This window comes from Duncaniella sp., assembly GCF_029056165.1.
Taxonomy (GTDB): domain Bacteria; phylum Bacteroidota; class Bacteroidia; order Bacteroidales; family Muribaculaceae; genus Duncaniella.
The window spans coordinates 1-57,671 of sequence record NZ_JAIDBW010000043.1; the positions used below are offsets into that span (position 1 = coordinate 1).

48 protein-coding genes (1 of these 48 running past the window's edge) are annotated in these 57,671 nt (G+C 48.2%); 22 read left to right on the top strand and 26 right to left on the bottom strand.

Going from position 1 to position 57,671, the window contains the following annotated elements:
• Positions 1–521: 521 nt before the first annotated feature.
• Entirely contained in the window at positions 522–2,369 is a 1,848-nt protein-coding gene (gene glmS / locus K2G41_RS10170) for a glutamine--fructose-6-phosphate transaminase (isomerizing) (RefSeq protein WP_300117838.1), read from the top strand.
• A gap of 98 nt (positions 2,370–2,467) precedes the next feature.
• Here glmS and K2G41_RS10175 read toward each other — a convergent pair whose 3' ends face one another.
• The 4 genes from K2G41_RS10175 to K2G41_RS10190 are packed head-to-tail and all read right to left on the bottom strand — an operon-like array spanning position 2,468 to position 10,412.
• A complete protein-coding gene (locus K2G41_RS10175; protein ID WP_300117840.1) occupies positions 2,468–4,660 on the bottom strand; it encodes a HEAT repeat domain-containing protein in 2,193 nt (730 codons plus the stop codon).
• A gap of 42 nt (positions 4,661–4,702) precedes the next feature.
• Positions 4,703–6,259, bottom strand: coding sequence for a DUF6850 family outer membrane beta-barrel protein (locus K2G41_RS10180; RefSeq protein ID WP_300117842.1), 1,557 nt, complete (start codon positions 6,257–6,259; stop codon positions 4,703–4,705).
• Between the two features lie 23 nt (positions 6,260–6,282).
• Positions 6,283–7,524 (bottom strand): DUF4876 domain-containing protein, encoded by a 1,242-nt coding sequence (locus K2G41_RS10185; RefSeq protein ID WP_300117844.1) that lies wholly within the window; start codon positions 7,522–7,524, stop codon positions 6,283–6,285.
• A gap of 59 nt (positions 7,525–7,583) precedes the next feature.
• On the bottom strand, positions 7,584–10,412 hold the full coding sequence (locus K2G41_RS10190) for a TonB-dependent receptor (RefSeq protein WP_300117846.1): 2,829 nt from the start codon (positions 10,410–10,412) through the stop codon (positions 7,584–7,586).
• A gap of 484 nt (positions 10,413–10,896) precedes the next feature.
• Between K2G41_RS10190 and rbr the strand changes: the two genes are divergently transcribed.
• Complete coding sequence (gene rbr, locus K2G41_RS10195) at positions 10,897–11,481, top strand: rubrerythrin (RefSeq protein ID WP_300117848.1); 585 nt, start codon at positions 10,897–10,899, stop codon at positions 11,479–11,481.
• Positions 11,482–11,743: 262 nt separating this feature from the next.
• Here the strand turns inward: rbr and K2G41_RS10200 are convergent, their stop codons facing one another.
• From K2G41_RS10200 to K2G41_RS10220, 5 genes are all read right to left on the bottom strand, one after another.
• The gene (locus K2G41_RS10200) at positions 11,744–12,556 is read right to left on the bottom strand and encodes an SDR family oxidoreductase (protein WP_300117850.1); all 813 of its coding nucleotides are present in this window, start codon (positions 12,554–12,556) and stop codon (positions 11,744–11,746) included.
• Between the two features lie 60 nt (positions 12,557–12,616).
• Positions 12,617–13,780: a mannonate dehydratase gene (gene uxuA, locus K2G41_RS10205; protein ID WP_300117852.1), complete on the bottom strand. Its 1,164-nt coding sequence runs from the start codon at positions 13,778–13,780 to the stop codon at positions 12,617–12,619.
• 147 nt (positions 13,781–13,927) lie between these two features.
• The gene (locus tag K2G41_RS10210) at positions 13,928–14,599 is read right to left on the bottom strand and encodes a bifunctional 4-hydroxy-2-oxoglutarate aldolase/2-dehydro-3-deoxy-phosphogluconate aldolase (protein ID WP_300117854.1); all 672 of its coding nucleotides are present in this window, start codon (positions 14,597–14,599) and stop codon (positions 13,928–13,930) included.
• A 210-nt stretch (positions 14,600–14,809) separates the two neighbouring features.
• Positions 14,810–16,123 carry a pectinesterase family protein gene (locus K2G41_RS10215; protein ID WP_300117856.1) on the bottom strand — a complete coding sequence of 438 codons (1,314 nt, stop codon included), beginning with the start codon at positions 16,121–16,123 and terminating at the stop codon, positions 14,810–14,812.
• Positions 16,124–16,855: 732 nt separating this feature from the next.
• Positions 16,856–17,377, bottom strand: coding sequence for a hypothetical protein (locus K2G41_RS10220; protein ID WP_300117858.1), 522 nt, complete (start codon positions 17,375–17,377; stop codon positions 16,856–16,858).
• Between the two features lie 644 nt (positions 17,378–18,021).
• Between K2G41_RS10220 and K2G41_RS10225 the strand changes: the two genes are divergently transcribed.
• Genes K2G41_RS10225 through aspT form a run of 3 tightly spaced genes read left to right on the top strand, consistent with a single transcriptional unit; the run spans position 18,022 to position 21,165 of the window.
• A complete protein-coding gene (locus K2G41_RS10225; protein WP_366145420.1) occupies positions 18,022–18,324 on the top strand; it encodes a type II toxin-antitoxin system RelE/ParE family toxin in 303 nt (100 codons plus the stop codon).
• Positions 18,314–19,423, top strand: a complete 1,110-nt coding sequence (locus tag K2G41_RS10230) for an ImmA/IrrE family metallo-endopeptidase (protein ID WP_300117861.1) — start codon at positions 18,314–18,316, stop codon at positions 19,421–19,423. The genes K2G41_RS10225 and K2G41_RS10230 overlap by 11 nt, the downstream gene beginning before the upstream one ends.
• Before the next feature lie 47 nt (positions 19,424–19,470).
• Entirely contained in the window at positions 19,471–21,165 is a 1,695-nt protein-coding gene (gene aspT, locus K2G41_RS10235; RefSeq protein WP_300117863.1) for an aspartate-alanine antiporter, read from the top strand.
• 84 nt (positions 21,166–21,249) lie between these two features.
• On the opposite strand, the gene xylE is transcribed toward aspT, so the two are convergent.
• From xylE to K2G41_RS10255, 4 genes are all read right to left on the bottom strand, one after another.
• Positions 21,250–22,737: a D-xylose transporter XylE gene (gene xylE, locus K2G41_RS10240; protein ID WP_300117866.1), complete on the bottom strand. Its 1,488-nt coding sequence runs from the start codon at positions 22,735–22,737 to the stop codon at positions 21,250–21,252.
• 193 nt (positions 22,738–22,930) lie between these two features.
• Complete coding sequence (gene xylA / locus K2G41_RS10245; protein WP_300117868.1) at positions 22,931–24,247, bottom strand: xylose isomerase; 1,317 nt, start codon at positions 24,245–24,247, stop codon at positions 22,931–22,933.
• Positions 24,248–24,360: 113 nt separating this feature from the next.
• Complete coding sequence (locus K2G41_RS10250) at positions 24,361–25,845, bottom strand: FGGY family carbohydrate kinase (protein ID WP_300117870.1); 1,485 nt, start codon at positions 25,843–25,845, stop codon at positions 24,361–24,363.
• A 91-nt stretch (positions 25,846–25,936) separates the two neighbouring features.
• Entirely contained in the window at positions 25,937–26,647 is a 711-nt protein-coding gene (locus K2G41_RS10255; RefSeq protein WP_300117872.1) for an NUDIX domain-containing protein, read from the bottom strand.
• 529 nt (positions 26,648–27,176) lie between these two features.
• Between K2G41_RS10255 and K2G41_RS10260 the strand changes: the two genes are divergently transcribed.
• From K2G41_RS10260 to K2G41_RS10270, 3 genes are all read left to right on the top strand, one after another.
• Complete coding sequence (locus tag K2G41_RS10260) at positions 27,177–28,310, top strand: OmpA family protein (RefSeq protein WP_300117874.1); 1,134 nt, start codon at positions 27,177–27,179, stop codon at positions 28,308–28,310.
• A gap of 324 nt (positions 28,311–28,634) precedes the next feature.
• The gene (locus K2G41_RS10265) at positions 28,635–28,829 is read left to right on the top strand and encodes a hypothetical protein (RefSeq protein WP_300117876.1); all 195 of its coding nucleotides are present in this window, start codon (positions 28,635–28,637) and stop codon (positions 28,827–28,829) included.
• Between the two features lie 51 nt (positions 28,830–28,880).
• Positions 28,881–30,086, top strand: coding sequence for a hypothetical protein (locus K2G41_RS10270; RefSeq protein ID WP_300117878.1), 1,206 nt, complete (start codon positions 28,881–28,883; stop codon positions 30,084–30,086).
• A 147-nt stretch (positions 30,087–30,233) separates the two neighbouring features.
• Here K2G41_RS10270 and K2G41_RS10275 read toward each other — a convergent pair whose 3' ends face one another.
• The 3 genes from K2G41_RS10275 to K2G41_RS10285 all read right to left on the bottom strand — a co-directional run bounded on the left by K2G41_RS10275 (position 30,234) and on the right by K2G41_RS10285 (position 32,798).
• Positions 30,234–31,145 (bottom strand): FKBP-type peptidyl-prolyl cis-trans isomerase, encoded by a 912-nt coding sequence (locus K2G41_RS10275; protein ID WP_300117880.1) that lies wholly within the window; start codon positions 31,143–31,145, stop codon positions 30,234–30,236.
• 169 nt (positions 31,146–31,314) lie between these two features.
• Positions 31,315–31,941 carry an FKBP-type peptidyl-prolyl cis-trans isomerase gene (locus K2G41_RS10280; RefSeq protein WP_300117882.1) on the bottom strand — a complete coding sequence of 209 codons (627 nt, stop codon included), beginning with the start codon at positions 31,939–31,941 and terminating at the stop codon, positions 31,315–31,317.
• A 254-nt stretch (positions 31,942–32,195) separates the two neighbouring features.
• Complete coding sequence (locus tag K2G41_RS10285; protein ID WP_300117884.1) at positions 32,196–32,798, bottom strand: riboflavin synthase; 603 nt, start codon at positions 32,796–32,798, stop codon at positions 32,196–32,198.
• A 285-nt stretch (positions 32,799–33,083) separates the two neighbouring features.
• Between K2G41_RS10285 and K2G41_RS10290 the strand changes: the two genes are divergently transcribed.
• From K2G41_RS10290 to queG, 12 genes are all read left to right on the top strand, one after another.
• Entirely contained in the window at positions 33,084–33,668 is a 585-nt protein-coding gene (locus K2G41_RS10290; protein ID WP_300117886.1) for a cob(I)yrinic acid a,c-diamide adenosyltransferase, read from the top strand.
• Between the two features lie 74 nt (positions 33,669–33,742).
• Positions 33,743–34,027, top strand: coding sequence for a DUF1016 N-terminal domain-containing protein (locus K2G41_RS12415; RefSeq protein WP_366145421.1), 285 nt, complete (start codon positions 33,743–33,745; stop codon positions 34,025–34,027).
• Complete coding sequence (locus K2G41_RS10295) at positions 34,021–34,587, top strand: PDDEXK nuclease domain-containing protein (RefSeq protein WP_366145422.1); 567 nt, start codon at positions 34,021–34,023, stop codon at positions 34,585–34,587. Before K2G41_RS12415 ends, K2G41_RS10295 begins: the two co-directional genes overlap by 7 nt.
• A 578-nt stretch (positions 34,588–35,165) precedes the next feature.
• Positions 35,166–36,182, top strand: coding sequence for a DNA adenine methylase (locus K2G41_RS10300; RefSeq protein ID WP_300117888.1), 1,017 nt, complete (start codon positions 35,166–35,168; stop codon positions 36,180–36,182).
• Positions 36,179–37,156, top strand: a complete 978-nt coding sequence (locus K2G41_RS10305; RefSeq protein ID WP_300117890.1) for a Dam family site-specific DNA-(adenine-N6)-methyltransferase — start codon at positions 36,179–36,181, stop codon at positions 37,154–37,156. Before K2G41_RS10300 ends, K2G41_RS10305 begins: the two co-directional genes overlap by 4 nt.
• On the top strand, positions 37,110–39,149 hold the full coding sequence (locus K2G41_RS10310; protein WP_300117892.1) for an AlwI family type II restriction endonuclease: 2,040 nt from the start codon (positions 37,110–37,112) through the stop codon (positions 39,147–39,149). The genes K2G41_RS10305 and K2G41_RS10310 overlap by 47 nt, the downstream gene beginning before the upstream one ends.
• 219 nt (positions 39,150–39,368) lie before the next feature.
• The gene (locus K2G41_RS10315) at positions 39,369–39,806 is read left to right on the top strand and encodes a hypothetical protein (protein ID WP_300117894.1); all 438 of its coding nucleotides are present in this window, start codon (positions 39,369–39,371) and stop codon (positions 39,804–39,806) included.
• Positions 39,807–39,808: 2 nt separating this feature from the next.
• Positions 39,809–42,802 carry a hypothetical protein gene (locus K2G41_RS10320; protein WP_300117895.1) on the top strand — a complete coding sequence of 998 codons (2,994 nt, stop codon included), beginning with the start codon at positions 39,809–39,811 and terminating at the stop codon, positions 42,800–42,802.
• A gap of 464 nt (positions 42,803–43,266) precedes the next feature.
• Positions 43,267–44,328: a tryptophan--tRNA ligase gene (gene trpS, locus K2G41_RS10325; protein ID WP_300117897.1), complete on the top strand. Its 1,062-nt coding sequence runs from the start codon at positions 43,267–43,269 to the stop codon at positions 44,326–44,328.
• Between the two features lie 6 nt (positions 44,329–44,334).
• Positions 44,335–47,823, top strand: a complete 3,489-nt coding sequence (locus K2G41_RS10330) for a DUF2723 domain-containing protein (RefSeq protein WP_300117902.1) — start codon at positions 44,335–44,337, stop codon at positions 47,821–47,823.
• A gap of 5 nt (positions 47,824–47,828) precedes the next feature.
• Positions 47,829–48,446 carry a polysaccharide deacetylase family protein gene (locus tag K2G41_RS10335; RefSeq protein WP_300117904.1) on the top strand — a complete coding sequence of 206 codons (618 nt, stop codon included), beginning with the start codon at positions 47,829–47,831 and terminating at the stop codon, positions 48,444–48,446.
• Positions 48,447–48,459: 13 nt separating this feature from the next.
• Positions 48,460–49,386, top strand: coding sequence for a tRNA epoxyqueuosine(34) reductase QueG (queG, locus tag K2G41_RS10340; protein WP_300117906.1), 927 nt, complete (start codon positions 48,460–48,462; stop codon positions 49,384–49,386).
• Here the strand turns inward: queG and K2G41_RS10345 are convergent.
• The 10 genes from K2G41_RS10345 to K2G41_RS10390 form a co-directional block, all read right to left on the bottom strand.
• Positions 49,343–49,885 (bottom strand): TatD family hydrolase, encoded by a 543-nt coding sequence (locus K2G41_RS10345; protein ID WP_300117908.1) that lies wholly within the window; start codon positions 49,883–49,885, stop codon positions 49,343–49,345. The genes queG and K2G41_RS10345 overlap by 44 nt on opposite strands.
• A gap of 95 nt (positions 49,886–49,980) precedes the next feature.
• Positions 49,981–50,190 carry a membrane protein insertion efficiency factor YidD gene (yidD, locus tag K2G41_RS10350; protein ID WP_300117910.1) on the bottom strand — a complete coding sequence of 70 codons (210 nt, stop codon included), beginning with the start codon at positions 50,188–50,190 and terminating at the stop codon, positions 49,981–49,983.
• Positions 50,191–50,292: 102 nt separating this feature from the next.
• Entirely contained in the window at positions 50,293–50,826 is a 534-nt protein-coding gene (locus K2G41_RS10355) for a ribonuclease P protein component (protein WP_300117912.1), read from the bottom strand.
• 29 nt (positions 50,827–50,855) lie between these two features.
• Positions 50,856–51,614, bottom strand: a complete 759-nt coding sequence (locus tag K2G41_RS10360; protein WP_300117914.1) for a uroporphyrinogen-III synthase — start codon at positions 51,612–51,614, stop codon at positions 50,856–50,858.
• A 12-nt stretch (positions 51,615–51,626) separates the two neighbouring features.
• The gene (locus K2G41_RS10365; protein WP_300117916.1) at positions 51,627–52,427 is read right to left on the bottom strand and encodes a DUF4271 domain-containing protein; all 801 of its coding nucleotides are present in this window, start codon (positions 52,425–52,427) and stop codon (positions 51,627–51,629) included.
• 11 nt (positions 52,428–52,438) lie between these two features.
• Entirely contained in the window at positions 52,439–52,999 is a 561-nt protein-coding gene (locus K2G41_RS10370; protein ID WP_300117918.1) for a TIGR00730 family Rossman fold protein, read from the bottom strand.
• A gap of 201 nt (positions 53,000–53,200) precedes the next feature.
• Complete coding sequence (locus K2G41_RS10375) at positions 53,201–53,689, bottom strand: hypothetical protein (protein WP_300117919.1); 489 nt, start codon at positions 53,687–53,689, stop codon at positions 53,201–53,203.
• Between the two features lie 48 nt (positions 53,690–53,737).
• Positions 53,738–54,148 carry a hypothetical protein gene (locus K2G41_RS10380; protein ID WP_300117925.1) on the bottom strand — a complete coding sequence of 137 codons (411 nt, stop codon included), beginning with the start codon at positions 54,146–54,148 and terminating at the stop codon, positions 53,738–53,740.
• Between the two features lie 168 nt (positions 54,149–54,316).
• Entirely contained in the window at positions 54,317–55,636 is a 1,320-nt protein-coding gene (locus tag K2G41_RS10385) for a hypothetical protein (RefSeq protein ID WP_300117926.1), read from the bottom strand.
• A gap of 57 nt (positions 55,637–55,693) precedes the next feature.
• Positions 55,694–56,224 carry a hypothetical protein gene (locus tag K2G41_RS10390; protein WP_300117927.1) on the bottom strand — a complete coding sequence of 177 codons (531 nt, stop codon included), beginning with the start codon at positions 56,222–56,224 and terminating at the stop codon, positions 55,694–55,696.
• 214 nt (positions 56,225–56,438) lie between these two features.
• On the opposite strand from K2G41_RS10390, the gene bioB reads away from it, so the two are divergent.
• Both bioB and K2G41_RS10400 read left to right on the top strand, forming a co-directional pair.
• A complete protein-coding gene (bioB, locus tag K2G41_RS10395; protein WP_300117928.1) occupies positions 56,439–57,431 on the top strand; it encodes a biotin synthase BioB in 993 nt (330 codons plus the stop codon).
• Positions 57,431–57,671 carry the 5' portion of a HesA/MoeB/ThiF family protein gene (locus tag K2G41_RS10400; RefSeq protein ID WP_300117929.1) on the top strand. 515 nt of this gene lie beyond the right edge of the window, so 241 of the gene's 756 nt are visible here — the first part of the coding sequence; the start codon lies at positions 57,431–57,433; its stop codon lies beyond the right edge, outside the window. The genes bioB and K2G41_RS10400 overlap by 1 nt, the downstream gene beginning before the upstream one ends.

Sequence of the window (57,671 nt, forward strand, 5' to 3'; positions counted from 1 at the left end):
CTTGTTATCATCCCTAGGAGCTCCGCCGCTGCGGGGCTTGCTTCTCAAAAGCGGGTGCAAAGGTAGGAACTTTCATCTTTCCCTCCAAATTTTCACGGGTATTTTAATATAAATTTAACAGTCAAAGGCCAATTCGACACTTATTCACATTATTATATATAATAGAGCAATAAATATTAAATATTGATTTTGCAGTATATCCACTTCACCATCTAACTCGCAGACTACATCTGAAGATATTTCACTAATTTTCCATCAAAATAAGTATATACCTGCAAAATAATTCAAAAACTTGCCATTTTCAAAAATCTATTCCATGAATTTACCTCAAAAATTGGGTAAATAGAGCAAATTTTCGTATATTTGCAGAAATTTAGGGTTACGAACAACCTTTCTTGAGGAATGTACGACCTTGAATCTTGTAAATTTTTCAACTCTTAATCTTCTACCGGGGCACTCTTCTCCTTAAAAAACGCCACGGAAGACCAGTTAATCAAAACACAACTTAATTTACAGACTTTATGTGCGGAATTGTTGGATATCTTGGCTCGAAAGGAGCTTACGAGATATTAATACAAGGGCTCAAGCGTCTTGAGTATCGCGGTTATGACAGTGCAGGTGTTGCACTGCTTGACTGCGACGGAAAGCTTAATGTCCATAAATCACAGGGCAAAGTATCAAATCTTGAGAAAGTAGCTCAAGCTGGGAATACAAACGGTTCTGTCGGTATCGCTCACACTCGCTGGGCAACCCACGGTGAACCGAACGATATCAATGCCCATCCACATGTATCGCAGAGCGGCATGATCGCCCTCGTTCACAACGGCACTATCGAGAACTATGCCGTCCTAAAAAAGGTCCTTATGGATCATGGTTATGAATTCAAAAGCGAGACCGACACAGAAGTGCTCGTCCAGCTCATTGAATATATCAAACTCACATCCTCCTGCTCGCTCCTCGATGCCGTGCGTGCCGCCCTCCTTCAGGTGGAAGGAGCCTATGCCATCGCTGTCATCGAGCAGAATGACCCCGACACAATGATCGTGGCCCGTAAGAGCTCACCGCTTGTGATCGGAGTTGGCGACGGTGAGACTTTCATCGCATCCGACGCCACACCTATCATTGATTACACAGACGAGGTCATTTATCTTAACGACAACGAGATCGGTATCATCCGTCGCAACGAGCCTGTTCAGGTAATCTCTCTCGAAAGCAAAGAGCCATCCGCCATCAACATTCAGAAACTCAAACTCTCTGTGGCTCAGTTGGAGAAAGGTGGCTACGACACTTTCATGCTGAAAGAAATTTTCGAGCAGCCCTCGACGCTGCGTGACTGTCTGCGCGGCCGAATCGTTGACAACTGCTCACGGGTAGTACTCTCCGGAGTTGAGCTCAACAAGGAGCGTTTCATGAAAGCAGAGCGTATCACCCTCGTAGCATGCGGCACCTCATGGCATGCCGCCCTTATCGGTAAACGTCTCATTCAGGACTTCTGCCAGATCCCTGTCGAGGTTGAATATGCATCCGAATTCCGTTACGGCAATCCAGTCCTTAACGATAAAGACATCGTCATCTCAATCAGCCAGTCGGGAGAGACTGCCGATACACTCGCTGCCATCCAGCTTGCACGTCAGAAAGGCGCATTCGTCTATGGTGTCTGCAACGTAGTCGGTGCATCAATTCCCCGCAATACCGATTCAGGCACCTATATCCACGTAGGTCCGGAGATCGGTGTGGCTTCAACAAAAGCATTCACCGGACAGGTGACAGTACTCACCCTCCTCGCACTCTCTATTGCTCAGCTGCGCGGGACTATCCGTCCGGAAAAACTCCACGAGATCCTTTCGGCTCTTGAGCGTCTTCCTGAGACCATCACTGAAGCCCTCAAAGTCGATCCGGAGGTCAAGAAACTCTCGCGTATTTTCGCATACGCCCACAACTTCCTCTATCTCGGTCGTGGATACAACTATCCGACAGCACTCGAGGGCGCGCTCAAACTCAAGGAGATATCCTATATCCATGCCGAGGGCTATCCTGCCGCAGAGATGAAACATGGTCCTATCGCCCTTATCGACCACGAAATGCCAAGCGTAATCATCGCGCCCAGCGATTCCCTCTATGACAAGATCATATCTAACGTACAGCAGGTCAAGTCACGTGGCGGAGCAGTCGTTGCCATCGTCTCTCACGGCAATCAGGCGATGAACGATATCGCCGATTTCTGCATCGAAATCCCCGAAGCACCCGAATGTCTAACCCCGATTGTAGCATCAATTCCTCTCCAGCTTCTTGCCTACTACATCGCGGTCAACAAGGGAAAGAATGTGGATCAACCCCGTAACCTCGCAAAATCAGTAACTGTGGAATAAACCACCGCTACTAAGACATATAAAAATACTCGGCCCTGCATTCCGGAAAAACCGGAATGCAGGGCCGAGTATTTTTATCGGAATGCTACAGCCTAATCTCATTCTACGGGTGAGCCAAGTCGTGCCGCACTCTTGGCGGCCTCGGAACGCACCTTGGCACTGAACTTCTCATCCTTAGAAACATCCTTCAAACGAGCAGCGATCTGAGGGGCACGATACGAATAGTTGAACCAGCCCAAAGCTTCGACAAGCGACACACGCAGCTCATCATTGTCACACGTATCTATGTAAGCCAGCAGCTCATCCACAGAAGGATGAAGGGGATTATTACGCATCTGGCGCACAAATGCCTTCATTTCCCGCACGTCAGGTTTGGCCGATTTAAGCATTTCAACCTCTTTTTCATACTTCTTTGATGAAAAACGATCGGCAATGCTCTCTTTTGCCTTGTTCATCATGTCGGCCTCATCGTAGGCATACTTATAGGGTCTTTGAGCCTCTAATTCCGCAATCAGGGCATCGTAATCGAAGAGAGGCATAGCCATCTGGAGCTGGAAGTTGACACGTTCACCCTTTAGCTCATTGGAATATGCCTTAACGACTGCCGGGAGCAGTTCCGGACTACCGTTCTTACCTGCAAACACAGCTGAGAAACGGCGGATAAGTTCGTAGCCGTCGTTAAGTCCGAGTTTGATCACCTCGACGAATTCCTGACCGGGCTGACGGGAAAGTAGCATCATGGCCGCCAAGCGCACAAGATAGCTGTCTGAAGTCTTGAAGGTGTCAAGCAAACCGGCTGCGTTCATCTCACCCGCTTCCACAAGCTTCTCAATGGAGAGAGACCGGACGGCAGGATAAGGAGACGAAGCAAGCTGCTTCTTCCAGAATCCTACCGGGGCATTGAGCGATGCATTCAGATCATAACCTAATGTATCCTTAGGCATGAAAGCAAATGTCGGATCACCGATAACGTGTGATTCCAGATAAGGATTATACTTGACAAAGTTACCGACACGCATACCGAGACCCAAAAGTCCGATATTCTTGTCACACCATTTATCCTGAAGCGAGTTGACTGAATTTGCAATAGCTACGACACAATCTCCATCACCGAAGATGTATCCCCCCGCTATGTATTCTGGGTTGTTGAACGCGCCATTGAAACATGCGTCAAGCATGACCACACGCGCATTCGGTTTGTATTTTCCGAAATCATAGATGTGGAGGTCAAGCTGGTCATCATAGATGGAATCAGCCGCGATCGAGGCAGGCGTCATCACATCGTCAAACCAATCGAAGGGCACATCGAAATTCCTTACATAGTACATTTTTGCCGAGTCGAGCGGAGTCCCGCGATCCACAGCCGAGCGTATCTTCGAGCGGAAGAAACGATTGGCCGCCTCAAGCTGATCCTTTGTGCTGCGGGGATCAGGATAGCGATTGATATATTCTTGCTTCGGAGAGCCATGATGATGCAGGAGAGCCAGCGAGAGATCAGGTCTCTGCATTTGCGACATCAGCAGATACTTGGTGAAAGTGTTGTGCTTGTGATCGAGATAAGTGAGTGCCTGCGACTGGCCGCGCATCCACGGGAACTGTTCGAGATGACCGAGTTTCTCATCTATGCGGGCGACAGCCGACTCTGAATTATAACCCTGACCTGAGAAGTAGAGCATATTGTCCAGCTTATCACCCTGCTGCTTCACACGTACTACCTTTTTTAGATAGTCACGCAGATTCTCGTACTTGTCCTTTCCGTAGAAATCCATGCTCTTGATTCGGCCGGAATATAATGTCGGAGCTACGCGCTGCGGAGAGTCCGGACGCAGTGAGTAGTAGTAAAGGCCCGGCTTCTTCTCATCCTGACACACGTAATCGAATTTAAGCTCCAGATCATCGTAAAATCTGTCCGAAGGACAGGCCGAACGTTCAAGATTTTTCGGAGACTGAACGACCTTGAATGCCGATGAAAAATGCTGGGCATCCAGCAACATCGGGATAGGGATATCACCGACAAAGACCATGCCTTCGATCGGAGCTGTCTTCCGTTGCGACATCGTCCGGATTATCGAACGTATGGAATCCGGCTTGATCCCCTCCCCTATCACTACTATTTCAGGAGCGAGACCTTGCCCTTTGACCGATTCAGCATACATGGCAAGTTCGGGAGCGACCTTTGAATTACTCAGGCTATCGACAAAGATCGCAAATCCACGCGAGGCTGCCAAAGCCGAGACTGCACACCCAAGGGCCATTGCAACTACGACCGGACATATTTTTGAAAATTTCATTATTACTTAATTACTTATTCTTTTATAATTGAGATCGGGAGATCAGAATGTAAGTGACACTCCACAATTTACACGATTCATGTTCTTTCCCTTATAGACTTCTTCAGCGTCCAGACAGTGAGTCGTCCCACCATCGACATACGCACCGACTATAAAACTGCCTACGGGGATGCTGGCCTGTACACGTCCGTTGACAGAATAGGCCGATGAACTCAGATAGGCAAACATCGGCATCGTATATTCTTTCTCAAGTTCAAGCCCTGTGAAATCATAACTCGAAGAGAGTTTCCCGACATAGCCACCATTCACTCCCACTCCCAAACGGACATTCCTAACACGAAAATGCTTCATCACGCCAGCAGTCACGTCAAGCAGACTGTATTTACTGAAATAAAGTTCGGGATAGTTCTTTGTATCCGACGAGAGGTAACCGGCGCCAATTCCGACAGTTAGGGTAGGCACACCAGCCTTATCAAGAAGATCGAGACGATAATCACCGCCGAAGCTCGTGAGCGTCTGCTTGTGCTTGATCGACGATGACATCACCTCGTAATGGGTACTGCCGTTGACCGTCACACTTTTCTGGTCAAACCATTTGCCTTTCACATCATTTGTCTCGGCGCGAAGGCTCACGTTGTGCGCCATTCCTTCGCCGGTGATCGAAAATCGGTTCGAGACACGCATCACGTTATTTATGTAGTCACCACCTTTGAACTGATAGGTGCTTCCGCCATCCTTCGCACTCTCGAACTCATGGCTGTAGGTGACCTGCAGATAATCTTCCATCGAATCGGAGAATTTCATGCGCATGTCCCCTCCGGCAAACCACGATGTACCTTTAGCATCGCGCGTATATGACGAATTGCTCTGTGGGAAATATGTACCGAGACCGCTCATCAGATAGAAAGGATAATTGACCGCTGTAGCCACACACGTATATTTCGAGCTCTCGCTGAAGAGGTTCAGGCCACCGGTCAAACCGAGAGTATAACCCTTTATCATCTCCCAGCTCACACCGGGATTGAGCACGAAGCGCATACCTTTCGTCTCAAGACGGGGATCTTTCTCATCCGACATCACTCCGACATTATAGACAGTATTTACGCCAACCACAAACTTCGATGAAAGCCTGTAGGCCACGCGCCCGCTCACCCTGAAGCGTTCGGTATCATAGTCACTCGGCTCTGAATCCGCGAGTACAAACGGATTGAGCTTTGACTGATATAGAGTGGAGTTCCAACACTTCTGCCGGTCAGTCTCGTTAAAGTACTCGACACTTCCTTCAAACGAAATCCGCTCCAGACGTTTGATGCCATAGACATCCACGCCAAACCCATCCGAATGCCCTGAGGCATCTATGTTATGGTAGTCGCCTTGCTGCCAACGGTAGCCGGCATTAAGTATGGCGAGCTGACTCACGGGAATATCGATGATCGATACCGGATTCAGACTTCCGTCCTCCACATTATGGATGAAATTATAGTCCTTGTACTGTATCTGTTCCGGAAGGGAATTAGAGTTATCCCCCTCTCCGCCTGCAAAGGCAGAGACGGGGGATAAGAAAGTGACAAACGGAAGTATTACTGATAACTTTCGCATATTGTCTGTTGATTTTTAACTGATCAATTTGAGGGGATCACACCGGGAGTAGGCTCCTGATCGGAGAGGAAATCCTCGGTAGAATTGTTGGTATCTTTAAGTATCACTCGGCCATTCTCAACTTTCTCTACCTTACGACGGATACTCTTGCCCATATAGGGAGCATTCATGAATACCATACCGGCATCAACCTCGGCGCGCAGACGGATCACACGCTGCGAAGCCTTGTCCGCATTGTTGACTATGTTGAGACCGTCAAGCACATATTCCTGCGGGATCATGAGGAAAGTCGAAGAAGGAAGAGTTCCGTCAGGACGAGCCTTGAGGTTTGCAGGGTTATTCGCAAAGCTGATAGGATCTACACCTTCGGGAAGTTTGGCGAGAATGATGGCATTGCCGGTATAAGGCACAGTGAAATAGTTCTGAGTACCGTTTGCATAGATAACGGTCATGTTGGGCACATCAGGATTGTCAATAGCGACTGCAGGTTTGTAATCACCGAGGAAGACTTCATAATCGGCTTTTGAAAGATCCACGGGAGATTTCATTGCACCTTCAACCGAACCATCATACATAGCCTCTGTCTCTGCAGTGTGGTTCTGAGCCTGACTTGCAATCACGACGCTCTTACCGGGTTCTACGGGATAGGTTGTACCGTTTCCTACAAAAGCTACGGTATAGTAGCCGAGAGCATATTCCTTCATGATCTCGCCGTTCTCCATCCATGAAGTGGGGAGCATACCCTGTGAACCTTCGAGAATACCGAGGATGCAGTTATCGAGATAAAGCACCTCATCAGAGTTGTTGTAGATCTCAAAGAACTGGTCGCGCATATAAGGAGTCTTGCCATTAGGCTTAACCATGTTATAATATACTTCCTTGAACACGAAACCTCCTATGATACCCTCAGCGAGATCAAGCGAAACATTAGTGTTCTCATATACACTGATGCTCTTTGATGCACTATATGAAACTGAACGCACACCGTTGTTGGCACGCATTGAGACCTGCACGGTATATGTTCCGCCGGGAAGTTTGAATCCATAGCTTGCATTGACCTCATCCGAGGGGTAAGAACGTCCGGTCTGATCATTGGTCACGACAACAGAACCCGAAGTCAGGTCGCTTACCGAGACTCCCGAAGGAAGCACGAGGTTGACGTTAAGTTCATAGTTTGAAGCTACGTTGTCGTCATCACTGCTGCATGAGCTGACGAATCCTGCAAATGTAACCACCGCAATGATTGCGAAAAGTAATTTTTTCATCTTGTTTTTGTGATATGATTATTGATTAATATTTATTCAAAAATTACAACTCCCGGCGTTCAGAACCGGGCCTTTATCTCAGCACCGAAATACATCGGGCTGTACAGTTCCCGGTAACCACCAAGTTTGTCCTGACGATAGACATTGCTGAATTTAAGGAAATTATTGGCTATCACCGATACATTTATAATTTTACGGATCTCCTTCGTAAGCTTAAAGTTAAGCTGACAGGTCATCGGATAGTCCTGACGAGTGAAGTAGTCCGGATTTGTGTAGGTCGTCACCATATCCTGCGGACGTTCCACCGCCGAGGCATCCCAAGCGTGGTAATTCATCTCCTTGTCATAGTAACCTACAGGAGAAATTTCAAGAACCTGATTGCCGTTTGTTGCGGTAGATGTCTTATAGACAGGATTTCCTGCCGCATCCTCATAGATGTTGCGCTGGCTCTCGTGCCATACCACTTGGAATGTTGTTGACAGGATGAGCTGTATGACCGGAATATGTGTCACGAAACGGAAATTCGTATTTACTCGTGAAAGTATCGTACCGTTACCCTCCGGCATAAGGGCAAGGTAGGTGTTGTACTGGCTGATACCGTTAGCATCCACCCCTGTCACCACTCGGCTGGAGCTGAAAGAATTGCCGGTCGAACGGCGTTTGATCCAAAACCACGCACCATCCACGATCAGATCAGTCGAAAGCGGGCGTATCTTACCGAAGTTAAACGAGTATTCGATACCGTGCTTCCACGTGCTTGATGTGTTGGACGGTGTCGAGTATGCGCGGACCTCACGCTGATATGATGAGAGAGCTTTCTTTACGCTTCCGTCCGCCATCGTGTAGTAGAGAGCACCGTCCGCATAATGAGGGATAGTAGTGGTGGCCATATCGGCCTGCGGGATTGCATAACGATTGAACCCTACGCCGAGAGGCAGGGACATGAAGCCATATTCATTTCTAACACGCTCCGTAAAGAAGGTGACCGATCCGCTGACACCTTTTGCCCTACCGTTGAGACCGATCTCAAACTTGGTTGCACGTGAAGGTTTCAGATCCGGATTGGCTGTATTGCCTACCACTTCTGTGGTCATGATTGCAATATTACGCGGATCATCTATACCGGCATAGCTGTTATAGCTCACGAAATCAAAATAAGCCGGAGTTGGGTAGAGATAGGCCATCGTCGGCATTTTGCTTGCCAGACCCCATCCGCCGGCAAGTGCGAGACGGTTGAAAAATCCGTTGTTATCCGAATTAAGGAATTCATAATTGGCATTCACTCGCGGATCAACAGTAGTGATGTCGCCGCGCAGTGCCTGATCCTTGTCTATGAAAAGATGACTCAGACGGACACCCGGCTGCACGGTCAGCACAGTCTTGCCGAGACGATATTCCGTATGGTTCTCCACAAATCCAGAGATCGTGCTCATCGATGGGATGTCGCTATAGGAACGCGGACGGACTGTCTGTCCTTCCCCCTGCATCGGGGGGCGTTCGTGGTCATACACCATTCCTCCGCCATGATTGGCATTGAAGGCATAGTCAGCTCCGAACTTGAAATTCGATGTTCCCTTCGGGAAGATAAACGTGCGGTTGGCCTTGAGCTGTGCGAACACGTTTATTGGTTTTCCGTCGAGTGTGTAGTGGCAGAGATATGAACCGGGGAGGAAAGTGACCTGCATCTCACCGGGCTTATAAGAGTGTGAATAAGGTACGACTCCACTTCCCACACTCTTGTTGAAAATATCTTCCTGATGGATGTACTGGAACGATGCCGAGTACGTGAGGTTGGAGATCCAGCTGCGGTCAAGACGCCACATACCGTTTACCGCCAGACGGAAACTCTGCTCCTGATTCTTGTAATATTCATCCTTCAGCATAGCTTCGTCACTCTTGGTATCGCTGATGTTGCGGTAATATGTGGCCTTTGCGTTGAATGTAAGTGGTGTGGAAGTCTGCATGAATGTCTTTGAGTATGCCACATTGGCCGTGAGGCGGTCATAACCCATATAGGTCTTTCGGCGGTCAGCATTCGAATTGGTGTAATCAACACCGAAATTCAGCGAACTGTTGCTGCGGCGCAGACGCAGACCCTTGGACAGCGAGAAAAGCTTCGAGTTGGGATCGACCTTGGCTATCGCTTCCCACGGCGTCACACCGGCCTTCGTATTGATGATGACCGCGCCCGACGTAAGATTACCGTATTCAACCGACGGAATACCTCTGATCACTTCGATGGACTCTATATTGTCAGGTGAGATCTGACGCAGATCCACTCCGCGGCCCGATGTAGTCTGATCATTCATCGTGTTGGCGTTAACGGACGAGTTCGTGCCTGAACGGGCGGTGGAAAACACCTGCATGTTCGCATCGTTCGACAGCGGATTGCCATCCACCACCACAGCTGTGCCGAGAGCATTGTTGGCATTATCTCCCGCATTGATCTCTCGGATCGAAGCCTGCCCCGCATTGGTGAGGTCAGGATTCTTTGTGACAGCTCCGGGGAGGAGCTGCAACATATCCTCCACGCTCTTGGCCTGAAGATGTGAGATGGCTGACTGCCCTATGCGCGACGACGAACCCATCTTGCTCTCTTCAGCTGTCACGACAATCTCTTTCAATGCAAGACTTGAGGGACTGAGACGTAGCTCCGTTCCGCTCACATCAGCATTCTTGATGGTGATCTCACCTTTGAGAGTTTCAAAACCGAGATAGGTCACCTCATATTCATATTTGCCGGGATCAAGATTGGGTATCTTGAAGTTACCATCGACATCCGCTACTGCCCACTGCTGGGTATTGAGTTTCACAAGAGCGAGTTCGACGGGTTGATTGTCCTCGGTTGACACTATGACACCACTCCATGAAAAATTGGCGGACGACATAGACAACACGCTGAGCAACAGCGTGACCGATAATAAGATACTACGATATGACTGCATCAAATGGCTATTTTATTAAACTGAGAGAGGGGCATATCCGGAATTTAGGTTCCTCACCTGACATTCCCCATTGCATAGATTTAGTAAATGCAAAATTAGACATTCCAATTACTACCTACAATACCGACTTTTAGGTATTTCGCTATACAAAGTAACGATATTTTTTCATAATAATCGATACTTTTCATACATTTTAATATCTATTCAGGCTATTTTCAATAAAATTCGTATAAATATATTATTATTTTATATCACGATTTTCATTATATCCTCATCTCGGACTTACTGCCTTCAGCATACCAAGGATTAAATAAATTTCATCTATCCGTAAACCTTTCCCGTTTCTATAAGGTTTATATAGTAAATGAACGGAACAACGCTCATCTGACAATCAACTTACACTACATATTATTAAAATCACACAATTATGGCTACCAAAAGCATCAAAGGTACAAAAACCGAACAGAATCTTGTAATTGCCTACATGGCTGAATCATCAGCTTATACTCGCTATACTTACTACGCACAACAGGCCGATAAGGAAAACTACTATCCTATCGGTGAGATATTCCGTCAGACCGCTGCCAACGAGCTGCATCACAGCAAAGTATATTTTAAATTTCTCGAAGGCGGCAATCTCGCAGTCAACCTCGGTGTTGATGCCGGCGTGATCGGTGATACAGCTTCAAACCTTGCGACAGCAGCTGCAGAAGAAATGCAGGAGGGCGTAGATCTCTACACCAAGGCCGCACAAGTCGCTGATGAAGAAGGTTTCCCCGAAATCGCTGAACATTTCCGTGCTATCGCTACCGTTGAAAAGCGTCACCATGACCGTTTCGAAGCATACCTCAAGCAGGTTAAGGAAGGAACTGTATGGAAACGTGAGAAACCTATCACATGGCAGTGTCTCGTCTGCGGTTATCAGTACGAAGGCGTAGAGCCCCCGAAGGTATGTCCCGCATGTGATCACCCCTATCAGCACTACATCGCCCTTGACATGGACGAACTCTAAAACACGGGCGATCTCTGAAACACGGGTCAACTCTAAAAGAATCTTATTCAAAAACGAATCATATTCCGAATAGCCGGGGGTCTGCGACCCCCGGTCAAAAAAAGACCTCAAACCTAACGACGTCTGCAAAGATGTCCGTTAAATCAGATCGATCCTAATTATTGCAATCCTAAATAACGAATGAGGGAGCGCAGGCACTATCACCACCTGCACTCCCTCATTTCTTTTATTTTATCGCAACGATAATCTTAATCTTATCTTATTACATTGCAAACACATTGAAACCGCCATCAACGACAGCTACAGTACCGGTCACAAACTTCGAAGCATCCGAGATGAGATACTGGATCGTACCGCAAAGCTCCTCCGGCTCACCGAAGCGGCCGAACGGCGTCTGACGGATGATCGCCTCACCGCGTGCCGTAAGCGATCCGTCAGGATTTGTCAGCAGCGCACGGTTCTGATTAGTCACGAAGAAACCGGGAGCGATAGCGTTGACACGGATACCGGGAGTGAACTTCGCAGCCACCTCCGTAGCAAGGAAAGCGGTGAAGTTCGAGATACCGGCCTTGGCAGCAGCATAGCCCATCACACGGGTGATCGGACGGAAAGCAGCCATCGACGAGAAGTTGACTATGGCACCCTTACCGGCCTCAACCATCGGCTTGAGGAAAATCTGGGTGGGGATAACCGTACCTGTGAGGTTAAGATCGAGCACCTTCTGGAAGGCATCGATCTTCACGTCAAACATATTTCCTTCCGGAGCGATGACCGCACCTGCCATATTGCCACCGGCAGCGTTGAGCAGGGCATCCACGCGACCATACTTGGCCATGATGGCATCACAGTTGGCCTGAACGACTTCGGGATTCATCACATCGGTAACAAGAAACATCGCCTCGCCACCTTTAGCCTTGATTGCATCGACGATCTCGTCGCCCTCTTCCTGACGGCGACCGAGGATCACGACTTTAGCTCCCTGAGTGGCAAGATACTCGCCTATGCAGCGACCCAGCACACCTGTTCCGCCGGTGATGACCACTACATGGTCCTTCACTGAAAATAATTCGTTCATTATTATGAGTCTGTTTTTTTGATTCTATTACGAAATATTATTAAAATAGGTGTGGCCGACTTATTCCTTCTCAGCACCGATAGTAGCCATGATACCCGACACCATGCCGAGAGCAAGCATACGACCGTGGAACGAATAGCCCGCATTGTAGCCCATTTTCTCGTCGCCGAGCATCAGAGGAGCGTGATCGACACGCATCGGCACACCGGGACGCTTCTCCTCAAACGTACGCACTACGTCTATCAGTCTCGGATCGAGGTGAGTCGATTCCTTGAAGTCTCCGTTAGGCATCACGTTGCAGATACGGGCATGAACGAAGTGGGTGCGGTCGGCATACTTCTTGGCGAGTGCGGGAACATCGTTGTGAGCACCCGCGCTGAGTGAACCTGCGCAGAATGTCAGACCATTGTGAGGATTGGGGACGGCGTCAAGGAAAGCCTGAATGTCGGCATCGCAGGTGACGATACGCGGCAGACCGAGGATCTGCAACGGGGGATCGTCGGGATGGACACACATATTGATGTCATACTCGTCGCAGACAGGCATGATGGCCTCAAGGAAATATTTCATGTTCTCGCGGAGCTGATCGGCATCGATTCCGTCATAGAGCGCGAGAAGTTCGCGGAATTTGGCCACCGGATCGAGGTCATTTTCAGAAATGTTGCCGTTGACGAAGCCTTGGGTCTTGACAATGATGTTCTCGACCAGACGCTTCTCAGCCTCAGCGTCCATAGTGCCTTTAAGCTCTTCGACACGGGCGAGGGTGTCGGCGTCATAATCCTTCTCCGCACCTTCGCGTTTGAGGATATGGATGTCGAAGTAAGCGAACTCCGCACGGTTGAAGTAGAGGTTCGACGTGCCGTCAGGGTTAGGGTATTCGAGATCCGTGCGCGCCCAGTCGAGCACAGGCATGAAGTTGTAGCAGATGGTCTTCACACCGGCTTTGCCGAGATTGCGCAGTGACTCCTTATAGTTCTCGATAAGCTGATCGCGGTCCGGACCGGCATACTTGATGGACTCGCTGACGGGCAGACTCTCCACCACGCTCCAGCGCAGACCTGCTTTCTCGATGAAATTCTTCATCTTCTCCACCTCTTCGAGCGACCACACTTCGCCGTTGGGGATATGATGGAGTGAAGTAACGATGCCCTCGACACCTATCTGGCGGAGCATCTCAAGGGTGATTTTATCGTTGGGCCCGAACCAACGCCAAGTTTTTTCCATTTCAGGGATTCTGTTGGGGGTTTAAGACGTGAGTAATGTATGTGTATTTTTTAGCGAAAGGCGCAGACCGGGGAGGCACGATTGTGACTTCTCCCTTGACTGCGCCTGTCGATTTCTTTAATGATTAAGTTCTTCCGGTCTCACCGATTATTTCTTGCGAGCCTCGGCCACGTATGAGAGGGCTTCACGGCACTTGTCGGTGACATACTGCCAGTCCTGAGCAGCGACGCGGTCATTGGGGAAGAGCTTGGAGCCCATGCCGACACACCATACGCCAGCCTTGATCCAGCCCTCGATGTTCTCCTTGGTGGGTTCTACGCCACCGGTGACCATGAGCTTGCTCCAAGGCATGGGAGCGAGGAGACCCTTGACGAGTTTAGTACCGAGCACGTCGCCGGGGAAGATCTTGCAGAGGTCACAGCCGAGTTCCTGAGCTGCACCGACTTCGCTGACAGAGCCGCAGCCGGGAGTGTAGGCCACGAGACGGCGGTTACAGATGGGAGCGATAGCCGGGTTGAAGAGCGGGCCGACAACGAAGCAGGCTCCGAGCTGGATGTAGAGGGCGGCGGTAGCGGGATCGACAACCGAACCTACACCCATAGCCATTTCGGGGCATTCCTTAGCTGCATACTTCACCACCTCAGCGAAGACTTCGTGAGCGAAGTCACCGCGGTTGGTGAACTCGAAAGCACGGATACCGCCATCGTAGCAAGCCTTTACGACCTGCTTGGCCACTTCTGCATCCTTGTGGTAGAACACAGGCACAACACCGGTCTCGCCCATCTTGGCGAGCACTGCGATTTTATCAAACTTTGCCATAATTTCTTTGGGTATATTTAAGGATAAGATTTGAATGTATAGATTATCGCAAAGTTAAGCAATTCCCCCGAAACGCAAAAATAAAATCATCCCATTTCCGGTAAATAATATTCTTGATTCATCCCGCAGCCTCAAGCGGCCCTCATCGGGGCGAAGTGAACCGCTCCCACCGTTCCCCCATCCTCCTCTCCGCAAGGAATTAAGGGCAGATCATCTCAGCAGTGCCGTGCGGCCCATTGAGCCTGCGGCGTTGACGGGACGGATACGGATGGCACGGTTTACTTTTTCGATACGGTGTGATGTGCCGGTGACGGTAGCGATGATGTCGTCACCGTCGAAAACGACATATCCGATCGCACCTTCGACCGGTTCCCATTCAAGATGACCATCGGTGCAGGTGAGCCCCTTGACGGCAGGGAGAGGTTCCATCATGGCACGCGGATCCCATCCCTCCTCCGGACGGATCACGGCCTCGTAGGTATAGCGGTCAGCCTCATCCTTCGTGAGCCGGGTTTTCTCGGCATCACCTTCCAACACGTTACCATTCTTGCGGCTCTTGGTCGTAAAATGCGTCTTGCGCTGGCTCAGATCGAGAGGATTACCCTGACGGTCACGGCTGTTGTATTCGGCAAATACGGCAGGGATAGCTCCCATGTCGTCCCAGCCTTGAGGCGCGATAGGAATGAGCATAGTGGTGTTTATGTAAACCGTGCGGGGTGTTCCCTGCCACGGACGGCCGAGTTTCTGCTTGCCGTCGCGTGCCTCCTCGTTGCCGTCAATGACACAATCTTTGATCACGTAGCCCCATTTCTCTTCGTTATGGTTGGGGGCGACTATCACTGAACCGGAACGGACATTGTAAAACGTGGAATTCTCCACCATCACATCTCCGCCACCATACATATAATCCACCGCACCCTCGATATAGCAGTCACGCGCGTATGTGCGGGTGTCGGCGCGGTCGGGCGTGCGCCATGTATCCTGAAAGGATATCAATGCGCAGTCTTTCAGGGCGTGACGATCGGCATTACCGTAGAATGCCAGAGCCTGAGGCCCACTCCAAGTCTCTCGCCCCCAATCGTTTATATATGATATACTCTCAGAGTAGAAATCCGGAGCCTTGACAAAGACCACCGCACTGGTATTACCGGGACTTTTAACATCCGGATTGTTGCAGGAATATTCCCAGAAAGCGGAATTTGCGAAGCGTCCACCTTCCATGTTCCGTTGACCTTGATTAAGCTTGTGACGTATGGCAGTGCTATTTTTCCCCTGCCCTATCAGGTGGATATATGGTTTAGATTCGGGAATCACCACAAACTCATCGTAGTTTCCACTTTTCACCAATATGCGCCACGGACTCGTCAATCCTTCAGGAGCGGCAGCGACAGCCTCGCTAACCGTACGGTAGTCCCCCGAACCGTCGGCGGCGACAATGGCATGATAAGGAGATTCAACCGACGCCGACGCGATCAGCGGCATCAATCCGAGGAAAGGAAAGAGGATTTTATTGATTTTTTTCATTATTCAGTGTATTTGCAATTGGTTTTCAAGACATGGAAATGATTTAAACTTATTTCGAGTTTTTAAATAAGCAATTAAATATAGTGTACAAAAGAAAACAAGACCCACGTACACTGTACTTGACAAAGATACGATAAAATAAGATATTACCCTATCCTTAAACGGCAAAAAGAGTCTGTCAAAAATAAGTTGTACCATTGAAATTTTTAACGTTATACTTTACAAACTCAAGACTAAATGCCAGTAGGAGCTCCTATCTGTTGAGGCATTGCCTACTGAGACAATACATTATGGGTGACACTATTGGACAAATACCGCTTGTCAAGCGTTGATCTTGATGGCAGTAAATAGCATCTCTACCATGAGGTGAGGAGCGCGAATACCATGGTTGTATTCACCAATACTGATACGGAAGTTGACTATGATGTTCAAAATGATCGTTGGAACGTAAAGACATGATTACAAATACATAGTCAATAACCGCTGTAATGATACAGACGGAATTTTAGTTGACATGAACTTTACGTTTAAAGATACAACTATATGTATGGTTACTGTCAAGTTCTAAATCGGCTTGACACAACGGCTCTTGCCGGTAATTTATAATATTACTTTTGTGGCCCTGTTTATGAAAATTTCATGAAAACAGTTTAGCTTACCTCAATTAAAGCTCTGAACGAAACTTTGTAATGTCGTAATACCTATATTTATTTGTCCAAGGTTATCATCTTGTTACTTTTCATCAAGTGAATCAGATTGGCTATCAGTATTTCTTCTTTTTTTCTTTTTCGTTTTCTCCTTCTCCGCTTTCTCCTTCTCTATATTTTCTGCCCTCTCTCTCCATTCGTCTCGCCTTTGTCTTATACCTTCACGTGCAGACTCACCTTTATTCAGTTCTTTACTCATTAGCCAATGAACGACGTTTTTATTATTAACAGTTAGAACATAAGATGTCTCAAATTTCCAACCACGTTCACCCATATAATTTATCGCATCAACCATAGAATTAAATTTTATCGGCTTCCCATTTTCATCTATTATCAAATCTCTTCCATCGTTGTTGCCTTGCCATCCTCCACTTTCTTCTCCGAAATCAATTTCAACTCTTACCTCTTTGCCTAAACCTAGCACATTATTATTTACACCAAGAATCTCAGCAAACACAGTACGATGGGATTTTATGGAGTCATTTGGTGTTCTTGAATGCACGATTAAAGCCACAAAGCATAGAAAAATGGAAATTGTTCTTTTCATATGAAATCTTAATGTAAAGTGATCTAAACTTTTTTGAATTCCTAATAAGCAGTTAAATTATTAAAAATACACCGCAAAAATAGATTATTCCTATATTATGGATGATTCAACCATTCATAAAGAATAGCCTATGTGCACTGTACTGACAAAGTTACGATAAAATCTGAGATATTGCCCTATCTTTAAACGGCAAAATGCAGATATAAAACAAAAGTTGTCTCATCAAGACTATCAACGCCATTCATCACAAGCCCAAGATAGTATGTCAACGGCCCCTACCTGTGGAGTTACTATCCACCGAGACAGTATTTAGTTTCAAAATGATACTTTAAGAAAAAACCGGTGAATATAAAAGCCTATGACAACCAATAATTTAAACCACATTATGATTCCATCACTCAACAAAGATAATGAAAATATGGCTGATAGGAAAACGTTCATTACAGATATTATTACTCCTCGGTTGTATAAAAATTCTGTTCCTAACTAATCTGAGGGATTTTTTCCTTATAAGATATATTTTTTGAATTACATTTGGTGTATTATATTTTTATATTTAATTTTGTGATGGAATCTCAAACACTTAGTGTAATACAAACGTTGTTACTTTGGATATAACTTTCCATAATACCAAACTCTTAAAGATGGCGAATGACAACAGGCTCGCTGTCCGGAAACTTGGGGCAGTCAGGGCTGAACTGTTCATGATGCGACTTGACGATCTTTCAGCTGCATCGACGCTCGAAGATGTAAGAAATCTTCCGGGTCACTACCATGAACTCAAAGAGGACCGCAAAGGGCAATGGGCCTGTGATCTTGACCAACCTTATAGGCTGATATTTCAACCACATGAAGATCCTATCCCTGAAGATGCTGATGGAAAATATATCTGGATTGAGATTAAAGGAGTAGAAATTTTAGAAATAGCAAACTATCATGGCAAATAACAACACAACGAAGAACCAGTTTTCTCCACGTGCCGTTTCCCATCCGGGTGTCACCCTCGGAGCAAAGATTCAGGAAATGGAGATGTCAGTCAGAGAATTTGCTTTAAGAGCTGCTAAACCTGAGAAAACAATTCTCGCCGTAATACGAGGAGACAGCTCCATCACTCCCGATATGGCCGTGATATTTGAGAACGTAACCGGCATACCTGCACATTTCTGGATGACCCGCCAACGTAACTACGACGAGTTCTTGGCAAGACAGCGAATGGCTCAACGGCTGGAGGATTCAGCAGCCTGGGCTGACCGATTCCCTGTCAAATATATGGAAAAATACGGTTGGCTTCAACAATTCTCCGATATGGCCTCAAAGACCAAAGCCCTGCTACAGTTCTTCGCAGTCACGTCCCCCGAAGCATGGGAGAATTACTATATGAATCAGCAGTTGAAAGTTGCGTTCCGCATATCTCTCCGCTCCACCATCGAACCTTATGCTATCTCCGCATGGCTACGACAGGGTGACAGGCAAGCCGAGGCTATTTCAGTGTCGGAGGAATATTCCGACAAAAAACTACGTGAGCGGATTCCAAGTATGAAATCGCTCATGGCAGAAAAGCCGGTGAACTGGTCAGCTACACTCCGGGACTTGTGTGTCGAGTGTGGTGTAAAACTGGTCTATACCCCCGCACTACCCAAGGCACCCATCAACGGTGCGACTCGGTGGATAGCAAGCAAGTATCCCTGCATACAAATGTCATCACAGGAAAAACGTTACGATACATTCTGGTTCTCATTTTTTCATGAGGTAGGCCATATAATCCTGCATGGGAAGAAAGATTTCTTCCTTGAAAATGTGGATTATGACCATAAGGAAACTGAAAAAGAGAATGAAGCTGATTGTTTCGCTGCAAACATCCTTCTCTCATCCACACATGAGGCAGAAATCGTGGCTAAAGGCGACTTTTCCTCGGAAGCACTCCTGAAATACTCCCGACAGTTCAATACACATCCATCCATCATAGTTGGACGGCTTCAGCACAAACGTCTCATCCCAAAGAATGCAAATCTTGATCTCATTGACACTATAACCGGATTACAATAAAACCTAACAGTTTATTTTCCACATATAGAATCTAAAATTTGACCGATATGGAATGGATTCTGACTTTTTTCCGGACGCATCCGTTGATTCCGGTGTTTCTTACGCTCGGACTGGGCTTCTGGCTCGGCCGGCTTCGCTTCAGGGGGTTCAGCCTCGGCTCGATCGCGGCGACACTTATAGTCGGTGTCGTCATCGGACAGATGAAAATTGAAGTGCCTGACCTTGTGAAGAATGTATTTTTCCTCTTCTTCCTGTTCGCTACCGGCTACGGAGTCGGTCCACAGTTCGTGCGCGCCATGAAAGGGCCGGGACTCCGACAGGCGGCCTTCGCCGTGGTCGAGGCTCTCGTCTGCGCGGGGCTTATCATAGGGGCGGCATATATATTCGGCTATGACAACGGTATCGCCACCGGACTATATGCCGGCGCACAGACTGCATCGGCCTGTCTCGGCATGATCGGCGACACCGTCCGCGAGCTGCCCGTCGATGAAGAACAACGCCAGTATCTACTCACCATCATTCCCGCCTGCTATGCGGTCACATATATATTCGGTACGGTCGGGACGGCTTGGTTCCTCTCAAGCATGGCCCCGAAAATGATGGGCGGACTTGACAAAGTGAAAGCAGAAGTGGCACGCATCGAGGATGAGATGGACAATGCCGACAACATAGCTCCCGGACAGATCCATGCCAGCCGGCCAGTCTCATTCCGCGCCTACGAGGCTACGAGTGACTTTTTCGACGCTCCGCGGACCATTAAGGAGATCGAGCAACGCTTCTCGGCACAAGGTTGGCGTGTATTTGTCGAACGAGCGAGGATCAGCGGTAAAATCTTCGATCCGTCCGATGACCTCAAGATTACGAAGGGCGACCACGTAGTGCTTGCCGGACGGATGGAGGAAATCGTTGACCTCCAGTCAAAATTTGGTTCGGAAATCTCCGACCCGGAGCTGCTCAACTTCGGTGCAGAGAAAACTCCGGTGACAGTATCATCAAAAGGCGCAGCCGGAATGACATTCGGACAGCTCCGCGGTAGCGACTATATGGAGCGCGTAATGGTAAGCTCGATCAAACGCAACGGACTTAATCTCCCGGTCAAAAGTCAGACCGAACTCTATCCGGGCGACATCCTCACACTCGTAGGCTGGCCGCGCGACGTTGAGGCAGCCGCCGTGAAAATAGGTTATGCCGACAAGCAGACCGACGTGACCGACATGGTGTTTCTCGGACTCGGTATCGCCGCCGGATGTATCATCGGGGCACTGGCCATTGAGATAAACGGTATTCCATTCTCAGTCGGTGCAAGCGTAGGTGCATTGATCATGGGACTGCTGTTAGGATGGTGGCGCGCACGACGCCCGACATTCGGACGTATCCCGACGGCCGCCCTATGGGTATTTCAGAACTTGGGAGCAAATATGTTTATCGCCGTCATCGGTCTGACAGCAGGTGCATCATTCATGTATGGACTCCAGCGGACAGGGTGGCTTATCATACTTGTCGGAGCAGTCTGCACTCTCCTCGGACTGGTCATCAACATCTTCATCGCCCGCAGATTGTTCCGCTTCTCCATGCCTGAAACTCTCGGCTGTGTAGCCGGTGGACGATGCAGCGTCGCATCCATCAGCGCGATAACCAACGCACTCCAGAGCGATGTCCCCAACCTCGGCTTCACCATCGCCTACGCCGTTGCGAATATATCACTTGTCTTCTCCTCCCTCCTCGTCCTTTTTCTGGTATAGCTAAAAACGGCAATAGGATGCGTCCGGCATGAGCCTTGGACACATCCTATTGTTGTTATTGCAGATAAGTTACTCTTTAAAAGATCATTTGTTCTTCTTGTCGCGGTTGCGCCAGAGATTGGTCATGTCTTCGAGGGTCTTGCCCTTGGTTTCGGGAACGAGGGCAGCCACAAACCATGCAGCGATGACGCAGATGATACCGTAGAGCGCATAAACGAACATGTGACCGAACTTATCGCCCATGCCTAAGCCGTGCATGTTGTACATCGGAACGAAAGTCGATGAGACGATAAAGTTGAAGATCCACTGGAAAGCCACGGCGATAGCGACTGCCTGCGAACGGATGGTGTTGGGGAAGATCTCGGCGATGAGCACCCAGCAGATGGGACCCCAAGAGAACATGAACGATGCAGAGTAGATCATGATCGAAACGACAGGCACGATAGGCGCGACGTCAATAAGATTGGAGAGACACACACCGAACGCACCGATGGCCATACCGATCGAACCCCAGATGAGCAGTGGTTTACGGCCAAGCTTCTCGACGGAGAACACTGCAACCAGAGTGAACGTGATGTTCACTATGCCCATGATGATGGTCTGAACCATCGGGTTGCCCATATTCATCGACTCGAAGATGCGCGGTGCATAGTAAAGCACGGCATTGATACCCACGGCCTGCTGGAACACTGAAAGCATGACACCGACAAAGATGACCATAACGCCGAACGAGAAGAGTCTTTCGCTTTTGACTTCGACCGTGCTCTTGATCTGGGCGAGGATTTCCTTGGCCTTTTCATAACCGTTGATGCGCGAGAGCACCATGAGGGCCTTCTCGTCACGGTCAGTCAGGGCGAGGTAACGGGGCGATTCAGGCACGAGGCATACAAGGATCGTGAACAGACCGGCCACGACAGCCTCCGAGCCGAACATGTAACGCCAACCTTTCTCGATGGTCCAGATATCGGATTCGGAGCTTACCTGATAGAGGGTTTCGCCGATCTTCTCGATGACAGGCTGAGTGTGTTCGCCGAGGATGAGGAAGTTGACGAAATAGACCACGAGCTGGCCGAAGATGATGGCAAACTGGTTCCAAGACACGAGAGTGCCACGGAGATTCGAGGGAGCGACCTCAGCGATATACATCGGGCAGATGGCCGAAGCGAGACCCACGCCGATACCGCCGAGAATACGGTAAAAGTTAAATGCTATGAGCAGACTCCAAGAGGGATGTCCGTAGTCATAGAACATAAATTCGGGATAGTAGCTACCGAGAGCCGAGAGGAAGAAGAACACTCCGGCGATGGCAAGCGACTTCTTGCGTCCGAAGCATGAGGCGAAGAAGCCTGAGAGAGCGGCACCGATGATGCAGCCGAGCAGCGCGCTCGACGAGGTGATGCCGTGGATGGTGTCGGTATATACAAAGTCTTTAGCTCCGAGGAAAAAAGCCTGCAGACCCTTCTCGGCTCCTGAAATCACGGCCGTATCATAGCCGAAAAGCAGACCGCCGAGCACTGCGACGAGCACTATGGAGAAAAGATAGACTTTGCTTCCTTTCTGAGGATAATTCATGGGGATATTGATAATGTTTGGTAAGAAGTTTGTGATAGATGACGGGAATGGAGAGAGGTGAAGCTACACATACAGAGCAGCCTATTGTGTGAAAATGTCCGTGCGGTGCCGGGCATCCGCACGAACATATTCAAACATAAAAAAATTCATGTCGGCGCGTAGGGGAAAAGCCCTTCCCTACGGCTTGACACTATCAGCAATACATGTTGACGATAGCCTCGTAAAGCTCCTGCTTGCCCGAAGTGCGCTTGGGCTCGCCGACTTCCTTACCGTAGGCATAGACATCCTCAAGAGTGAGCTTGCCTTCCTCGAACTCCTTGCCCTTGCCGCCGTCAAATGACTCGTAGCGTGCGCGAAGCATTTCCTTATAGGGAGATTCTTCGAGAAGAGCGGCTGCGCTTTCGAGTGCGCGGGCCATAGCGTCCATACCGGCGATGTGAGCGATGAAGATATCGTCGAGGTCGGTAGAGTTGCGACGGGTCTTTGCGTCGAAGTTAGTACCACCGTTGCCGAGACCACCGTTGCGGATGATCTGCATCATGGCCTGAATGAGTTCGAAATTGTCGATGGGGAACTGGTCGGTATCCCAGCCGTTCTGATAGTCACCACGGTTAGCGTCGATAGAGCCGAGCATACCGTTATCGACAGCCACTGCGAGTTCGTGCTCGAAAGTGTGACCGGCGAGAGTAGCGTGGTTCACCTCGATGTTGAGCTTGAAGTCCTTGTCAAGACCGTGCTGCTTGAGGAAGCCGATCACAGTCTCGCTATCCACGTCATACTGGTGCTTGGAGGGTTCCATGGGCTTGGGTTCGATGAGGAATGTGCCGGTGAAACCCTGTGCGCGGCCATAGTCGCGGGCGAGGCGGAGCATCATGGCGAGATGTTCCTTCTCACGCTTCTGATCGGTGTTGAGGAGGCTCATGTAGCCTTCGCGGCCACCCCAGAACACGTAGTTAGTACCTCCGAGGGCGATTGTAGCGTCGATAGCGTTCTTGATCTGGACAGCGGCACGTGCGACAACGTCGAAGTCGGGGTTGGTGGCAGCACCGTTCATGTAGCGTCCGTTGCTGAACACGTTGGCAGTACCCCAGAGGTTCTTGATGCCGGTCTCGGCCATCTTCTCCTTGATGTAAGCCACGATTTCCTTGAGGTTGTGCTCATACTCCTCAACAGAGTTACCCTCATCAACGAGGTCAACGTCATGGAAGCAGAAATATTCGATGCCCATCTTCTGCATGAACTCGAAACCGGCGTCAGCCTTCTGCTTTGCGATAGTGAGAGCGTCAGCACCCTCGTTCCAAGGGAACTTCTTTGAAGAACCGCCGAACTGGTCGCCACCCTCGGCGCAGAGAGTATGCCACCATGCCATAGCGAACTTGAGCCATTCCTTCATGGGCTTGCCGAGGATCACCTTTTCAGCGTCATAGTAACGGTAAGCCATGGGATTTTTTGATTCCTTGCCTTCGAATTTGATTTTCCCTATACCGGGGAAGTATTCTTTTACTGCCATAATAAATAATAATGTATAGATGTAATTTGGTAAAACAAGTTTGCTGTTGTGATTATTTTTGTTTTGCCGGCCACTGTGCGGACAGCTCCGGGGGTGACTATCGGCAGAGCGTATCAGAGTTCACGCATCAGACGTTCCTTCCAGAGAGCGTAGGCATCCTGATAAGCCTGACGGTCGGCGACCGACGGCTCGATGACCTCGATCTTCTCAAGCGAAGCGAAAGCCTCGTTGTTGTCGCGGTATATACCCGCACCCATGCCTGCACCCTTGGCCGCACCTACAGAGCCGTCGGTATCATAAAGCTCGATGGTTGCGCCGCTCACACCGGCGAGGGTGTTGCGGAAGAGGGGGCTAAGGAACATGTTGGCATGTCCGGCGTGGATCTTGCTGATAGGCATTCCCATCTGCTCCATGATCTCCATACCGTACATGAACGAGAACACGATGCCTTCCTGCGCCGCACGCAGAAGATGCGATTTATTGTGAGTAAGGAAGTTCACACCGTGGATCGAGCAGTTGACCTCCTTGTTCTGGAGGACACGCTCTGCACCGTTGCCGAAGGGGATCACCGACACGCCGGCCGATCCGATCGGGGCTTGAGCGGCGACATCGTTCATCTCTGCATATCCGATCCCTTCGGGAGCCACTGTGCGCTTGCTCCAAGAATTGAGGATGCCTGTGCCATTGATACACAGAAGCACACCAAGACGTGTGGCGTCATCGCTGTGGTTGACATGAGCGAAAGTATTGACGCGGCTCTTGGTGTCATAATTCACCTCGCCGAGCACACCATAGACCACTCCGGATGTGCCTGCGGTTGATGCGATCTCGCCCGGATTGAACACGTTGAGCGAAAGAGCATTGTTCGGTTGGTCACCTGCGCGGTATGACACCGGTGTCCCTTCGGCCAGCCCAAGCTCCGCGGCAGCCTCAGCCGTCACACGGCCCTGTATCGAGAAGGTCGGGACGATTTCAGGAATTATGCTGTCGGAATAGCCGAAATATTCCATGAGGAAATCCGCAACCTTGCACTCCTTGAAGTCCCAGAGCATCATTTCTGAAAGGCCCGAAACCGTGGTGCAGATGCGGTCCGTAAGACGCATGGCGATGTAGTCGCCCGGAAGCATGATCTTATCGATCTTCCCGAACACCTCCGGCTCATTTTCCTTGACCCAAGCGAGCTTGGTAGCGGTGAAGTTGCCGGGAGAATTGAGTATATGGCTCAGACAGTGCTCCTCGCCGAGTGCGTCGAACGCTTTCTCGCCATAGGGGACACCGCGCGAGTCACACCAGATGATAGCCGGACGCAACGGCTGCTTATCCTTATCGACCATGACCAGACCATGCATCTGATACGAGATACCGATGGCCTTGATCTCCTTCGGATCGACTTTCGAGGAGGCAAGGACGCTCTCCGTGGCATGTTTCAGGCAGTCCCACCACTGCTGTGGACGCTGCTCGGCCCAACCGGGTTTCACTGCTATGATCTCGGCCTCCGTCTTGGGATAGAAGTCCGATGCAACTGTCTTGCCGGTTTCGGCATTTACAAGGCTCGCTTTTACAGATGAGCTGCCTATATCATATCCTAAAAGATACATTTTTTCGTTGTGCTAAGTATTACTTTTTATTACATTGCGTGGACGCATCGCTGTGCGTCCGCTATATCATCAGTCGTCTCCCTCTCATCTTTCAGCGTGAGCCACTGTAAGCTTTCTTATCGAAGCGGTAATAGCGGGCAGCTCTGTGGGCCACACCCTGCTGACGCTCTTCGAGAGGTATTATATATGGCATCTGGGATATCTTTTTATGGAAATTTCTCACATCAAGCGGTTTCCCATAGAGGATTTCCATGAGCATCCTGAACTGCGAGGCCGTGAATTTCTTAGGCAGGAGGTCAAAGATGAGTGCACGATTGTTGTCGGCCTCACGGCGGATGGCCCGGAGAGCCTCCTCGATGATCTGATTGTGGTCAAAAGCCAGCTCGCCGAGCTCATTGAGCTTTTTCCACTCAGCAGTCTCATGATTGACATTCTTCTCCAGATTCTTGTCGAGTTTAACCAGCGAAAAGTATGCGATGGTGACTATACGCTTCACCTTGGCCTGTTCCTTTTCGAGCCAATGGACATCACGTTGCTTGCTCGTGCGGTCCTTTGATCCGAAAGCCTTGAACTGCGTGAGGGCGACACCGGTCAGACCGGTCTGATCCTTCAGCACTCTTGAGGCAGCATCGTCAAGATCCTCATCCTGATAGATAAGGTAGCCGGGAAGCTTATTGTCCGAAAACATTTCGCCACATACATCGGTGCCTCTGCGTTTAAGAAGCAGTACCCGGAGATTTTCTCCATCGAAACCGAAAACGACGCAATCTACCGAGATGTGGTTATTGGCAAGTGAAGCCATAAAAGAAATTCAATGGTTTAGATATATAAAAGTTATGATTAGTCTATTGGCCGACAGATGGTTTTTCTGCTTGCCCGGACAAAATTACTAATTTTTCCCACTCCACTTCAAGCCGAAAAATATGTTGTATAACATCAAAATTGGCAGCATTTTCTTTTCATACCATCTACAATAAGCCTCTTCTTTACGTCTTTTTTACAATAAGTATTCCATCACCCCTGCTTTTTCTCCTTAAATCCTCTGTTTTCTTCCCCATTATGGCCATATTCATCCGATGGCCTTATCGTTGATTTTACAATAAGTCCTGCTTGCAGTCAGGAGGATGCCAAAACGTTAAATACTGTTAACAACAGAACCAATTCCCTCCCCATGGTTGTTTTTGAGATAAAGCTCCTCAAAATTTCAACTATTCAAAATCTCCTCAATTCAAACAACATTCAGAATTAAATAAACAACTATCCAATAATTAGAGAACGAAACATTTTTGTTTCCAAAACACACACTTCACATCAACTAAAAGGCAACTAATATGAAACGTATTCTTCTTGCTTCAGCTCTTGTCAGCTGTCTTATGAGTGCCTCGGCACAGGACATTATCGAACGCCCTACATTTGGTGATAATTGGCAGATAGGTCTCGACGGTGGCATCACCACTCCTCTCAAGGGTCATTCCTTCTTCCAGAACATCCGTCCGACAGTCGGCGTTCACATCGGTAAGCAGATCTCGCCTCTCTTCGGTCTCGGAGTTGAAGGTATTGCAGGCATCAATACTTCATCGGTCAACGGTGGCCGCCACAGCAAGACTGCATTTGACAACACCTATGTCGGTGCTTACGGTGCATTCAACCTCACAAACGCATTCGCCGGTTTCAGCTGCGATCAGCGTCCCGTCACAGTAGAGGCAGTTGCAGGTATCGGTTGGCTTCATGACTATGTAAGCTACGGCAGCGACCACAGCAACATCGGTGCCAAGGCCGGTCTCAATTTCAACTTCAACGTAACTGACCACTTCAGCATCTCGCTCAAGCCAAGCGTGCTTTGGAACGTAACCGGCAACGGTACAGCCTACCGCGATCAGGGTCTTGACCTCAAGCGTGCGAACTTCAACCTCATGGTCGGCCTCAACTACAACTTCGGCCCCGGCTTCCAGTGCGTAAGCTGTCCTGACTACTCAGGCGAGATCTCTGATCTCAACAGCCGCGTGAACGCCCTCCGCGCTGAAGTCAATGGTAAGGACGCAGCACTCGCAGCAGCCAACGCCAAGAATCAGGAACTCACCGCAGCACTCGCAGCAGCCAACTCTAAGCCTGCTCAGGTCAAGGTGGTTAAGGAAAACAATCTCGAATCTGTACGCTACGTCTTCTTCAAGATCGGTTCAAGCACTATTACAGCCGACCAGCAGCCCAACATCGAGATGATTGCAGCTTACCTCAACAACCATCCCAAATCAACCGTTCAGGTTCGTGGTTATGCATCAGCCGACGGTCCTGTTGAAGTCAACGAACGTCTCGCCAAGGCTCGTGCAGAATCTGTCAAGAACGCCCTCATCAAGCGTTACAAGATCAACCCCGACCGCATCAATGCTGAAGGTGAAGGTATCGGCCACATGTTCAGCGAGGAATCTTGGAACCGAGTTTCAATCTGTACTCTCGACGCCGACTGATCACTTGACTAACACCAACTATATATATAAAGATACTTATTCACAATCAACCAGCTCCTGCCGGATTCTCCATCCGGCAGGAGTTTTTTTATGTAGGTGCGTCAGAATGGATAAATTCCGGGGAGATTTTGACACGGCATCTACACCTGTTTTTCATTATCGCACCTTTTTGGGGTAATTGCGGTCGTAACTTTGCATTGTTCCAAATCACCGTCCCCCATCACCCAAATAACTCCCTTCAAACCCCATCCTACAAAAAACTCAACAAACCACCATCCAAACCATTATTTATACTCTATACTTTAACCTCTATACTTAAAAACCATGCCAGCTCCACTTGAATTTGTCCGCCATCCGGAATCAACCCCCTCCAATCCCGACATCACACTCCCCGACACACCTACCGACGACGACTATCCCACGGACTGTCTCAACGATGATCCACTGAACTGTCCCGACAATGACGACCCCACATCGCGCATCCTCTCCACACCCCGCCATTCCGCATGGCCAGACTGATCCAATCCCTCCTTTTAAACTTTAAACTAAAACTTCTAAACCTTAAAACCAATGTCCAAACCTCTCACCACCTCAATAACCAACGAACTCGCACCCTCACTCCTCCGCAGTGCCATCGACGAACGCATCGTAAAGATCCGTCCCTCCTCCACTCCGCTTGACCAGATCTCACGAATGGTTGGTGCCCGCAAAGCCAATTCCATGCGGGTGGATTACTATTCGGTCGATACCAAACCCGGAAGCACGAAAGTCAGCCAGACACTTCGTAATCTCTCCCTCACAAGCGGCCAGTCATTTGACCTCACCGTCGAAAAAGGGTCTATTTTCTCCGAGACTGAGACTGTCCTCATTCCGACCATTACCGTCAGCGAAGGAGTCTATAAGGGACAGGCTCTCGTGGCCTACATTTCGGCCATCAACGCCGACATCCTCACCCTCGTACCCGTCAACATCCCCGACACCGCCGTAGCCCTTGAAGCCGGCAATATCAACAAGGGCGACACTATAATCCGCATGGGTCGTGCGGCCCGCGAACTCGATGTTCAGACCGCCCAGTACATAGCCCTCCCCCGAAAGGACTATAACTACTGCCAAATCTTCAAATCTCAAATAGAAGAAAGTCTGTATCAGCGACTTTCCGACAAAGAAGTCGGCTGGAACTTCTCCGATCAGGAGGAAGTAGCCATCATGGACATGCGTATGGGCATGGAAAAATCGTTTCTCTTCGGAGCGCGTGCACGAGTGGCCATCGGCGACAATCCCGATGAAATCCTCTTCACGGGCGGCATCTGGAATCAGACCGACCGTACATTCACCTATCCTGCCGGGACAATATCGTCCGAAGCACTCGTTGCTCTCTCGCGTGCAGCCTTCACCGGACGCTCCGGCTCGTCGCGTAAAGTGCTCCTCGGCGGTTCGGGTCTCATAGAAGCCCTCAACAACTGTCCCCACATCAAGGCCATAAGCTCAGAGGATAAAGAATGCGTGTGGGGTGTGGATTTCCACCTCATCGTCACGAAGTTCGGCACGCTCTACGTGCATCATTCCGAAGTATTCGACCTCTGCGGCAAGGAAAATTGCGGCATGGTGATCGATCCGGACTACATCACCAAATACACTCACGTCCCCTTCTCGGCCGAACGCATCAGTTTCCGTAAGCAAGGCGTCCGCAACACCGAAGGCGTAGTCCTCACCGAAGCCTCCTGCCTCGTCCTCCGCTACCCCGACTCCCACCTCCGCATCGAAGTTGAAGCCTGATCGTGCAGGGTGGCCATTCCGCAAAACGCCCCCGCCGCGTGTCTGAAAGACGTCCGCCCTCCTTACCACCACACAACATAAAGCCCCGGCTGCATCACAAACAAATGATGCAGCCGGGGCAATTTTATTTTACTCTAATCAGATTGATTAGTTAGCGGGAGTAACGTCAGAAGTCTCGACCTCAAACACGAGCATAGCGTTGGGAGCGATACCGGCCTGAGGATTACCGTCAACACCGTATGCAAGATTGCCGGGGATGTAGAGGATATAGTGAGCACCGTTCTTCATCATAGAGAGACCTTCACCGAAACCGGGAACGACACGGTTGGGGTTCATGGTCACACCGTCAGAATTCTTGTCGAACTCAGTACCGTCGATGAGCTTACCGGTATATTTCACCTTTGCGCTACCGTTTGAACCGACAGCCTCACCCTCACCTTCGCTGATCACCTTGTAGCCGAGACCTGAAGCAGTCACCTTGATCGAGGGATCCTTAGCCATCTGATCCTTCAGATAAGCCTCGCCGGCAGCAATGTTCTCCTTAGCTTCGGGGCTGTTTTCCTTAGCGGCCTTAGCCTCAGCTTCCTTCTGCTGATAGAACTCCATCATCTTCTGCTGAGCCTGTTCGGCGAGCATCTGGAAAGTAGTCTGAGCCTCACGCATAGCCTCCGAGTTGATGGTATCGGCAGTGAATGCCTTAGCGTATGCCTCGTAAAGTTTCGCACGGTCGATGGGCACACCTGCTTCCTCATAGCGGAAGAGCTGACCGACGAGCTGCAGACCGAAGCTGATACCGGTGAGATAGCCCTGCTGGGTGGTATCGGTCATGATCACCTGCTTGAGACCGCGGAGAAGATCCTCTTTGTTGATCTTTTCCTTCTGATCCTCAGGGAGAGTCATGTATTCAGAGAGCAGACGGCTACCCTGAGCGTCGCCCATTGCCACTGAAAGTGAATCGCCAAAACCTTTGTTTGCACTGTTGGATGATGATGAATTGCCGCATGAAACTGCGCCAAGCATCAGTGCGGCAACGCCGCAAGCCATGATAAGCTTTTTCATAAAATTTTTTGGATAAGTTAGTTGTATATGATTTTGTGTTTTCTCTTTTTCCATTTTACGCGGAAAATGCGTCAGTGCGGCCGCTAAGATTTAGCGTCCGCACCACGCATTATGAAAATGGTATCTTTGCGCCTTCGGGCAGTATCCTGCAGGATACTCCTGACAGACTTTACTTCTTGATCACCTTCAGAAGCTCGACATCGAAAATCAGAGTCGAGTTCGGGCCGATCACGCCACCCGCACCCTGCGGACCGTAGGCCAGCTGCGAGGGGATGAACAGACGCCACTTCGAACCGGCCTTCATGAGCTGAAGAGCCTCGACCCATCCGGGGATCACCTGAGTGACACCGAACGTAGCGGGCACACCGCGCTCCACAGAGCTGTCAAACACCGTTCCGTCGATGAGCTTACCGGTGTAGTGAACCTCCACCTGATCCTGAGCAGTAGGAATCTCGCCGTCACCATCCTGAAGCACTTCATACTGAAGGCCGGAGGCTGTGGTCTTGACTTCTACACGCTTACCGTTCTCCTCAAGGAACTGCTTGCCGGCTGCTTCGTTGACTTCAGCCATCTTAGCGGCCTCGGCACGCTGCTTCTCTTCGAGAGCGGAGAAATATTTCTGAATCTCAGCCTTTGCCTCGTCGTATGACATCTTAGGTTCGCTGCCATAGAACACAGCGGCAACACCGTCGGCGAAATCCTCGACATTGATCTGCTGGATACCGCTCGCACGGAAATTGTTACCCATGCTCAGTCCGAGAGCATAGCTGATGCGATCTAATTCTTTATTTTCCATAATCTATATATCGTTTTTAAGTTATTATCAAGTCTGCAAAGATAGGCTATTTTATTGCTTCGGTGTTGAAAATTTTAATTAAAAAAGTTAAAATCAACATTTTCAAGCACAAATGCATTATGAATTATGCATTGTTAATTAACCATCATGCATTGAATATAACAATGCCGACCTCCATTTAGTTGACTTCACAAGGCCGCGACAAAACAGATAAATTCCATGTTGATTTTGACACAGCGTCGTCAGGCTCTCGCTCAGAACTCCTTGAGACGTGCGAGATACTTGCCGATGATGTCAAACTCGATATTGACCACACTGCCCACCTTGATATCCTTAAAATTCGTGTGCTCAAACGTGTAAGGGATGATTGCCACGCGGAATGAGTATCGCTCCGAGTCGCAGACGGTGAGGCTCACGCCATTGACCGTCACCGAACCCTTCTCGACAGTGACATAGCCCTTCGCAGCCATTTCGGGAGCGACATCATAAGTAAACTTATAATATCGGCTACCCTCCACTTCCTCGATAGCCTCGCAGACTGCCGTGCAATCCACATGGCCTTGGACGATATGACCGTCCAGACGGCCGTTCATCATCATCGAACGTTCGAGATTCACGAGACTGCCAGCCTCAAGCAGACCGAGGTTACTGCGTTCGAGAGTCTCCTGAATGGCAGTCACCGTGTATGTACCGTCGCCGGGAAGCGACACCACTGTCAGACACACTCCGTTGTGAGCCACACTTTGGTCGATCTTGAGTTCATCCGTAAAACTGCACTTCACGCGGAGATCCACATTGCCCTCCTTGCGCACGACTTCGACCACCTGAGCGGCCTCCTCTACTATACCTGAAAACATAACTTGATTGTTTTGTGTTGGGTTACTTCTTTTATTCACGATGTATTACCGGACACCTTGTAAGGCATGAACCTCTGTGCCACGACACATCATCCGGCAATCCCGCGGCCCGCTGACCTGTCCGGCATCTTTCTTTATTGAAGCAAAATCGGGCCACGATCGTTTTATATCACGATTATTTATATATTTATGCTACCACGATTGTTTTTTATATCGTGATTGTTATTCTATAATGATGCAAATTTACGTAAATTTGTCCGTTAAACCAAAATCCCCCATGTAATCATGAAAAAAAGCCTCCTATACACCCGCACCGGCGACGCCGGCACCACATCACTCATCGGCGGCCAGCGCATCGCCAAAAACTCACCCCGCGTCTCGGCCTACGGAAGCGTCGATGAACTCAACGCCATGATCGGACTCGTGCAGGCCCACTGCGCTGACATGGACAACTTCGTGACATCGACCCTCCTCACCATCAACAACACCCTCTTCAACATCGGAGCCTATCTCGCCACCCCCTCCGACGACGTCACCATCGCCTCTCCTGCCAAAGACGAAGAATCTCCCTCACCGATCGCACCCGAACTGCTTTCGGAACTCGAACATCAGATAGACCTCCTCGACTCATCCGTCCCGCAGCTGCGTCAGTTCGTCCTCCCCGGAGGATCTATAGGAGCTGCCCACGCCCACGTAGCCCGCACCGTCTGCCGCCGTGCCGAGCGCGACATCCTCACCCTCGCCGACACCGGCGCATACGTCCACCCCGCAGTCCTCACCTACATCAACCGCCTCAGCGACTACCTCTTCATCCTCGCCCGCTACATCAACCACTTCAACGGCCACCCCGAAATCACTTGGAAGCAGTGAATCCGACCCTCGATAGCTTCGACTAAATATTCAAGCATAATTTCCCCGACAATATATGCAAAAATCATATAAATATGAACCCACAGAGTCTATCACAATTTGTTAGTGATATACGCGGTATTGTTCGTAAATATAGAACAGAAGCAGCGTATTCTCTCAATATTACAATAATCCATGAACGATGGGCTATTGGCAAACGTATTGTCGAAGAAGACCAAAACGGAGAACTCCGGGCGGAATATGGTTCTAATATGATTAATATTCTGTCCCGCGAATTAACCTTTGAATTAGGCAAGAGCTATAATCCTCGAAGTCTTGCCTATTATAGACAGCTATATGTTTATTTCCCAGAATGGTAGATTTTGCACACGCGTGTGCAAAATCTTACTTGGTCACATATCAAAGCAATTCTCGGCGAGAAAAACGAGGACGCCAGATGATTGCAAAAGATTCTACCTATACAGAAAGCGAGCTTGAAAGTGCCCTTATCACACATCTCCAGCAATTCCTTATGGAACTTGGCAAAGGATATGCCTTTGTTGAGCGCCAGCAGCACATTGTGACTGATGCCGGTGACTATTACATTGACCTCGTTTTCTATAACTACTTGCTAAAATGTTTTGTGCTGATTGACCTGAAGACTACCAAGATAACGCATCAGGATGTCGGACAGATGGATATGTATGTCAGGATGTATGACGACCTGAAACGTACTCAGGGGGATAATCCGACTATCGGGATATTGCTTTGCGCGGAGACAAGCGAAGACATTGCAAAATATTCTATGCTCAATGGCAGCAAACAGCTTTTTGCGTCAAAATATCTGACAGTTCTACCTTCCGAAGAAGAGCTACGTCAGGAGATTGAGATACAAAAACACCTGTTTCTATTACAGAAAGGAGGGTCAAAAACTTCATAAGACTTACGGAAACGGGACATCTTATTGACACTTTCCGTGCACTTAAGACATTTAGAAAGGAATTCTCATACTTCTTCCGAAACAACCTTGAGGTAAGAGATAACAACCAAGGACATAGAATTGACTCTTTTCTTGCGAGTCGCAGCTTTTTACCCCAGATTATCAAAGTTGAGATAATCAGGGACTGTACTGTCTGCCCCAGCAATCACATTCGCCTCGGAATAAAATATTAAACATGATCTCACCTCACACTATGACATATCCGGAAATTCCAGCCGACATCAAAAGCAAAATCGAAACTATACACGATTGGATTTTCCGACTCGTTTATGGCTATTATTTCAGAAAAAAACGTTAACTTCGCAATTAAGTAACATTTATCTGAAAATGACCTCCCCCGACCTCTGGTCGCTTTGCCCCGGCAAAGATTTAGTAAAGGAAAAAATAACCGGCCAAATCCGCTTAGTCCAACCAAGCCTTACGGCCAAAATCAAAAAAACTATAGAACTCCCCTGCAGCCGTTACAGATCCCGGTCAGCCCTCAGATACTGCATAGGAGTTTCATCTTTAATAATTAAATGGAATATATCAACATAAGCAATCGTCGTTACCTCGGTAATAAATACAAACTACTTCCTTTTATACATGAAGTAGTAATGAACGAGTGTGCTAATGTTCATACATTCTTCGATGTTTTTGCTGGTACTGGCGCAGTGGCTTCTGCCTTTACTAATTGCCACCTTATTGTTAATGATTTAATGCGAAGTAACTTTATTTCTTCACTCGCATGGTTTTCTTCACAAACATTTTCGAATGAGAAGGTTATTGATTTGATTAACTATTTTAACTCCTTCGATGCCTCAGATCAGTCCAACTATGTCAGTGAAAATTTTTCTAATACATACTTTAGTGAGAATGTATGCAAAAAAATAGGCTACATAAGGGAAACCATTGAATCAATGTTTCAATCTGGAGCAGTCAACCAAAAGGAATGGGCAATAATTATCACATCACTGTTTTATTCTATGGATAGAATCGCTGCGACCTGTGGACACTACGATTCTTTCATTCAAGGAGCCGATTTGCCTAACGACATCATATTACGTATGCCAATTCTTGATTATCCGTTAGCAGATAACAATATCTGCTTAAATGCAGATGCAAATCTTATTGCATCGGATTATGAGTGTGATATTGCATACCTTGACCCTCCATATAACTCTCGTCAATATTGTGATGCTTACCATTTGTTAGAAAATATTGCTATTTGGCAAAAACCGAAAGTTTTTGGTATAGCGCGTAAAATGGATCGTTCCACAATGAAAAGCGAATATTGCCGGACTTCTGCCACCAAACAATTGGAGTATTTAGTTAATCATCTGAACGCTCGCTATATATTGTTGTCCTACAACAATAACGGCAATAAATTGCAAATCAGGAGCAATGCAAAAATTTCGGATGAAAACATTATGCGCATTTTATCTACTCGGGGTGATGTAAGAATTTTCACTAAAGATTATCGTCCATTTTCTGCGGGGAAAGGTGAAAATGTTGGAAACCAAGAAAGACTATTCTTATGCGCCGTTCGGAGATGAATAAATTTTTCACGGTTTCACCGTTGAATTATATTGGAGGTAAGGCTCGTATTCTTGATCAAGTCTTACCATACTTCCCATTGCACATAGACCATTTCGTTGATTTGTTCTGCGGTGGTTGCAATGTAGGTATTAATACACGAGCGCAACACCATGTCTATAATGATAAGTCTTCGCAACTCATAGGTCTATTGAGTCTGTTTGCCACAAAAGACCCTGATTCGTTTATCCAAGAAATTAATCACATTATAGATAAGTATGAGTTTTCTCGGACTTCCGAACATAACTTCGCTTTTTATGGCGGTAATTGCATGAAAGGTGTTTCCGAGTATAATCGTGAAAAATTCATTACATTGCGCGATGAATTTAACTCTCGACAAGAGCATGATGATTATTATTATACTCTCCTTTACATTTTGATTGTTTTTGGATTTAACAATCAAATGAGATTCAACTCACAGGGTGATTACAATCTACCAGTAGGTAAAAGAGATTTTAACAATGTGTTGCAAAATAAACTTAAGAAGTTTATGATTGCCTTGCAACGACAAGAAACCACTATATCCAACTTCGACTTCAGACACTTCAATACTGATTTTCTCACTGAAAACAGCCTTGTGTATGTTGACCCTCCATATCTAATTACAGGTGCGACGTACAATGAGAATGGTGGCTGGACTAAACAAGACGAATACGATTTACTTCTATTTCTTGATGGTCTTAATGATCGAGGTATCCATTTTGCCTTATCGAACGTACTAAGGCACAAAGGCAAGGATAACCCTATTTTACTAGATTGGGTCAATGACAACGACTATAATTTGAATCAAATCCAAATGGATTACAGTAATTCTAATTATCAGGTAAAGGGAAAAGACTCGGGAACACAGGAAGTTTTAATAACGAACTATAATAACCTTGAAGAATATGGACGACAGGGATTTAGAATATATTTTGAGCCATTTGGCTTATAACACATTTGTTTGGAACTTTGGAACTACTTCTTTCCGAACTAAACAAATGAACTTTTCAATTGAGAGACAACTTGAACTTCTCTCTGAATTTTGGAAAGATGAAAATAATGCTAAATGTGGATGGGAAAAGGAATATCTTCACCCTAATCAGCCGTATAATATTTACGAAATCAAAAATCGTTACTATGATTTTATGCGCGACAATAGTTTCATTACTGGCGATGATAAAATCAAGTATAAGGCTGCACGTGAGAAAACTTCTGGACTCGTTGACATTGGCGTTATAAATCGAGACCACCGTCTAACCGAGGTAGGAGAAACTATTCTTAAAATCTCCCGTAGCGGAGATTATACCTCTAAGAATATCTTGTCCATATCCAAGGACAGTCTTATTTATCTTTCTCAGCTTCTCAAACATTCAATCGCATTGAAGGACGGCTACGTGCGTCCATTTGTCGTACTACTATACCTTCTTTCAGAAGTTGGGCCTCTTACTTTTGAAGAGTTTACCTATCTTGCGCCTCTGTGTACTTCCGAAAAAGCAACCTCTAGTATTGTTGATTCCATTACTAAGCTACGCAATGGAGAAATTTCATTGAATGACATTATTTATCAGCACATAATGCGTCAACAAAATTATCAAGATGCTTACTATGCATGGATTAATACAGAGGTTTCCGAGGAGATTGTTACCGCCATCGGCATAAATAGAAAAAGCCGTAAATATGATAAAATTTATTACCAATTTTATCTTGCTCTTAAACAGCTTTTTGTAGATAATAATCCCGACGCTGCTATTAAAGTTTACAACATATCTAAGAAAATCCAAGTTGGCAGATATTGGAGGGAATTGCTTTTTGATACCATCTCTCCTAAAGCAATAAAAAATGATCCTCTCGCTCATTTAAACGTGACGGAGTTTACAACTGCTAATACTGAAACTAAGTTTAAAGAAGTTTTCTTCAAGTACTTACATTTATATAAGGTCAAATCCACTTTATATGATTATTTTGACCTTAATCGTCGCTATATTAAGTTATCTAATATAATCCTCTTTGAGAACGGACAACTTAAATACGACCTTGTTCCTAAACCGTTCTTTACTTCAGCAATGCATGAGCTATATAAACTCGCATACTCTGAGGCTGAGAATCTAGAACAGCTTACTTCTTTGGAAGATATATGCCCAGCCTTAAAGCTTAACGAACAGCATCTTCTCGATGCGCTCAATAATGAATTGGGGACCAATCTCAATTCAATTGACGAAGTGAGTTCGGAGGCTAAAAAACAGAAATACGAACGCTTCAACAATATGATTACAACTCGTTTCTCCGATGATCAACTAATAAAATTACTCAACGATTTTGATTCAAGAAATGACGATGCAATTTTTAAGGCAGTTTCTGACAATGCGGACATTCCTACTATCTTCGAGTATGTCCTTGGTATTATTTGGTATAAGACAAGTGAATTTAAGGGACATATTCTCGATTATCTCAAACTCTCTTTAGATGCCGATTTGCTACCTGTAACACACGCTGTCGGTGGAGATGCTGACATCGTATATGAATACGCCGCTTGGCCACCCTTCTATCCGAAGCATAATCTTCTTCTAGAAGCAACATTGGCTGACAGCACAAATCAAAGACGTATGGAGATGGAACCGGTCTCCCGTCATCTTGGTAGACACTTACTTCGCACGCGCGATTTCAATAATTACTGTATTTTTGCCACCACACATCTTGATGTCAATGTTATAAGCGACTTCAAAAGCCGTAAGCATATTCCATATTATGATACTCAAAATGATGAGAATTTTATTCAAGGCATGAAGATTATTCCTCTTGATTCCTCCGATCTGAGAGAAATTATTCGACAAGGTAGAAAGTATCGTGATTTATATCCTTTATTTGAAGAAGCCTACCAACAAAGCGACAAATTACACCCAAAGAAATGGTATAATGAATTGGTAAGAATTTCGCCCATCGATTGACGCTCGTTATGTTATAGAATTCGAATTATTTACACAAGAGCCAATATCCTATAGCATAAACATTTGCTGAATATCTTGGATATCTGTATAGGGATATTTTGGCACAAGTCTAGAACTCATTTAAAATGAGCTTGCATAAATTGGATTTGCAATAGTGAATACATTTGGATCTTTAGCTTGTTTTAAATATCTTTGTAACCCATACTCAAATAAATATAAATGAAGATTGCTGATTATAGAGATGCTGCTAACAAACATTTTCAAACCTGTACTTATATTATCAAGAATACGACTGGTAAGTACTGTGGTGATAAAATGTTACTTCACTCTAATGTGTATTATCTTAGCGGATACGTGGTTGAATGTCTCCTTAAATATGCTATACTCCAACAGAAGCATGCTTCTAAAAATGTTTCAAAGGAGTGTTTGGAGCAATATAATTTGATTAGCCATGATCTTTGCAAACTTTTTCAGAATGCCATTCAGATATTACCTGATTTACAACCTAAGAATATGCCAGATGCTTTTAGAAACTGGCATGTAGAAATACGTTATGAAAGTTATGGAAGCCACAAAGTTCACCTTGAAACTATTGATTCGTGGATGACAAATTTCATTAAGCCTTTGCGTCAATCAATAATAAAAAAATACGGCTAATTATGATACAATTATTAAAAAAATGTGAAGCTCTAAAAGCATGCCTAGATGAGGCTATGCGTTTAGCAAAAATACAGAATTTTAGAATTCTTATCAATTATAACGAATATGTACAAATATTTATAATTGGAGATTATACAAAGGATATAGATGGAACCGTAGCCAAATTAAAGGGAATCTATAGTGACGTTGATATTGAAATCATTGATCCACAGGATGAGTATTCGATACCAGATATTTTCCAAAAAACTTTAACGGGCGAAATTGTATTTAATCATGGTCGGCGTAGATTAACCTCATTTGCACATGGAGTTTCGCGCCAAAGTCATACGCCTATTGTGACTTTTTATAGTTTTAAGGGAGGCCAAGGACGTTCGACTACTTTGGCTGCTTTTGCAACATATCTTGCTCATGAGCATAGGAAGAAGGTTTTTATAATTGATTTTGATATTGAAGCACCAGGGTTCAATAATTTCTTTGGGAATTGTGGTAGTTGCCAAAATGGACTTATCGAATATCTAATGGATAAGACTACGGGGATGGTAACTGATAAAGAATTAGAGCGATATGTTAGACAGGCTGATACCTTATACTGCGGTAATGGCATGATACATGTAATGTCTGCTGGTAATTTGGATTGCTCAGAAGTGATAGGTTCTCGGTTTGAAACCCATTTACATCATTATATCGAAGGGCTTGCAAGACTAGATGTAAACAACAATGAATATGCTATTGACCTAATAAACGGCCTTGTTTCCGATATAGAAAATCAGTATGCTCCAGATGTTATTTTAATTGATTCAAGAACGGGATTTAATGATATAATGGGGTTATTTACCAACTATCTCTCTCATATAATAGTTGGTTTTTTCAGGGGCGATGCGCAATCTGTCCCTGGTCTGTACCATTTTATTTCATCTGTTGGTTGTCGTGCAGATATTGAGACCTTTGTGGTTAATTCCATTCTACCATCACCTGGAAAATTGAATAAAACGCTCTTCAAATCGTTTAAGGAACTCCTTGAAGACATTAAGGATAATGAAATATCACGTTTGAACAACCACGATATTGAATCGGATGATATTTCGGATCTATTTGACCGAATAACACCTTTCCCACTCTCACGCCGTGATGAACTTGAACTTGTAGGATCGTCAGAAGAGGATTCTCAGGATTTCATTGATTTAGCTGCTGGTGAATTTCCAGATTACAATCGTTTGTTCTCAGCTATTTTAGGAGCTATTGAGAACATCACAGTTGATAATAATACATCATACCCCTTTAAAGCATGTATGAACTATGGGGTAAATGGATTAGGAGGCTCTGAAGTAAAACAATCTGTGCCTATCCAGCTCTCAGATGCAAAAACGCTGTTTTCCGATATCAATAATGCTTCTGAGCAAGAGAAAAATATTTCACTAATTCAATGGAAAAGCGATATTTTAAGAAGTGCAAATGAGACCTTACGGAGAATAAATCTTTATGCTGATGATACTGACATAGAAGATAATTACGATCGCGGACAATTTTTCTTGCGGGAATGTATGAGAGATCTGTTCAATTTGGACAAATACTTAATTCTAGGAAGCAAAGGGACAGGGAAGTCGTATCTTTATAGAGCACTCCAAAGCAACCGATTGGTAAGTATAATCGAGGAATACGCACTCAAACAAGACGAATATATTTTCTTAGATGCAATCAAGCGTGAGAGTCACATTTTTCATGTTGAACATTTTGGATACAAAAATGACCTTTTCAAACATAATTTTTGGCTATTGTATACATGGCACATAATTGCGAGGGCTCTTCATTCTTTTGCTCCTGATTTCAAACCAAATTTAGATTTGAAACTGACAGATCTCAAAGATGAAAATAAGGCTCTACGGTATTTTGAAAAAACAATTAATGACAATAATGCTATTATTTGTGTTGAAGAAGAATACCGTAGGCTTGATAAATATCTACTAGATAACGAATCGCCCAAAAGAAAGAAAATCCTCACAGTCCTCTATGATCAGCTTGATGAGATCGTCAAACCTGAAAAGTGGACAGAATGGATTCCATCCTTAATGGAGTTATGGCGTTTTAAACGCTTTAATCGTATATTTGGAAAACTTTTTCTGAGAAGGGATCTTTTCAGAAAAATGAGAGGGTTGACTAATGTTAAAGATATTGAAAATCAAGCAATTGATATAGAATGGAAACGAGAAGAAGTATATTCATTTTTTTTCAAAACCATACTTAATAACGAAGTTATTAATCGTTTTTGGGGTGTATGCTATATCATGAATCCACAAGAACAAACACGTATTAGTAAGCTCAAGCGTCATTATATATCCGAGGAGAACCGATTTAAACTAGATAATTATTATCTGCAACCATTAGTTAATGCTTTTTTCGGCATGACCGTTAAAACTAAAGATATTCGTAACCTTGGTGAAAGCTACTACTGGTTATATGATAATCTCAAGAACGCTGATGATACTATAAGTTTGAGACCTTTCATTGATTTTATAAAGGCCTCCCTAAAAAAGTGGGAAGAGGATTCGAATCGTGACCGTGTAATCAAGTCAAGTAATGCGATTTTACCACCTGAGTACTATACAAATAAGAGTGTTAGGAGCGACTCTGTAAATCGACATATAGATGATCTTGTGAAGGAAATCGGTAACTATCCGATTAGAGTAATTTTTGATTTTTTCAAAAATAATATATCGTTCAAATATATAAAACTATCAAGGATTAAGTTTGAAGAAGCACTCACTAAGATTCTTACCGATCCTTCGAATATAGAAATCCTTGATGGACAAGACATTAAATCATTAATAGACTTAATGATAACCAATGGTATTGTCTCCAAAAGTTCTAATAGCAAGGGCGATTTTTATAAATTTGCACACCTTTATAAGTATTATTTGGGGTTACGGGGTGGCATAGCTACTGAACGGAAGAATCAACCTTATCATCGATCAAATAAAAGAAGGCCTAGACCGTAAGTTCAATATAAAGATTTACATATGAATAATAGAAAACAGTCAATATAAAACTAAATATATAGGTTCAATGTGAGCTATTTCCCTATATCATCAGACCAATATTAAGTTCAAGAATAATGTGAAAAGAAGTTTAAGTATCACCACAATAGAGATTGCCGCGAAAATGTGTGGCGATTTGAACAATCAACAACGAGATGAATACTATTTTTCAATTTAACATTCACAATTCAGATTATTCCCAAATTACAAAATCAAATATGGAAAATAGCTGTATTATTGTATTATCTTTAGAAACCACTTATCAGTCTTTAGAAGATTTTTGATAAAAGACTGGCATTCTTCTAATTATTCTTATCGAACTCATACTATTTTACTAACCCTTAACGAAATTTTTTGTACTTTTGTGGTCTAAATTGGCGTGTTACGCCTTAACCAATCAGTAACTTTCTAATAATCACCATATTATGAACGATAAAGAAGTGGTTCTCTCCGGAATCCGTGCCACCGGAAACCTACACCTTGGCAATTACTACGGAGCTTTGAGCAAATTCGTGAAAATGCAGAACGATTATGACTGTCTCTTTTTCATCGCCGACCTCCATGCCCTCACCACCAATCCTGAACCCAACGCGCTCCACGAGAACGTGAAAAATATTCTCGCCGAATATCTTGCAGCAGGTATCGACCCTGAGAAGGCAACCATCTTCGTGCAAAGCGACGTCCCCGAAATATCCGAAATGTATCTCCTCCTCAACATGCACGTCGGTATCGGCGAACTCATGCGCACCGCCTCATTCAAGGACAAGGCCCGCAAACAGCTCGGCATCAAGACCGACAAGGATGACGAGGACATCGAGAAGCAGATCATCGGCACTGACTCCAACAAGCGCGTCAACGCCGGCCTCCTCACCTATCCCACCCTCATGGCTGTCGATATCCTCATTCAGAAAGCCCACAAAGTGCCCGTCGGCAAGGATCAGGAACAGCACCTCGAACTCACACGCCGTTTCGCACGTCGTTTCAACTCGTTCTATGGTGTCGATCTCTTCCCCGAACCGCAGAACTTCAACTTCGGCGACCACGCCGTCAAAGTCCCCGGTCTCGACGGATCAGGCAAGATGGGCAAGAGCGAGGGCAACTGCATCTACCTCATCGACGAGGAGAAGGTGCTCCGCAAGAAAGTGATGCGCGCCGTGACCGACGAAGGTCCCAAAGAACCCAACCAGCTCATCTCCGAACCGGTCCAGAACCTCCTCACCCTCATGGAGCTTACTTCCACGCCCGAAATCGTCCAGAGCTACCGCGACGCCTACGCCGACTGTTCGATCCGCTACGGCGACATGAAGAAACAGCTTGCCGAGGATATCCTGAAGATCACCACCCCTATCCGCGAACGCTACCACGACATCCGCAACGACGACGCCTACATCTCGCGTGTGGTCCGTCAGGGAGCCGAGCGTGCCCGCGAACGTGCGGCCAAGACCCTCGCTGAAGTCCGCGAAATCATGGGTATCCGTAAATTCTGAAAAAAAATGAAAAAATATAACCTCATCAACAACTCTCTCGGCTGGCTCTGCTTCGTCATCGCGGCAGTAACCTACCTGCTCACTCTTGAGCCGACAGCCAGCTTCTGGGACTGCCCGGAATTTATCTCGCAAGGCTACAAGCTTGAAGTCGGTCACCCGCCGGGCAACCCTATCTTCATGCTTGCCGCTCGCTTCTTTGTCAACTTCGCGTTCGGCGATGTCAGCAAGGTAGCCCTTATGGTCAACTCAATGTCGGCCCTTCTCTCGGCCGGCACCATCCTGCTCCTCTTCTGGACCATCACCCACCTTGTCAGGAAACTCATTGTCAAGGATGATGCCTCGGAGATAAGCCTCACACAGATGCTGGTGATCTTCGGATCAGGTATCTGCGGAGCACTTGCCTACACGTGGAGCGACACGTTCTGGTTCTCGGCGGTCGAAGGTGAGGTCTATGCCTTCTCCTCATTCTGCACGGCACTCGTGTTCTGGCTCATCCTCAAATGGGAAAACCGTGCCGAACGTCCTCACAGCGACAAATACCTGATATTCATAGCATATATCATCGGTATCTCCATCGCTGTCCACCTGCTCAACCTCCTCTGTATCCCTGCCATAGCCCTCGTGATCTACTATAAGCTCTGGAAGGACACCACGGCCAAAGGCTCACTCGTCACCCTCGCCCTCTCGGCAGTGGTGGTCGGCCTGATCCTCTACGGTCTCGTCCCTGGCTTTATCGAGGTGTCGCAGTACTTCGAGTTATTCTTCGTCAACACCCTCGGATGCAGCTACAACATGGGTGTGCTCATCTATGCCATCCTTGCCGTTGCCTGCTTCATCTGGGCCATCAGCGAGCTTTACAAGCAGAACAGCGTAGGCAAGATACGCATCAGTGTCCTGCTCAGCATCTTCTTCTCAGGCATCCCCTTCATCGGCGAGAGCATGTGGATTCCGGTCATCATAATGATCGGCCTTATCGCGTGGCTCTTCATGGCCAAGAAGCTCCCCGTGCGTATTCTCAACCTCGTAGTCATGAGCATCTTCGTGATCTTCATCGGCTACTCGTCCTACGCACTCCTTCTGATCCGTGCAAGCGCGAATCCCCCGATGAATCAGAACGCGCCTGACAACGTTTTCGCCCTCGCCTCCTATCTCAACCGCGAGCAGTACGGCGAACGCCCCCTGTTCTACGGTCAGACCCACCAGTCAAGCGTGGTTTATGAGATCGACGGTCAGGGACAAGCCTCACCGATGTATGACGAGGGTCGTCCGCTCTACGCCAAAGTCGTAAAGACATCTCCCGACCAGCCTGACCGCTATGAGATCACCGGCTATAAGAAGAACTATGTCATGGCTCCTGAGCTCAACATGCTCTTCCCCCGAATCTACAGCGGCGCACACACCGCAGCTTACTCCGACTGGATCGGTGGCCTGAAAGGCAAGCCCGTCAGCGCGACGCGCTATGTCCATGACGGCGAGACACTCCAGACAGTCGATGCCATCAAGCCGACCATGGGCGAGAGTCTGCGTTTCTTCCTCGTCTATCAGCTCAACCACATGTACTGGCGATACTTCATGTGGAACTTCGCAGGCCGTCAGAACGACATTCAGGGCAACGGCGAAGTCAACCACGGCAACTGGATCTCCGGCATACCTTTCATCGACAATCCCCGTCTCGGCGACCAGAGCCTCCTCCCCTACTCCGACGGCAAGGGCAATAAGGGTCACAACGTGTTCTACATGCTCCCGCTCATCATGGGCATAATCGGACTCGGATGGCAGGCATTCACCTCCAAACGTGGTATCGAGCAGTTCTGGGTCATCTTCTTCCTCTTCTTCATGACAGGTATCGCCATCGTGCTCTATCTCAACCAGACTCCCTCGCAGCCCCGTGAGCGTGACTATGCCTTCGCAGGCTCGTTCTACGCTTTCGCTATATGGCTCGGTATGGGCGTCGCAGGACTCTGGGCACTCGTGTGTGAGCTCTTCCGTAAAAACGGAAAGGACAAGGGCAAAGCAGCTCTCTCAACTGAAGCCGCCGAGGCCCGCGAGAAGAAAATCAGCCTCGCAGGAGCGATATTCGCATGCCTCGTAGGTCTGTTTGTCCCGCTCCAGATGGTGTCGCAGACATGGGACGACCATGACCGTTCCGGCCGCTACACCACCCGCGACTTCGGTATGAACTACCTCGATTCAGTCGATGAGAACGGCATCATCTTCACCAACGGCGACAACGACACCTTCCCCCTCTGGTATGCACAGGAGGTCGAGGGTCACCGCACCGACGTGAAAGTGGTCAACCTCTCGTATCTCACCACCGACTGGTATGCAAATCAGGTGAAACATCCCTCATATCAGGCCGAAGGAATCGAAACACTCGCCAAACCGGAGGATTACGGTTACGAGCGCATGAATTTCAGCTACTTCGCAGCCGATTGCGACACCACACCTGTCAACATCTTCACCGCCCTCCGTCAAGTCTATGATCAGAACTCAAGCAAGAATACGTGGAACGCTCCGATGATGAAGTACAACAACTTCGTCATCCCCGTGGATATTCCTGCAGCTGTCAAGGCCGGACGCATCACCGAACATGAGGCAGAGGCCGCAGACACAGCAATCCGCGCCAACATGGCCGATGACCGCGAATCGTCAGGTCACGGCGGCATGACACTCAGCCAGATCCTCTCGCTCGACATGCTTGCCACTTCAGTCAAGAACGGATGGAAAAATCCCATCTACTTCGCATCGACAGTGCCATCCGACTACTATGTCGCCCTCCAGCCCTACATGCGCTCGACAGGTATGGCCTACGAAGTAACCCCCGTCCGCAACGAGGAGAACGGCGAATATGACATCAACGCCGTCAATACCGACAAGGCTTACCGCAACATAACCGAGAAGTTCCGCTGGGGCGGTCTTGAAAATGTCACTTCACCTGACGACATATATCTCGACGAGACCATACGCCGAATGGTGACAACCACCCGCTCCTACATCATCGCCACTGCAACCGCCTTCATCAATGAGGCAGCTCTGGCAGAGCGTGCCGACACGATCACCGCCGACCCCGAAGCCAAACAGGAACTCGCGGCATACAAGGCCGACCGCTACGCCAAGGCACTCGAACTTCTCAACCTCATGGAGGAGAAACTCCCCGAAGCAGCCTCGCCCTACGCCGTACAGATCCCCCAGAAGATGGCGCAGATTTATGCCCGCATCGGAATGGCTACCAGCAATAAGGAAGCATCGGCCCACGCTCTCGAACTCCTTGAAAATGAAATCCGCCGCTACGCGCAGAACGTGAAGTATTACCAGAGCCTCAATCCTTGGCAGTACGCAACCCTGCCCAAGACTGACCGCTTCATCGAGACCTACTATATGGTCTATCTGCTTCAGGATCTCAGCGACGCGGGTGGCGATGCCGAAAAGATGGTTGACGAACTCACCGACATGGGCGTCAACTTTGACCGCATCGTCTCCATTCTCCAGCAGTAGGAATCATGTGGATTGAACAGCCACCGTTTTTCTACCGTCTGCTCTTCACGGAAGCCATCTGGCGAATACTCCATAGAGGGAAGAAGGTCGTCTATCTGACTTTTGATGACGGCCCGATTCCTGAGGAGACGCCGTGGGTGCTCGACACCCTCGACCGTTACGGCATAAAAGCCACATTCTTCATGGTCGGTGACAATGTGAGGAAGTATCCGGAGGTGTTCGAGGAAGTGAAACGCCGCGGCCACTCTTACGGCAACCACACCATGCACCACCTGCAGGGTCTGAAAGTAAGCGCGACGACATTTTTCCGCGATATAACCGAGGCCGACCGGCTGATCGGTTCTACACTCTTCCGTCCGCCTCACGGCATCATATCCCCGTGGCAGACGAAGCTGATCAAACGTCACTACAACATCATAATGTATGACGTGGTTACGCGCGACTACTCGAAGCGCGTCAGCAAGGAGCAAGTACTGAACAACGTGAAACGCTATGTCCGCAACGGATCAATCATAGTGTTTCACGACTCACTCAAGGCTCACGAGAGAATGCGCTATGCCCTACCCCGTGCCATTGAATGGCTGAAAGAACAGGGCTACGAATTTCGTGTGCTGGGGATGTAGGTCACTTACACCTATGAATGCTACCGATATAAAAATACTGCTTCAAGAGGCCGGAGCTTACCGGTCAGGCATAGCCCGCGCGACAGAGGTCGATCCTGAAGTGACCGCCTGCTATGACCGCTGGCTGTCCGAAGGCCGCAACGCCGGAATGGGCTATCTTGAAAACTACACAGACATCAGACGGAATCCCGCTTTGCTCCTTCCCGGAGCTAAGAGCGTGATTTCGTCTGCTTTTAATTACTGGTGGGGTAAATGCGAAGGTCCGCTCCAATGGGCATCATACGCTCTGGGGGATGACTACCACGACATCGTGAGACGCAGGCTGCAAAGTGCAGCGGAAAAGATCGCGCTGGCCACAGGTGCTGAATGCCGTGTCTGCGTGGATACAGCTCCCCTGCCCGAACGCTACTGGGCCGTGAAATCAGGCATAGGCTTCATCGGGCTTAACCGTCAACTGATCATTCCGGGTGCGGGGACACACTTTTTCCTCGGAGAGATCATAACCACCCTCGAACTTGACACAGACCAACCTCTTGAGAGCGACTGCGGAAGCTGTGGTAAATGTCTGCGTGCCTGTCCGGGTGGCGCACTTGATTCATCGGGACTCGACGCACGCCGCTGTCTGTCATATCTGACCATCGAACACCGGGGGCAACTCCCCGAAGGAACTCATTGCGGAAAGCACGTCTATGGTTGTGACGTATGTCAGGAGGTATGTCCTCATAATGCCTGTGCACCTATTTCGGAAATCGAGGAATTCCGTCCGCGACAGACCGTCGTCAGCCTCGATGCGGAAGCGATAATAGATATGAAACAGGAAGATTTTTCAACGATCTTCCGCCGATCGGCCATCAAACGCACAAAAATCAGCGGACTGCAACGCAATGCGGAGTATATCATAAAGCATCCGTCTCCCGCAGACGACGCGAAGCAGGCGTGAGATCGAAGGATGCCGGATTGTACTTCTCCCCGAAAGAAAGATAGAACCCGTGGTCGAGAAGCTCACGCGCAAGCTGCGGTTTGCCACGGAAACCGTGTATTATCCACGGCTGCGAGGGTCGCCATTGTCTTTTCAAGTTTATTATTTCCGGAAAGGCTTTGACTATGTGGAGAATGAGAGGTTTGGCGAGCTGTTCGCTCAATCGAAAATGAAAATGGAGAAGCTGTGTCTGTGCGGATAGAATTCCCTCACGGGAACGGCCTTCCGCTTCAGTCAGTTTTGCGTCAAGCCCACACTCCCCTATGGCCAAAACAGCCGGTTCGATTGCAAGGGCACGCAGCAACAGCAGGTCTGTCGGGCGAGTTGCAAATACATTCCACGGGTGGATGCCGACGGAGTAACTATAACCCTTGCGGAGTCTGACTCCTCCACGAAGATCAACCGGATCAAGGTTGACCACTGCATTATGCTTTAATATGTGGGTATGGGAGTCGAACACTTTTGGTATATATAGTATAGAGGGGAAAGTATAGAGTATAGAGGGGAGAGTATAGAGGAGATGATGCTTGTGGGAGTTGCGGTACGGAAAGGAGATCAGGGAACGGGGTCGTAGCCTGATCCGCCCCAAGGATGACAGCGGCAGATGCGTCGTATGGCCAACCATGTTCCCCGGATTATGCCATGACGCATGATTGCTTCCACCGCATATTGGCTACAGGTGGGTATGAAACGACATGCCGGAGGGAACATCGGCGATATGCAGAGCTGATAAAAACGGATAGGGAGGATAAAGAGGCGTCGCACAGATTTTCAAAGTTTGGGAAATAAGGCGTTTGGAAGCCGGTTGGGGAAAGGAAGCTGAACGGGGAAATCAGATAACGCGTCAGGACAGTATATCCCACCCGATTACTCGGCGGGAAGTTCAGCCACGGGCTGACATACAGCACTCTCCGCGTCCTTAAAGAGCGTGCGGGATATGCGGGTGAGAATGCGGGTCACTCCTTTAAGAACTTCGGAGTACGGAAGCACTTCTGACGCCACATAGATGAAAGCTATGTCCAACGGAAGATCCGATGGTATGAGATGGCGGTTGAGACGATATGCCTCGCGTATGCGCCGGCGCATCTGCACACGGTCAACGGCATGACGCAATTTTTTCTTGGGAACTGCTATAAGGAACTGCGGACAGGTTGCAACTTTACGCTGCAGATTCTTCGGGGCCGTCACCTCATCCGGCGCAAGATTCATGAATGACGAGGAGGCGATAATTTCATAATCCTCCGGCGGGAGAGCCGCACAGCGCGAGGGATTGACCGTCCATACCGCACGGAGAGGATAGGCCATAACAGACTTCGCAGCGGGATTGCTGCGGTCAAACAATTGGCCGATGGCAATCTCGCTGCGTAGTTTTTCTATTTTATATAACCTTTGTCCGGTCATTTCAGAGACTAAAGATCTATGGAAACGTGTCAATCTTCCGACTTCTCGCCTATCTCTTCCTTCAGGAAGTTTTCAAGGGCTGCAGTCATGGAAGGAGCTTTCACTGAAGGAGCCTCAAGGTCGAGACGCAGACCTGCGTTGCGGACAGCCTGTGCGGTAGTGGCTCCGAAACAACCGATACGGATATCCTTCTGCTCGAAACCGGGGAAATTCTTCAGTAGTGAGTCAATTCCGGAGGGGCTGAAGAAAAGAAGCATGTCATAGTCAAACTTCTCATCAGGACCGAAATCATTGGAAACAGTGCGATACATGACGGCCTTAGTGTAGTTGATGCCGTTCTTATCAAGGATGCTGGTATCCTCCTTATGCACGTCAGAGACGATGTAGAGGAAACGTTCTTTCTTATGCTTTACAAGGAACGGAAGAAGGCTGTCGAGTTTGCCGGTCTCGCCATGGAAAATCTTACGTTTGCGATAGACGATGTATTTCTGAAGATAAAGCGCGATGGATTCAGTGGTACAGAAATACTTCATTGTGTCAGGGATAGAGATTCGCATCTCCTCACAAAGCCTGAAGAAATGATCAATTGCAGTGCGGGCGGTGAAGATAATTGCCGTAAAGTCAGAGATAGAGATTTTTGACTGACGAAATTCTTTAGCGGTAAGCCCTTCTACCTTAATAAAGGGCCGAAACTCGATTTCCACTCCATATTTCTCGGCAATATCATAATACGGAGACTTGTCGGACGTAGGTTTCGGCTGGGAAACTAATACTTTTTTAACTTTCACTGTCAGTAGTGCTTAGGGTTGTAATTGACTTAAAAATCCGATGCATCTGTAGATGATGACGGGGGGTACAATTTCGAGAGTGCAAAGATACAAAATAAAATAAAGCAACGAGCCAAAATTGTCGTAAAAAAGCCTAAAGCCCTTGAAAATAAATATCAAACGTGTCAATAAATAGCACACGACGGCGATCAGCACGACTGTCCCCGCCTGCTCAGGATTAAAGAGCACCACAAGTGCCGGAAGCACTAAAGTGAGTCCGAGAAGCGACTGGGAGGCACTGAAGCCCTTGATCCACTGCCAAGCCGAGAAACGATCCGTGAACACGTAGCCGACCAATCTGAAAATCAGAAGTTGCCAGACATAATAGAACACGGCCAGTATGGTCAGAGCCACTATCTCCTGAAACATTGATAAGGCCGTTGAACAGCCCTCCGCAAGCATACCGGCATTGATGATGATGCCCTCACAAGCACAGGCAAGGAGCACTATGGACATCTGCATCCCCGTCTCGCTGAATGTCCGGACGGCCGACGAACTGTCGGTCCTGCGCACGGTAAAGAGATCAGTAGTGAAATTCTTAAAGTAAGTGGAATAGTGGCGTGAATTATAGGCCAGAAAGATGAACAGGCATATAATCATGCACAGAACTCCGGAATCATAACCCGGCAATTGCTTGCGCTCGGCGGGTATCATTCCGGAGGTATAGGGAAGTTTGCCTACAGTCATGACGAGCTTTTCAGACGCGGAAACAGGAGCATCCTGTTCGCGGCATGGCCTTCCGGCAAATGGATTGACTATGGAGTCATTCTGCATCACGGATCTGCTCAGTGAACGGAGTTGATAATTTCCATGGCTTCCTCAGGCGAGGCGACAACCGTGGCGGGGATGTTTCCGCCGCGCATGAACCCCTTGGACTGCATGGACTCGAAAAGGCTTACGAGCAGATCATAGTAACCATCAGTATTCACTATGATGACCGGCCCATTGAAGAGACCGAGCTGATTCCACGTCATCATCTCGGCCAGCTCATCCAGAGTGCCTATACCGCCGGGGAGGGCGACAGCGGCGCGAGCCATCGAAGCCATGGTCATCTTGCGGTGATGCATCGATTCGGTGTCGATGCAGCGCGTGAGGCGCGGATGATTCCACTTCTTTTCCATCATGAAGTGAGGAAGCACGCCGATGACCTCACCTCCGGCATCCACAGCACCTTCGATAGCGGCTGCCATCATGCCTCCGGCACCTCCTCCACACACGAGTGAAAGACCGGATTCGGCAAGAAGGACACCCATCCGGCGCGCCACGTCGAGATAACGGGTATCGATATCGGATGAAGAGGCGCAATAAACGGCTACGCCCGACGGAAGTGAGAAGTTCTGATTCATGACCGCAAAATTACGAAATATGCATAAGATAGACCATTTTTATCGCCAAAATGTTCATGCATAATTTTTTTATTCGGTATTAATCAGGCATCCTGACAACGTTTTAGAGGGTGGTTCGTAACGTCACTGCATCTCTTTCCATGACAGAATCCGACTCATGGCAATGGCTTCCGGCCTTAAAGGTTGGCATGGAACGTCCTCTCAGTAGCCTCTGTGGCGGACGAATGGCCTGCAAGGAGTACGGAGCGAGGAAAGGATCGAGCTCATGGCTTCATCGCGCCTCTCGCGGAAGCGTCCGGCCATCTCCACTGCAAGAGTGGCGGATACGGTAAGATTCGGGAGAAGCGACACTGTGACGACGGCATCAAGTACGTCCATGGCTACTGCAAGTTCCAGCTGACGGCGCAGTGCGGTGACGAGGGAGGAGGGGAATGAGCGGGGGAGATTAAGATCGAGCCGGAGCATGGAGGGATCAGAAAGACAGCCGTCACTGACGCAGGGCATGAGACGGAGGGCGGCTTGGGCAAAGGAGCTTTTCACCATCAGCTCCAGTGGTTCCGGATGCTCACGGTCAAGGATCGGAGTCAGGAGTGTGCGGATCTCACTGTCGGGACTGACTGAGAGTAATTCGAGAGCCGCGTGAGCATGTATCAGATCTATTATCGTATCAGAGGATAGGGCGAAGAGCATTTCTATTAATGATATGAGGGTGAGACAGAGGTAGATAATGGTTAATAATCACGCCGGAACGAGGATTGTGCGGGTGGAAGCGTCATAGTAACGCCGGGCAAGATTGGCTGCGGTCACCGGAGAGATGAAGAACTGTGATGCACCACCGGAAGCAAGGACATTGGCAAGAGCCGTGGGCAGGCTCATCCCGCGTGACTCCATCAGGCGACTGACACGGACGTTGAGCTCAGACCAGAGTTCAAGACGGCGGTCGCGTCGGAGCTTCAGCCTTCCGTGACGCAGGACACGCAGCATACGGAGCGCATAATCGTATGTACAGTAATAGGCCGGTGCTCCCGACATAGCGGCTTTGGCCGCTACAGCCTCGATGTCGGGTTGCACTCCGGCGGGAAGAGAGAGAAGAATCGAGCGTACTGAGTTGAGGAAATGACGGTTGCGGAGTGTGACGAGGGATAACATTGGAGAGGTGATTTGTTTAAATGAGTTTTTGATAAGCTGTCTGAATTTAATGTCGTGAGAAGATGTCAAATCATGGCATTATGTTGGTTTTCGTTGGCAAATTTACCATACATATTGTGTAAAAACCACGCACACCGATGTGAAATAATGTTAACCACAGGATAAATTCTATGAATCCGGCAGGGCGGCAAGTGCCACTCGATCGCGCATCGTACGGAAAGAATTGAAACTCTCGTAGAGATCCAGCAAAGCTATCGCAGAGTTATAGACCTGACTCTCATAGAGGGAGGCGGAGACATTTGAGGCGGGGGCTTGTCCCTGAAGCGCGGATGTCACGCCCGAAATCTGCTGAAAGAGCTGCATTTCGATTTCGAGTAGTTTTGCCGCCCCCTCGCTGCGCCCCGAAGCTGTGATCTCGACCGGACGCTCACGTGCCGTAGGATTAATCGGGATGACACCTCCGGGCCGACTCCATATATCGGCCACCATCTCCATGTCGAGTCCGGCAGGAATGGCATCCGTAGGCATAAGCAGGACACCTTTGGCACTGTTGGCGAGAATATGGTCGATGGTGGTGATGAGGGTATTGATGTGCTTCTGCTGTCCTACCAGATCCTCGATGAAGGGATGAACCTCACCATCGGTCAGTGGATAAAATTTAAGGATGAACGGATGACCGCCTGATCGGAGGGGAGTACGGGTATGGTCGATGACGCTCCCGTCAGGCGCAAGGAAACGGCAATGCCAATGCGGATCACGCGACGGATGATGGGGATCTATGTCGTAGGTCCAGACCTCTATGACCCTGCAGAAACCGCCGGCCGGTGGAGTGAAGAAATCCGTCATTGACTCCTCCCGGCCGACATCAGTTATGGAGACAAACGGGCCTTGCGCCGCCAAGTTGCGGTAAAGTTTTTCGAGATGGCGGTGGCGACGCTTTGAATCATGTCCGAAACGGAGTTTGAGTTCATCGAGAGTCATGTCATGGAGCATTCCTATCAGCCGCATATCCGTTGCACGCGGATCACGGAAGGGCGTGCAGAAGAAGGAATCGAAACTCACATTGTCTATCCATACCCCCGATCCGGCGGGAGGACGGTTTTCATAAACGACACGTTGAATGACAGTGCCTGAAATTAGGAATTCCTCAAGTGCGCGACTGTCAAGCTCGGTCATCAGATTGGCATCGTAGATACGTGAAAGACCGTCGTCGGACAATGAGGCTTCAGCCTGCGAGACATTGTAGCGGAAACGGCCGACTATGCTTTTGACGAGCGAACGGAGAAGATTGTTGGTGAGCGGCCTCATACCTGAGGTCATGGCCTGCTCGTATTCGGTGACGGTGCGCCCGTCGGGGGTCAGAGTGAGGTCACCCCATTGATCGCCGTAGGTGTGGTGCATGAGCCGTCGGCGATTGGCCCGCAGGGCGGCATGAGTTTTCCATGCGTCGCGGGCCGCCTGAAGGAGAAACGAGTTTGAAGGAAACATGATTGATGTGGGTTGGTGTTCAGTATGGTGTGTCTTTCAAATATAGGACAGATAGGTCTATACAGGATGAATAGATGCAAGAGCGGAGTCGTCGAAACGATATTCATCTTCCGAGTAACTCACTCCGCAGAGTGACAGGAGCGTATCGTCAGGCGTGGCGGCGGGATAAAGACGGAGTTCACCGTCATGAAACACGGCAACCGGATGCGACGTTGTGGCACGTGTATAGGGATGATTCTGCCGGAGCGCGAGGATATGGGTGGGGCTGGTGACTATCCGTGCATGACGTCGCCATGAGGCAAGGCGGACCTTGAGAATCCTCACCACCTCCGGAGGCAGACCGACAAGAGTGTGGCCGTCAGGATCAGCCGAAAGAGTGGCTATCCCCGAAAGATCCTCGGCAACAAGCTGTTCCGCAGGAGCTTCCATAAGCAGACGGCGATACCAGCGGTGCATTTCGGAACGGTGAATGGCAGTGGTGTCAATAGCATCGTTGCGCAGGAATACGGATTCGGCCAAAGAGGGTTTATAACCGGTGTGAAGTCGCCAGATATCAAGCATTTGGGAGGGAGAGAGATTGAGATGCATGGGTTGTTTATAATTTAGTATAAAGGTTAAAGTATGGAGTATGGATATTTCAAATATGCCACAAAGTTACATCCGCAGATACCACAAAAAGGTGCGATAATGGATAGGAGGTAGGCTTTTTTTACTATTTTTGCAGCCATTATCCGTCGTTCCTCGGTCAGGAAGCGAGTCCTGTCGGATGGAAATACGCGAATCCCAACCATTGCACATCAATATGAAATCTATCACCCGTTTAAAGAATAAAGTGCTTGAAGGAGCATCGATTACCGAAGATGAGGCCATGAGCCTCGTCGATCTCACAGATCAGGAGTATGACGAGCTTCTTGAAGCCGCCACAGAAATCACTGCCCGCTTCGGAAGCAAGGATTTCGATTCCTGCTCCATCATCAACGCACGTTCTGGCCGCTGTCCGGAGGACTGCAAGTGGTGCGCGCAATCCGCCCATCACACTACCGATATAAGCGTCTATCCGCTCGTTGACCGCGAGACATGCATGAATCTCGCGGACTATAATCACAGGAAAGGCATAGGTCGTTTCTCGCTCGTCACAAGCGGGCGCACGGTCAGCGGAAAGGCTCTCGACACCATCTGCGATTACTATCGTGAGCTTTCATCACGCGAGGGGATGGGGCTCTGCGCGTCAATGGGACTTCTCGATGCTGAAGCACTCCGCCGTCTCCGCGAAGCCGGTGTGAAACGCTATCACTGCAATCTTGAAAGCGCACCCTCCTACTTCCCTACCCTATGCTCGACCCACACCATCGAGGATAAGATCAGGACCATCGAGGCCGCCCGCGAGGCAGGCATGGAGGTCTGCAGCGGAGGCATCATCGGCATGGGTGAAAGCATGGCGCAGCGTGTGGAATTTGCGTTGACACTCAGACGCATCTCCCCCGTCTCGATCCCCATCAACGTCCTCTGCCCTATTCCCGGAACTCCGCTTGAGAACGCTGCCCCCCTCACCGAGCGCGAAGTGCTCCAGACAGTGGCTCTATTCCGCTTGATCCACCCCCGTGCTGTGCTCCGCTTTGCCGGAGGACGCGGACTGCTGAGTACCGAAACCCAGAGAAAGGCTCTGCGCATAGGTATAAACGGCAGTATAATGGGCGACCTTCTCACCACAATCGGAGCGCAGATCGACGAGGACATCGACATGATCAGGGAATGCGGATATAATTTCGGACAGCAACCCTCAGGAGATAAATAATGAAAATAGAATATACAAAAGAGCAGCTGACGCGTTATCGCGGCCACCTGTCGCTCTGCGAAGTGGATCTCGCAGGGCAAAGCCGTCTGACTGAGAGTCGCGTACTCATCGTAGGTGCTGGCGGACTCGGAAGTCCCGTGGCCCTCTACCTCGCCGCCGCAGGCGTCGGGACAATCGGCATTCTTGATCCTGACACTGTGAGCCTTAGCAACCTTCAGCGTCAGATCATACACTCCACTC

Excerpts from the sequence above, each read along its gene's own strand:
- K2G41_RS10220 (WP_300117858.1), bottom strand. The coding sequence starts at position 17,377 with ATGAAAAGAACAATTTCCATTTTTCTATGCTTTGTGGCTTTAATCGTG.
- K2G41_RS10270 (WP_300117878.1), top strand. The coding sequence starts at position 28,881 with ATGTCCAAACCTCTCACCACCTCAATAACCAACGAACTCGCACCCTCA.
- K2G41_RS10365 (WP_300117916.1), bottom strand. The coding sequence starts at position 52,427 with ATGCAGAATGACTCCATAGTCAATCCATTTGCCGGAAGGCCATGCCGC.
- K2G41_RS10230 (WP_300117861.1), top strand. The coding sequence starts at position 18,314 with ATGGCAAATAACAACACAACGAAGAACCAGTTTTCTCCACGTGCCGTT.
- K2G41_RS10320 (WP_300117895.1), top strand. The coding sequence starts at position 39,809 with ATGATACAATTATTAAAAAAATGTGAAGCTCTAAAAGCATGCCTAGAT.
- K2G41_RS10380 (WP_300117925.1), bottom strand. The coding sequence starts at position 54,148 with ATGTTATCCCTCGTCACACTCCGCAACCGTCATTTCCTCAACTCAGTA.
- K2G41_RS10175 (WP_300117840.1), bottom strand. The coding sequence starts at position 4,660 with ATGAAATTTTCAAAAATATGTCCGGTCGTAGTTGCAATGGCCCTTGGG.
- K2G41_RS10375 (WP_300117919.1), bottom strand. The coding sequence starts at position 53,689 with ATGCTCTTCGCCCTATCCTCTGATACGATAATAGATCTGATACATGCT.
- K2G41_RS10305 (WP_300117890.1), top strand. The coding sequence starts at position 36,179 with ATGAATAAATTTTTCACGGTTTCACCGTTGAATTATATTGGAGGTAAG.
- K2G41_RS10260 (WP_300117874.1), top strand. The coding sequence starts at position 27,177 with ATGAAACGTATTCTTCTTGCTTCAGCTCTTGTCAGCTGTCTTATGAGT.
- glmS (WP_300117838.1), top strand. The coding sequence starts at position 522 with ATGTGCGGAATTGTTGGATATCTTGGCTCGAAAGGAGCTTACGAGATA.
- uxuA (WP_300117852.1), bottom strand. The coding sequence starts at position 13,780 with ATGGAAAAAACTTGGCGTTGGTTCGGGCCCAACGATAAAATCACCCTT.
- K2G41_RS10290 (WP_300117886.1), top strand. The coding sequence starts at position 33,084 with ATGAAAAAAAGCCTCCTATACACCCGCACCGGCGACGCCGGCACCACA.
- K2G41_RS10385 (WP_300117926.1), bottom strand. The coding sequence starts at position 55,636 with ATGTTTCCTTCAAACTCGTTTCTCCTTCAGGCGGCCCGCGACGCATGG.
- K2G41_RS10185 (WP_300117844.1), bottom strand. The coding sequence starts at position 7,524 with ATGAAAAAATTACTTTTCGCAATCATTGCGGTGGTTACATTTGCAGGA.
- xylE (WP_300117866.1), bottom strand. The coding sequence starts at position 22,737 with ATGAATTATCCTCAGAAAGGAAGCAAAGTCTATCTTTTCTCCATAGTG.
- K2G41_RS12415 (WP_366145421.1), top strand. The coding sequence starts at position 33,743 with ATGAACCCACAGAGTCTATCACAATTTGTTAGTGATATACGCGGTATT.
- aspT (WP_300117863.1), top strand. The coding sequence starts at position 19,471 with ATGGAATGGATTCTGACTTTTTTCCGGACGCATCCGTTGATTCCGGTG.
- K2G41_RS10310 (WP_300117892.1), top strand. The coding sequence starts at position 37,110 with ATGGACGACAGGGATTTAGAATATATTTTGAGCCATTTGGCTTATAAC.
- K2G41_RS10255 (WP_300117872.1), bottom strand. The coding sequence starts at position 26,647 with ATGGCTTCACTTGCCAATAACCACATCTCGGTAGATTGCGTCGTTTTC.
- K2G41_RS10300 (WP_300117888.1), top strand. The coding sequence starts at position 35,166 with ATGGAATATATCAACATAAGCAATCGTCGTTACCTCGGTAATAAATAC.
- K2G41_RS10285 (WP_300117884.1), bottom strand. The coding sequence starts at position 32,798 with ATGTTTTCAGGTATAGTAGAGGAGGCCGCTCAGGTGGTCGAAGTCGTG.
- K2G41_RS10390 (WP_300117927.1), bottom strand. The coding sequence starts at position 56,224 with ATGCATCTCAATCTCTCTCCCTCCCAAATGCTTGATATCTGGCGACTT.
- K2G41_RS10200 (WP_300117850.1), bottom strand. The coding sequence starts at position 12,556 with ATGAACGAATTATTTTCAGTGAAGGACCATGTAGTGGTCATCACCGGC.
- K2G41_RS10210 (WP_300117854.1), bottom strand. The coding sequence starts at position 14,599 with ATGGCAAAGTTTGATAAAATCGCAGTGCTCGCCAAGATGGGCGAGACC.
- K2G41_RS10215 (WP_300117856.1), bottom strand. The coding sequence starts at position 16,123 with ATGAAAAAAATCAATAAAATCCTCTTTCCTTTCCTCGGATTGATGCCG.
- K2G41_RS10370 (WP_300117918.1), bottom strand. The coding sequence starts at position 52,999 with ATGAATCAGAACTTCTCACTTCCGTCGGGCGTAGCCGTTTATTGCGCC.
- K2G41_RS10190 (WP_300117846.1), bottom strand. The coding sequence starts at position 10,412 with ATGTCGTCCGCCAATTTTTCATGGAGTGGTGTCATAGTGTCAACCGAG.
- K2G41_RS10295 (WP_366145422.1), top strand. The coding sequence starts at position 34,021 with ATGGTAGATTTTGCACACGCGTGTGCAAAATCTTACTTGGTCACATAT.
- K2G41_RS10280 (WP_300117882.1), bottom strand. The coding sequence starts at position 31,941 with ATGGAAAATAAAGAATTAGATCGCATCAGCTATGCTCTCGGACTGAGC.
- K2G41_RS10275 (WP_300117880.1), bottom strand. The coding sequence starts at position 31,145 with ATGAAAAAGCTTATCATGGCTTGCGGCGTTGCCGCACTGATGCTTGGC.
- K2G41_RS10335 (WP_300117904.1), top strand. The coding sequence starts at position 47,829 with ATGTGGATTGAACAGCCACCGTTTTTCTACCGTCTGCTCTTCACGGAA.
- K2G41_RS10265 (WP_300117876.1), top strand. The coding sequence starts at position 28,635 with ATGCCAGCTCCACTTGAATTTGTCCGCCATCCGGAATCAACCCCCTCC.
- K2G41_RS10315 (WP_300117894.1), top strand. The coding sequence starts at position 39,369 with ATGAAGATTGCTGATTATAGAGATGCTGCTAACAAACATTTTCAAACC.
- K2G41_RS10180 (WP_300117842.1), bottom strand. The coding sequence starts at position 6,259 with ATGCGAAAGTTATCAGTAATACTTCCGTTTGTCACTTTCTTATCCCCC.
- trpS (WP_300117897.1), top strand. The coding sequence starts at position 43,267 with ATGAACGATAAAGAAGTGGTTCTCTCCGGAATCCGTGCCACCGGAAAC.
- rbr (WP_300117848.1), top strand. The coding sequence starts at position 10,897 with ATGGCTACCAAAAGCATCAAAGGTACAAAAACCGAACAGAATCTTGTA.
- xylA (WP_300117868.1), bottom strand. The coding sequence starts at position 24,247 with ATGGCAGTAAAAGAATACTTCCCCGGTATAGGGAAAATCAAATTCGAA.
- K2G41_RS10225 (WP_366145420.1), top strand. The coding sequence starts at position 18,022 with ATGGCGAATGACAACAGGCTCGCTGTCCGGAAACTTGGGGCAGTCAGG.
- K2G41_RS10330 (WP_300117902.1), top strand. The coding sequence starts at position 44,335 with ATGAAAAAATATAACCTCATCAACAACTCTCTCGGCTGGCTCTGCTTC.
- K2G41_RS10250 (WP_300117870.1), bottom strand. The coding sequence starts at position 25,845 with ATGTATCTTTTAGGATATGATATAGGCAGCTCATCTGTAAAAGCGAGC.
- queG (WP_300117906.1), top strand. The coding sequence starts at position 48,460 with ATGAATGCTACCGATATAAAAATACTGCTTCAAGAGGCCGGAGCTTAC.
- bioB (WP_300117928.1), top strand. The coding sequence starts at position 56,439 with ATGAAATCTATCACCCGTTTAAAGAATAAAGTGCTTGAAGGAGCATCG.
- K2G41_RS10355 (WP_300117912.1), bottom strand. The coding sequence starts at position 50,826 with ATGACCGGACAAAGGTTATATAAAATAGAAAAACTACGCAGCGAGATT.